Genomic DNA, 55,773 nt, shown 5'->3' with positions numbered 1-55,773 from the left:
GCCCGCGCATGCGCCTGGCGGTCTTGAAAGCTGTTTTGGTCTCCGCCGCGCTGGGCGCGGCGATCGCGCCGGCACGGGCCGAGATTCGAATTCTCGCCAGCCCGGGCGGACAGGTCGGTCCGTTTCTCGACCTGTTCGAACGCGTGCGCGCCACCGGCGAGCGGGTGGTGATCGACGGGCCCTGCCTGTCGGCCTGCACGCTGGTGCTGAGCATGGTTCCCAACGAACGCATCTGCGTGACCCGCCGGGCGGTGCTCGGATTCCACGCCGCCCGCTCGATCGACCGCCGCGGCCGGACCTATGCGGAACCGGAAGCCTCGCAGGCGGTGCTGGAGGCCTATCCGGCGGCGGTGCGCGGCTGGATCAGCAGGCGCGGCGGATTGACGTCGCGGATGCTGATGCTGCGCGGGCGCGAACTCGCCGCGATCTATCCGAGATGCCGGTAGGACAGCTCACATCTCTTCCATCGGGCTATCGACCATCCAGGGAATGCCGAACCTGTCGACGCACATGCCGAACCCGCTGGAGAAGAACGTCTTGCCGAACGGCATCCGCACCGTGCCGCCGTCGGCCAGCGCCTTGAACCGGCGCTCGGCGTCGGCGGGATTCTCGGCCTGCAGCACGACGGCAAAACCCTGCGGCGGATGATAGTCGCCCGGCATGGCGTCGGAGGCCATCAGCACCTCGCCGTCGATCGTCAGGCTTGCATGCGTGAGCTTGCTCTTCCAGTCCGGCGGAACCGGCATGTCGGCGGGTCCGTCGCCGTAAGGCATTTTCGCCTCGATCTTCGCGCCGAGCTCCTGCTGATAGTAGCTCAGAGCTTCCTCGCAATTGCCGTTGTAGAATAGATAGGGATTGACCCGCATCGTCTGCTCCCTGGGTGAGCGTGATTTGAAAGTGATGGCTATTTCTCGGTGATGGTCTTCAGGTTGGCCAGACCGGCTTCGAAATCCCTGCCGATCATGTGATCCAGGTTCATGAACACCTGCATCAGCCGGGACAAGAAGTTGGCGGGACCGTACATCGCCCAGGTGACATGGGTGCCACCGCGCTGCGGCAGCATTGTGAACTCGGCGGTGTTGTGGCCCTCGAACGGCGTGAAGAAATCGAGCTTGATGACGACCTTCGATGGCGCCGTCGTTTCGAGTATCTCCATGCGGCCGGAACCGACATTCCTGTTGCCATCCCAGGCATAGACGGCGCCCTTGCCGCGCTCCGCGCCGCCATAGCTGCGCTTCATCGCGGGGTCCTTGTTCTCGTAGGGCGACCACGTCCTCCATTGGTGAAAGTCTGATATCAGCGGGAATATCTTTTCAGCCGGCGCATCGATGCCGATCGAGCGCGCCACCCGCAGCGTGGCGGGCTTGGTGGCGGCGAGGATGAGCACGACGGCGATGGCAATTGCCAGAATGACGGCGGCGATGGCGATGATTTCAAGCATGTTCGGCTCCGCATCTGGAGAAGGATCACTTCCCCGCCTTCGCGCCGCGCGGCTGGCTGTCGCGCTGCAGGCGGTCGAGGTGCATGCGGATGTGGGCGGCTTCGGCCGACGTGTTGGCCAGCGCGATGGCGCGGTCGAAGGCCGCGCGGGCCTCCTCGTTGCGGCCGAGTTGCATCAAGAAAGCGCCCCGCACGCCAAAGAAATGAAAGTAGTTCGACAGCCGCGGCGCCAGCGGCTCGATCAGGTCGAGGGCGGCCTGCGGCCCGCGCACCTTGGACACCGCGACCGCGCGGTTCAACGTCACCACTGGCGATGGCTGCATGATCTCGAGCCCCCCATAAAGCAGCTCGATCTGGGTCCAGTCGGTCGCTTCGGGGGTTTCGGCGCGGGCATGCAGCGCGGCGATCGCGGCCTGGAGCTGATACGGCCCGCTGCGGCGATGGCGCATCGCCTTGTCGATCAGCGCCAGCCCTTCGGCGATCAGCGACTGGTTCCACCTCGAACGGTCCTGATCGTCGAGCAGGACCACCGCGCCATCGGAATCGAAACGCGCCAGGGCGCGCGCATGCTGCAGCAGCAGCAGCGCGGTCAGCCCCATGATCTCCGGCTCGCTCTGGAACAGCCGCAGCAGCAGCCGCGCCAGGCGGATCGCCTCCTCGCACAGCGGCTGGCGGATTTCGGCGGTATCGCCGCCGGCCGAGTAGCCCTCGTTGAAGATCAGATAGATCATGGCGGCGACGGCGGCGAGCCGTTCGCTGCGCTCGGCCGCCCCGGGCGCCTCGAACGGCACGCTGGCGTCGGCGACCTTTGCCTTGGCCCGGGTGATGCGCTGCTCCATCGCGGCTTCCGAGACCAGGAAGGCGCGCGCGATCTGCTTGACCGTGAGGCCCGAGACGATGCGTAGCGCGAGCGCGATCTGCTGCGTCGCCGGCAGGTCCGGATGGCAGCAGATGAACAACAGCCGCAGAATGTCGTCGCGGTAATGCGAGCCGTCGAGCCGGTCGGCGAGTTGCTCCTCGGCGTCGTCGAGGTCGGAGATCGCGTCTTCCTCGGGCAGCGGCTGCTGCTTCCTGCTCCGCCTGATATCGTCAATCGCGACATTGCGCCCGACCATGATCAGCCACGCCGCGGGATCGCGCGGCGGGCCGTTCTGCGGCCAGCTCTTCAGCGCGCGCAGGCAGGCGTTCTGGAAGGCCTCCTCGGCGGTGTCGAGGTTGCGGAAATAGCGCAGCAACGCGCCGACCGCCTGGGGACGCGCCGAGGTCAGTGCCCCATCGATCCAGGCGGTATCGGTCACGACCGCACGCTGCCCGGCGTGAAGTGGCCGACCGGGCGGATCTCGTAGGCGCCGCCCGGATTAGCCGCGCCGAGGTCGCGCGCGATGTCGAGCGCCTCGTCGAGGTTCTGGCAGTCGACGACATAGAAGCCGAGCAGTTGCTCCTTGGTTTCGGCAAACGGGCCGTCGAGCACCAGCGGCGGGTCGTCCTTGCGCAGCGTGGTCGCGGCCGTCGTCGGCAACAGCCGCGCCACCGGGCCGAGCCGGCCCTGTTTGGCGAGCTTGTCCTGCACGACGGAAAGTTTTGTCATGACCGCGGCGTCCTGTTCCCTGGTCCAGGAACCGACGGTGTCTTCATCGTGATAGCAAAGGATGGCGTACAGCATGGGGCGCAGGCATCTCCGTTGTCTTCAGGACGAACGATTATGCCCGGCGCCGACAGGTAGGTCGAAAGATTCTCAGATGTTCCGGCAGGCAAGCGCCCGCCGGAACATCACCGCCACGACGATGAAACCGTGCATTACCAGGAGACGCCATACTTGGCGGCGATCCGGCGCGCCTTCTGCTCATCGGTCTCGCGGCTTGCCTGGGTCTTCTTCGAACCGGTGGCCTGCTTGTTGGAGGCTTGCTTGTTGGAGGCTTGCGGCATCATGGAGCCGGCCATTGCCGAAGGATCGCCCGGCATGGCGGCGGCGGCCGACATGTCGTTGCCCGCCAGCAGGCTGCCGAAATCATTGGCCTGCGCCGAGACGGAAACGAGGGCGAAAGCGGCGATGAGGATCAATTTGCGCATGTGAGCTCTCCGTTGTTTGATGAAAGCAGGATAGAGAAACCGGGCACGCCCTAATGTGATGCGGGTCACGTGGGCTGCGATGCGAAGGGAATGGTCATGAACAAGGGTGCGCTCGCCTTGCTGGTGCATGGCGGGGCCGAAAACTGGTCGCCGCAGCGCTGGAAGGAGCGGTTCGACGAGGTCTGCGCCGACCGTCGCGTGCTGCTGCTGCCGGGTGCGTCGTTCGATCCGGCCGAGGTGCAATACGCCGCGGTGTGGAAGCCGCATCCGGGCGAGTTGGCCGGCTTTCCGAATCTGCGGGTGATCTTCAACCTCGGCGCCGGCGTCGATGCGCTGATGGTCGATCGTTCACTGCCCGACGTGCCGCTGGTGCGGGTCGCGGTCACCGATCTCACCGCGCGGATGACCGAATATGTCGTGCTGCATGTCCTGATGCACCACCGGCAGGAGCTGTACTTGCGGGAGTGCCAGCGCGCCAAACGCTGGGCGCCGAAATCGCAATGGGCGGCGGGCGCGATCTCGGTCGGCGTGATGGGACTCGGCACGCTCGGCGCCGATGCCGCCGATGCGCTCAAGCGGCTGGGCTTTCGCGTCGCCGGCTGGAGCCGGAGCGAAAAGAACATCGCCGGCGTCGATTGCTTTCACGGCGACGAACAGCTCGACCCGTTCCTGCGGCAGACCGACATCCTGGTCTGCCTGCTGCCGCTGACACAACAGACGCGGCACATCCTCGATCGCGCGCTGTTTGCGAAACTCAACCGCGACAGCCCGCTCGGCGCGCCGGTGCTGATCAACGCCGGCCGCGGCGGCCTGCAGAACGAGGCCGACATCCTACAATGCCTCGACGACGGCACGCTGGGCGGCGCCTCGCTCGACGTCTACGCCACCGAGCCGCTGCCGCCGGAGAGCCGGTTCTGGACCCATCCCAAGGTGGTGCTGACCCCGCACAACGCCGCCGACACTGATCCCGACGAGATCTCGAAATACGTCGCGCGCCAGATCGAGCGGTTCGAGACCGGCGGTGGGTTGGAGAATATCGTGGATCGGGGCCGCGGATATTAGGTCGTGCCGATCCTGCGGTGCGAAAGCAGCAACAGTCCCGCAGCGGCAAACGCCAGCATGCCCGCAAGCTGAAAAGTCTGATGGAAGGCTTCCAGGAAGCTGTGGTTCGATCGGAGGCTATCGAACACCATCAGGACGATCGAGGCCGCGGTCACCGTACCCAGCGTGCGCGTCAGCAGGACGAGACTGCCGGCCACGCCGCGATCCCTCAGCGGCAGCGCTGATGTCACGATATCCGAATAGGCAAGCTGAAACAGGCCGAGGCCGATGCCCTGCACGACGAGCCCGACTACTCGCAGGAATGTCGGGGTCTGTTCCGTCCACGCGCTGAGCAGGAGCAGACCGGCGCCGATCGCGGCAGCACCTGCAATTGCCAGCCGCTCGGCGGAGATGTACCGCCCGACCAGGCGGCCACCGATCGGCGCCGCCAGCGCGGCCCCCGCCGCAGCAGCAGCCAGAATGGCGCCGCTCCCGGTCAGCGTATAGCCGGGTACGCGCGCCAGAAAGTACGGCACCAGCAGCCAGACCGAGAAGGCCGCGAGATTGGCCAGCACGCTGACGAGATTGAGCATCGCAAAGCCCGGGAGCCTGAGAACGTCGATGGCGATGATCGGGCGCGCCGCGCGGGACTCGCGGAGGACGAAGGCCGCGAAGGCAATGGCGGACAGCAAGGCGAACCAGACGGCGGACAACTCGCGCATTCGATTCAGCGCCAACAGCATCGTGACCAGGCCGAGCGTCAGCGCGATGCCGCCCACAATGTCCAGGCGATCGTCTGCCCGGCTCGCAGGCGATCCCGGCTTGGCACGCAGCAGCAGCAGCAGCAGCAGTGCCGCGATGGCGATGGGAATTCGGAACCAGAACACCGCGGGCCAATCAAAGATCGCCGTCAAAGCACCTCCAAGCAGCGGGCCAATCATCAATCCGAACGCCATCATCATGGTGTAAATGCCGAGTGCGCGGCCGCGCCGCTCCTCGCCATAGAGGGACGTTACCAGCGCCGCGCCGCAACTCAGCACCAGTGCGGCGCCAACACCTTGCAGGCAACGGAAAGCCAGCATCGCCCCATAGTTGGGTGAACAACTGACAAGCAGCAGCGCCGCCGCGCTCCAGATCAGGCCGATCCGAAAAACGATCGCGTGACCGACGCTGTCGCCGACGCGCCCGAGCGCCAGCAGCAGGCTAGCGTAGGTCAGGACGTAACAGATCACGACCCACTGGATGTCGGCGATGGTCAGATCGAATCCCCGGGTGATGGCGGGAAACGCAATATTGACCGACGTATCGAGTTGCACGCTGGCGGTGCCCAGCCCGATGATGGCGACCTGCCACCCTTTCGAGTGGAGCAGGCCGGCCGATACTAGGAGCGAATCGGGTCTGGATTTGGAAGGCACGTTGAAACCCGCCGATCTCACACCGGGGCAAAACTGATCGCGCCATCGGCGTTGACCTCGCGCGCCAGCCGCCCGAGCGAGGCCAGCATGTTCAGATGGGCGAGCGCTTCGCCAAGGGCCTGGCGCGGACTGGCATACAGCACCCGCGGAAACACTTCCTGCGCGACCGCAAACGCCGTGGTCCGGCCGGCGATCACGGAAGCGACGTCGTCGAGCCGCGCCAGATGGTGCTCGCGCAATTGGGCGAGCCGGGCATGGAGCCCGCGAAACGGCAGGCCGTGCGACGGCAGCACCAGCGTATCCGCAGGCAGCGCCTCAAGCCGCGTCAGCGAATCCAGATAGTCCTGCATCGGGTTGGCCTGCGGCTGCGCCGGGGGCGCGATCACCGAGGGCGCCATGTGCGACAGCACCTGATCGCCGGAAATCAGGATCCTGTCGCGCTCGCAATAGAACAGGGCGTGTTCGGCCGAATGGCCGCTTGCGGTGATCACCCGCCACTCCCGTTTTCCCATGGCGACCACGTCGCCGTCGCGAAGTCGGATGAATTCGCGCGGCGGCCGCAGGCCGAGGAATTTCGAGCGGCGCTGGGCCTCCATGACTCGGGCGGTATCGTCATCGCTGGCGCCGTTTCGCGTCAGGAAGGCCGCGAAATGCTCGTCCGCCCCCTCTTCCCGCTCATGCCACATCTTCCATCCGCTGAGCCATTCGGCCAGCGGCAGGCGCACCGCGCATTTCATTTCCTTGGCGAAATATCCGGCCAGGCCGAAATGATCGAGATGCGCATGCGTGAAGGCAAGGTTCTGCAGGGGGCGGCTGCGCAACAGCCCGCGCCACAGTTTGTCCCATATCTCGAACGTGTCGTCGGTATTCAAGCCGCAATCGACCAGCGTCCAGCCCGGACCGTTGTCGAGCAGCCAGCAATTGACGTGATTGGGCACCGTCGGCACCGGCAGCCGGACCCAGAATATGTCAGGCAGGACATCGGTCAATTCGCCATAGGCCGGCGGCCGCTGCACCGTGAAGGTCAGATCATCGGGCATTGGTTGTCCCCGGCGGCGGTTGGTCCCGCATGAATTCAAGCCGGCGCCTCGGCTTGACCCGCGCGGTGAACTTACGCGATCTGACCGGCCTATCAACACTCACAGAACAGTCATGCCTCCAGCGCAGGCCAAAGCAGCAGGATTCTTCCCCTGCCGGCTTGAGCGGCCATCCTTTTTGCTAGAGAACGTCAGGCACCGCTTCGCCGCGGCCCGCCGCCGCGCGGCCTCCCGAGATCTGGGCAAAAACAACAATGGATGCGCTGAACCCCCACGCCGGATTAGCGCCGGAAGCCGATCCGGAGCCGGGGCTCGACCGGCGCGCGCACCGCAATTTGCTGCTGCTGGCCTGCTGCCAGGCGATCGGCCAATCCTGCAACACCATGATGTTCGCGGCGACGGGGCTATCCGTCATCACTTTCTATCATCGCCCCGATCTCGCCAATCTGCCAGTCACGATGCAGCATATCGGCGTCATGATCTGGGTGTTTCCGGCGGCGCTGCTGATGCAGCGGATCGGCCGAGGCGTCGGGTTTCGCGTCGGCTCGCTGTTCGGCATGGCGGGTGCCGCCGTGATGTGCGTCGGGTTATACGCCGGCAATTTCCTGATCATGTGCGCCGGCGGCCTGATCCTCGGCTACGCGGTGGCATGCCTGCAGATGTACCGCTTCGCGGCGGCGGAACTGGTGCCGCTGCATTACCGGGCCAAGGCGATTTCGTGGGTGACCGCCGGCGGCGTCGCCGCCGCCGTGATTGGGCCGAGCCTGGTGCGCGCGACGCACGACCTGACGATGCCGCTCTATCTTGCGACCTATGCCGCCATTTTCGCCCTGCATCTGATCGTCTTTACGATCATGGCCTTCATCCGCTTTCCATCGGTCGCGGCGGCTGCGTCGACCGCGAGCCCTACGGAGGCCGTCGCGCCGCCGCGACCGCTGCTGGTGATCGCGAGCCAACCGCGCTTCATCGCGGCGGCAATGGCCGGCATGCTGGCGTTCGGCACCATGTCCTTCATCATGAGCGCCTCGCCGCTGGCCATCGTCGGCTGCGGATTTCCGCATGCGGAAGCCCATTGGGTCATCTTCATGCATGTGCTCGGCATGTTCGTGCCGTCGTTCTTCACCGGCAATTTGATCAACCGGTACGGAGCCACGACTGTCATGGCCTGGGGGGTCGCGCTGATGCTGATCGGCGTCGCGGCGGCGCTGTCAGGCCTCTCCGAATGGAACTTCCGGATCGCGCTCACCGTCAACGGCGTCGGCTGGAACTTGCTGTTCGTCGGCGCCACCACGCTGGTGACGACCTGCTACCGACCGAACGAGCGCGGCAAGACCCAGGCGCTCAACGACCTCCTGGTGTTCAGCACCACCGCCACATCGAGCTTCATGGCGGGCTTTCTGCAGGATCGCTGGGGCTGGCAACCGCTGAACTGGTTCTCGGTGCTGTTCATGCTCGCCGCCGCCGGCGCCGTGCTGTGGCTGCGCTATCAGCGCGCAACGTTGAGTCCCGCCCGCTAGCCTGAAGCCCGATGAGATTGGGATGAATCATCATCGCGCTTTAGCTCTTTGTTTGAGCATGATCTTTTCGGAAAACCGCTGCACACTTTTCCGGATGATGCTCTAGGCGCGGAGCGTCAGTCCGGCGCCGACGCATGCCGAGCGGTACGGAGCGTCTATCCCGGAGGGCCCAATCTCAATCCACGGCCTTCATCAACAGCCGCAGCGATTTCGGGATCGGCTGCGCCCGCCCCTCGCGGATGAAGGCGACGCGGACCTCGGCCCTGACCAGCACCTCCCCGGCCCGTCGCACCTCTTGCGCCAGCGTGATCGAGGCGCCCTTGACCGCGACCGGCCAGGTCACCACGTCGAGCAGATCGTCCATGCGCGCCGACCGCAGGAAGTCGAGCTGCATCGAACGCACCACGAAGGCGAAGCCCGGGGTTTCCTCGTGCGCCTGCTCGAAAAGCGCCTGCTGGCCGGCGCCCATCAGCCTGAGATGGTTGGTGCGGCCGCGCTCCATGAAGCGCAGATAATTGGCGTGATAGACGATGCCGGAAAAATCGGTGTCCTCGTAGTAGACGCGGACCTGCATGTGGTGGCGGCCACAGTGTATCTCGCCGTCGAGATGGGGCGTCATGCTACTTCCAGTTTTCAACGGAGAGCGATTGAGCTCGGGCTACAACGAACAGCCGCTTGTCTCTCGTCCAGATCAACGTCTCCGGTGTCAGCGCCGCGGCAGCCAACAGATGCGCATCGACATAGCCGATGCCCGATCCCGACAATTTGCGATCCCCTATGAATCTCAGTACTTCAGCAGCACTTGCCACGGTGGCTTGCGCAAGCCTGTTGAGGTCGTCGATCATCCCGTCGAGACCCGTGATGTTTCCCAACGCCAGCTCGCCAAGCACGAATGGGTGCATAACGACATCGCCGCGATCAAGGACTTCGACCAGTTGCGAATCGGTACGGCGGAAGTGGTCGATCCAGATTGACGTATCGACCAGCACCATCAGTCGAAACGACGTCGTGGCGGCGCCTTGGCGTCAGGCTGCGTTCCCCCCATCCGCGCAAGTCGGCGCGCAGCCTCGCGCTCGACAAAGGCTTTCAACGCCTCGCGTACTACAGCCGATTTTTCGGTAAGGCCGGCATATTCCTGGGCCTTGGCGAACAACTCGTCGTCAATCGCAATTGTGGTTCTCATCGCACCACCTCCGGCATCAAAGATAGCATCAATTGATGTAGATTTCCATGCCTATCGAGGGCTACGCTACCGCCGGCGCGGCGGAGCCTAGCGTCACCAGCACGATTTCCGGGGGCACGCCGAGGCGGAACGGCATGATGCTGCAGCCGAGGCCACCGGAGACGACGACGTCGCATTTGCCGCGGATGTGGCCGTAGGCCAGTTGCTGACCGGACGGCGAGATCGGCGACCAGCCCAGCATGCGCACCTGGCCGCCATGGGTATGCCCGGAAAGCTGAAGTGCGACCCGCGAGGTCACGCGCGAGGCGATGTCGGGCTCGTGCGCCATCAAAATCACCGGCGCGTCGTCGCTGACCTTGGCCAGCGTCGCCCCGAGATCGTCGACGCCGATGCGCTTGAGCGGGCGGAACCGGCGCGCCGGCATGTAGGCAAGTTGATCGCCGAGCCCGGCCAGCCAGAACCGGTGACCGTTCTTGCTCAGGCGCGCGACGTCGTTTTCATAGACCGGGATGCCGGCGGCTTCGAGCGCGCGGCGCGCGACCGTCGGCCCCTGCCCCTCGCGCTGCACGGTCTTGTCGTCCCACCAGTCATGGTTGCCGAGGACGGCATGCACGCCGAGCGGCGCCTTCAATCCGGCCAATACACCCGCCCATTCTTCGGCGGGAATGAAGCGGGTGACGTGGCGATGCCCGGCGACGTAGTCGCCGAGCAGGACGATGACGTCGGGCGTCAGCGCGTTGGTGCGTTCGACGATGGCGGCGATGCGATCGAGCGACATCCAGGGATCGCAGGCGTGAAGGTCGGCGATGGCGGCGATCCGCAGCGGCAGGCCCGCCGGCCATTTCGGCGGCGAGATATGATAGCGCGCGACGCGCAGCCGCACCACCGGCGCGCTGAACCCGTAAGCGGTGGTGGAGACGCCGAGCGCGCCCAGCCCACCCATGAACTTCAGAAAATGACGGCGAGATACCATGTGATCTTTCAGTCGTGATGCGCGGCCAGGGTGGGGCTGGATTGAGCCCGAATTCGGGTGCTTTCGTGCAGTTCGTCAGCAGGGCTTCGGCAGCTTCTCACCAGCGGTCGTCTCCAATCAGCGCGTCGAGGCGGGCCTTAAGTTCATCGGAAGGCAGCACGCCAAGCACTGCGCGAGTGCTTTAACGTTAGTGCGCTGTTGCCGCGACCCGGTTCGACGCGGTCAATCGTCGCTGTCGCCGCCGCCGAACAGCCCGAACTGCGCGGGATCGCGTGCGGGTTCGGCGAGGCCGAGATGGCGGAAGGCGTGCGCGGTCAGGAGCCGGCCGCGCGGGGTGCGCTGCAAATAGCCGCACTGGATCAGGAACGGCTCGATGATGTCCTCGATGGCGTCGCGCGGCTCCGACAGCGCCGCCGCCATGGTCTCGACGCCGACCGGCCCGCCGCCATAGTTCATCGCAATCGTCGTGAGGTAGCGCCGGTCCATGGCGTCGAGGCCGGCGGCGTCGACCTCCAGCGCGCTCAGCGCGTGGTCGGCGATGGCCCGATCAATCGAGCTGGCGTCCGCCGCCGAAGCGAAATCCCGCACCCGCCGCAGCAGCCGGCCGGCGATCCGCGGCGTGCCGCGGGCGCGGCGCGCGATCTCGTTGGCGCCGTCAGGCGTGATGCCAATGCCGAGCACGCGGGCACCGCGGGTGACGATCCTCTCCAGCTCCTCCTCGGTGTAAAAATTCAGGCGAACCGGAATGCCGAAGCGGTCGCGCAAGGGATTGGTCAACAGGCCCGCGCGCGTGGTGGCACCGACGAGAGTGAATTTCGCCAGCTCGATCTTGACCGAGCGCGCCGCCGGCCCCTCGCCGATGATGAGGTCGAGCTGAAAATCCTCCATCGCCGGATACAGCACTTCCTCGACCGCCGGGCTCAAGCGGTGGATCTCGTCGATGAACAATACGTCGCGCTCCTCGAGATTGGTCAACAGCGCGGCGAGGTCGCCGGCTTTGGCAATCACCGGGCCCGAGGTGGCGCGAAAGCCGACGCCGAGTTCGCGCGCGACGATCTGCGCCAGCGTGGTCTTGCCGAGGCCCGGGGGGCCTACGAACAGGACATGGTCCAGCGCCTCGCTGCGCTTGCGCGCGGCCTCGATGAAGATCGAGAGGTTGGCGCGGGCCTGCGCCTGGCCGACGAACTCGGACAGCAATTGCGGACGCAGCGCGGTGTCGCCGACATCGTCGGAGCGGCGCTCGGGGGTGACAATGCGGGGGGGCGGGTTCACTTCGCCAGTTCCTTCAATCCCAGCTTGATCAGCTGCGCGGTCTGCGCTCCCTCGCCGGCGCTGCGCGAGGCCGCGGCAATGGCGGCCGCCGCCTGCGGCGGGCCGTAGCCGAGATTGACCAGCGCCGAAATGGCGTCGGTGACCGGACGCGGCGCGCGGTCATGGTCGATGGCGCCGGACAGATGCACCAGCGCCGGATCGACCGTGGCGAAGGCGGGGGCCTTGTCCTTCAATTCGGTGACGATGCGCTCGGCGACTTTCGGGCCCACGCCGGGGGTGCGCGTCACCGCGGCCTTGTCGCGCAGCGCGATCGCGTTCGCCAGCTCGGCCGGCGTCAAGGTCGAGAGCACGGCGAGCGCGACCTTGGCGCCGACGCCCTGCACGGTCTGCAGCAGGCGAAACCATTCGCGCTCGACGTCGCTGCGAAAGCCGAACAGCTTGATCTGGTCCTCGCGGACATAGGTCTCGATCGAGAGCACCGCGGCCTCGCCCGGCGACGGCAGCGCCTGCAGCGTGCGCGCGGAGCAATGCACCTGATAGCCGACGCCGCCGACATCGAGGATCACATAGTCCTCGCCGTAGGAGTCGATCAGGCCTTTGAGTTTACCGATCATCGGCTGGCCACCTTCAGCCGCAGCGCCGCGCCGCCGCGGTGATGCGCGTGGGTGATCGCGATCGCCAGCGCGTCGGCGGCATCGGCCGATTTCGGCTCCGCCTTTGGCAGCAGGATTTTCAGCATGACCGCGATCTGGTTCTTGTCGGCGTGGCCGGCGCCGACCACGGTTTTCTTGACCTGGTTGGGGGCATATTCCGCCACCGATATGCCGAACATCGCCGGCGCCAGCATGGCGACGCCGCGGGCCTGGCCGAGTTTTAGCGTCGCGCCGCCGTCCTTGTTGACGAAGGTCTGCTCCACCGCGGCCTCCGCCGGCCTGAATTCGCCGAGCACGGCGGCCAGCGCTTCATGGATCGCCAACAGGCGGCTCGCCAGCGGCAGGTCGTCCGGCGGTTCGACCGAGCCGCAGCCGATGAAGACCAGCCGGTTGCCCTCGGTCTCGATCACGCCCCAGCCTGTGCGGCGCAGGCCGGGGTCGATGCCGATGATCCGGACGGGATGGCGAATCGGTGGGGGTGTCATGGCTTAGTGATAACGCCAGAGCATCGTGAACGAAACATAAAGAGAACGGTGATCCCCGCCAAACCGTCGGGCTCAGCCCGTTCCGTACGTCATCCCCGCGAAAGCGGGGATCCAGTACGCCGAGGCCTCTCGGCTTGGTCGCCACGGCCTTTGGAATACTGGATCGCGCGATCCCGGCTACGCCAAGGCTTCGCCGAGGCTTTGCCGTGCTGGCACGCCGGAGCTTTAGCGAAGGCGGCAAGTCGGGCGACGACAGCCGCGTGTGAAGCGACGCCGGAGACCAGCTACCCGCCCATCTTCGCCATCAGCGCGTCGGAAATCTCGAAATTGGCGTACACGTTCTGGACGTCGTCGTGCTCGTTCAACAGGTCCATCAGCTTCAACAGCCTCTCGCCGGTCTCGTCGTCGACCGCGACCGTGTTCTGCGGCTTCCAGGTTAATGCCGCCTTGCGGGCTTCGCCGAACTTCGCCTCCAGCGCCTTGGCGACCTCGCGGAAGGTTTCCTGCGAGGCGTAGATCTCGTGGCCGCCGTCGCCCGACGCCACGTCGTCGGCGCCGGCCTCGATCGCCGCTTCCAGCATCGCGTCGTCGGAGGCGGCGCTTGCGTCATATTCGATGATGCCGGTGCGGTCGAACAGGAAGGCGACCGAGCCGGTTTCGCCGAGATTGCCGCCGGACTTGGCAAAGAAGGAACGGATGTCTGAGGCGGCGCGGTTACGGTTGTCGGTCAGCGCCTCGACGATCACGGCGACGCCGCCGGGGCCATAGCCCTCGTAGCGGATTTCGTCATAGCTCTCGCTGTCACCGCCGGTCGCCTTCTTGATGGCGCGCTCGATATTGTCCTTCGGCATGTTTTCCTGACGCGCCGCGATCACGGCCGCGCGCAGCCGCGGATTCATCGCGGGGTCCGGGGTTCCGAGCTTGGCCGCCACGGTGATTTCCCGCGCCAGCTTGCCGAACAGCTTCGACCTCTGGGCATCCTGCTTGCCCTTGCGATGCATGATGTTCTTGAACTGGGAATGGCCGGCCATGCAGGGTCTCTTGGATTGGTGCGGGGAGATATTGTCGGGTCAAGGCGCGGCCTTATAGGCCCGCGGCCGGCCGAAATCAAAGATTTGCGACCGAGTAGGCCAATGGCCCAGCTTGCGGGCCAGATCAGCCAGCGGCCTGCCCGGCCCAAAATCCCGGCAGCGCCGGCTCCAGCCTGCCGCCGACCCGCACCGGCGCGATGCGACGGGCAAGCCCGGTGGCATCGTCGGTCTCGACCGCCACGCCGGACAGCGTCGCAGCCCCCGCCGCCGGCTCAAACCGGCCGGAGGGAATGCCCAGCGTGAAACGCCGCATCGGCTCGTCCTTCTGCATGCCGATGATCGAATCATAATCGCCGGTCATGCCGGCGTCGGTCATGTAGGCGGTGCCGCCGGCAAGGATCTGGTGATCGGCGGTCGGGACATGGGTGTGGGTGCCGACGACGAGGCTGGCGCGGCCGTCGCAGAAGAAACCGATGCCCTGCTTTTCGCTCGACGCCTCGCCGTGAAAATCCACCACGATCGCGTCCGCCGCCTCGCGCAGCGGGCAGGCCTCGAGTTCGCGGTTCAGGGTGGCGAACGGGTCGTCGAACGGCGTCATGAAGACGCGGCCGATGGCGTTGACGACCAGCGCGCGCTTGCCGTTTCGGGTTTCGACCAGCGCCGCCCCGCGGCCCGGCGTGCCCTTCGGGAAATTGGCAGGGCGGACCAGCCGCGGCGCGCGCTCGATGAACACCAGCGCCTCGCGCTGATCCCAGGCGTGATTGCCGAGCGTCACGGCGTCCGCGCCGGCGTCGAGCAATTCCTGGTAGATCGCCTCGGTGATGCCGAAACCGCCGGCGGAATTCTCGCCATTGACGACGACGAGGTCGAGCGCCCAGTCCCTGATCATGCCGGGCAGATGATCCGCGATCGCGGTGCGGCCTGCCCGGCCGACCACGTCACCGACGAAAAGAATGCGCAAAGTTCAGCTCCGGAAGTCAAACGCGTTTTTTTCGGTTAGCACATAATCCAGCGCCACGTCGTGCGGCAGCGCCGGAACCGACTTTATTTCCTGCAGCGCAAAGGCGGCGCCGACCGCAATGACGGCCTTCGCCTTGCGCAGATGGGCGAGCGTGAAATCGTAATGTCCGGCGCCATAGCCGATGCGATGGCCTTCGCAGTCGAACGCCGCCAGCGGCACCAGCATAACGTCGGGAACGAGTTCGGCGGCGGCCGGCGACGGTTCGAGGATGCCAAGCGGCCCCAGCATCAGCCGGGCGCCCGGCGCCCATGCGCGAAAGGCCAGCGACTTGCCGCGCGACAGCACCGCCGGCAGCGCCAGCCTTGCGCCCTGTTCGGCGAGCTTTCGCATCAATGGCACCGGATCGATCTCGCTGCGGATCGGCGAATAGCCCGAGACCACCATTCCCGGCGCAATCGCGAACGGCAGGCCGCGTTTGGCGACCGCCTGCGCGGCGCTGGCGCGCTGCTCGTCGCTCAGCGCGTCGCGCCTGGCCAGCGCGGCGGTGCGAAGGTCGGCTTTGGAGGGATTTGCGGACATGCAATGTGTCGTTCGGCAGGGAATAGAAATCGCGCGACCCGTGGCGGACACAATCGTAGCCGGCACGCAGGCAGCAACAGGCCTTGGAACAACCAGAAAAGTGCGAGGCCGCGACGCCGTTGAAGCACTCGATCCCGGAGTTCCCTACGAAAGTAGGTGGGCACCATATGACCGGGTCCACGGACCCGGCCAGGGACAGTTCCCTAAAGGATCGATAAGGCCCCGGGGATATATGGCTCCTGACGCGCGACGCAGCTTCGCACGCCCAATGTAAGCGTTACCGACCCGGTCCGCCAGCGTTAACGCGGCGATTCAGCCGATGGCGACGCCGCCGCCGATGGTGCGGTTCAGCATCTGCGTGGTCTTCTCGATGCGCTCGGCGGCAGAATGGAGCGCGTTGGCAACCGCGGCCTGGGTAGCCTTGGCGCGATCGGCCGCCGCGACCCGAACATTGCGCAAGGTCTCAAGTTCATCCTCCAGAGCCCGGATGCGCTGGCTGGAATCGAGCAGTTCATCGCACACGGTCAGCGCCGCCATTACCGTCAGGCGTGCGTCGCCGATTTCGCCGAACTTGCCGCGCAACTCGCCAACGCGGCTTTCCAGGTCTTCGGCGAGCTTCAGCAGCCGCCCCTGCTGCCCTTCCTCGCAGGCCATCCGGTATTGCCGGCCGTTGATGGTGACGTTGATGTGGCTCATTCGCTGTCTCCGGCATCGAGCACGGCGCGGATGGTGACGATCGCGACATCCAGTTTCTCGGCGATCTCGCGGTTGGTGCGCTCCAGCCGCCGCGTCTTCACCAGCGAGCCGTCGAGTTCGTCGGCCAGCCGCGACCGATCGGCGCCAAGCGCCTGGATCCGGCTCGCCAGTTCGTTCTCGTCACGGTCGGCGTCGCGCCGCCGTTCGGCAGCGGCCTCGAGGGAGTCGAGCGCCGCCATCAAGCGCCGCGTCGCGGCGTCGATTTCAGCATGGACCGGCTCGGCGTTACCGGACCCGTTGGCGTGACGATCGCTCATGAGAGACAGCGCGCACCTTCGCGTAAGCCAGCCACACAGCAAAATCGGCGGTTCGGCAAGCGGTTAGATGACCAAATTTACGTGGCAAGCGAGACCAGCGCAACGGCGACGCAAAGCTATGCACCGCTAGATCACAATCGCGCGACATCGTCCCGGCACGCTCTCCAGCCGGGCCTTGCTCGTGCCGGAGCACAGCCGGCAGCCCCGCTTCCGGGTCACGCCATGGGCGATTTTTCGCGCCGGAAGCAGGTTCGCTCGCCTTGGACTCGCGGGATTGAGGTGCTATCCAGCCCGGGCTTCCCCTCCAGCAACACCCGTATTGCGGTCATTCGCCCGATACGGACCCGCAACCAAGCTCCTCATTTCAGGCGGATTTCCATCATGACGCAGGTCGATCATTCCGGTATGGCCAACGCGATTCGCGGGCTTGCGATGGATGCCGTTGAAAAGGCGAAATCCGGCCATCCCGGCCTGCCGATGGGCGCCGCCGACATCGCGACCGTGCTGTTCACGCAGTTTCTCAAGTTCGACGCCGCCGCGCCGGCCTGGCCGGACCGCGACCGCTTCGTGCTGTCGGCCGGACACGGCTCGATGCTGCTCTATGCGCTGCTCTATTTGACCGGCAACAAGGACATGTCGCTCGACCAGATCAGGAATTTCCGCCAGCTCGGCGCCAAGACGCCGGGACATCCGGAGAACTTCCATACCACGGGCGTCGAGACCACCACCGGCCCGCTCGGCCAGGGTATCGCCACCGCGGTCGGCATGGCGCTCGCGGAAAAGATGCTCGCCGCCGAATTCGGCAAGAAGCTGGTCGCCCACCACACCTACGTGCTCGCTTCCGACGGCGACCTGATGGAAGGCGTATCGCAGGAAGCGATCGCGATGGCCGGCCACTGGAAGCTCAGCAAGCTGATCGTGCTGTTCGACGACAATGGCATCTCGATCGACGGCCCGACCTCGCTCGCCGATTCGGTCGACCAGGCGAAGCGGTTCAAGTCTGCAGGCTGGGCGGTGGAATCAATCGACGGCCATGATCCCGGGGCGATCGCCGCGGCGCTCGCCCGCGCGCAAAAGTCCGGCAAGCCGTCGCTGATCGCCTGCAAGACCACGATCGGCTATGGCGCGCCGACCCGGGCCGGCACCGCGAAGGCTCATGGCGAGGCGCTCGGCGCCGACGAACTGAAGGGCGCCAAGGCAAAGCTCGGCATCTCGCAGGATGCTTTCTCGGTGCCCGACGAGGTGCTGAAGGCATGGCGCGCGGCGGGCCAGCGCGGCGCCGCGGAGCGCCAGGAATGGGAGGGCCGCTTTGCCGAACTCGGCAGCCGCAAGCGCGCCGAATTCGAGCGGCGGATGCGGCACGAGCGACCAGCCTCGCTGGCCAAGGCGCTAAGGGCCCACAAGAAGGCGCTGCTCGAGGCGCCGCAGAATGTCGCCACAAGGAAATCGTCCGAAGCCGCCATCGAGGCCATCGCGGCGGCGATGCCGATGGAATTTGTGGCCGGCTCCGCCGATCTCACCGGTTCCAACAACAACAAGGCGAAATCCGCGGTGGCGTTTTCGGCCAAGACGCCGAAAGGCCGCTTCATCCATTACGGCATCCGCGAGCACGGCATGGCCGCGGCCATGAACGGCATCTTCCTGCATGGCGGCTTCGCGCCTAACGGTGCGACCTTCCTGGTGTTCACCGACTACGCCCGTCCGGCGATGCGGCTGGCCGCGCTGATGGGCGCCGGCGTCGTGTATGTCATGACCCATGACTCGATCGGCCTCGGCGAAGACGGACCAACGCACCAGCCGGTCGAGCATCTTGCCGCGCTGCGCGCGATGCCCAACATGCGCGTGTTCCGGCCCTGCGACGCGATCGAGGTGGCGGAATGCTGGGAACTGGCGCTCAACCGTATCGATGGTCCGACGGTGCTGGCGCTGACCCGCCAGAACCTGCCGCAATTGCGCACGCAGGCGCCCAGCGACAACCCCTGCGCCTTCGGCGCCTATGAACTGGTCCCCGCGCAGGGCGAGGCGAAGGTTTCGCTGTTTGCCTCGGGTTCCGAAGTCGAGATCGCGGTGGCCGCCCGCAAGCAACTGGCCGAGCGCGGCATCGCGTCGCGGGTGGTCTCGGTTCCCTCGCTCGAATTGCTGCTGGCGCAGCCGGCGGACCGGCGCAAAGCCATCATCGGCAACGCGCCGGTCAAGATCGCCATCGAGGCTGCGGTGCGCTGGGGCTGGGACGCCGTGATCGGCGCCGATGGTGAATTCGTGGGGATGCACGGCTTTGGCGCCAGCGCCCCTGCCAAGGAGCTTTTCCTGCACTTCGGGATTACCGCCGAAGCCGTGGTTAAGGCTACCCTAAAGCGCCTGGGGTGACGGTTGAGATTAGCCCGGAAAAGGACTAGGTAACCGCTATCTTGTCCGTTCTCGCCCGGCCGAACCGGGCGATCCGCCGTAAGCACCCCCGAGGAACGTCTCCGCGGGGATGGCGCCAGCTATCAGAGGAGAAACGCGCATGGCTATCCGGGTCGCAATTAACGGGTTTGGCCGTATCGGCCGCAACGTCCTGCGCGCCATCGCCGAATCCGGCCGCACCGATATCGAGGTGGTCGGGATCAACGATCTCGGCCCGGTCGAAACCAACGCCCATCTGTTGCGCTTCGATTCCGTTCATGGCCGCTTCCCAGGCACGGTCACCGTCGACGGCGACTCGATCAGCGTCGGCAACGGCAAGATCAAGGTTTCGGCCGAGCGCGATCCTTCCAAACTGCCGTGGAAAGCGCTCGGCGTCGACATCGCGCTGGAATGCACCGGCATCTTCACGGCCAAGGCCAAGGCATCGGCGCATCTGACCGCCGGCGCCCGGCGCGTGCTGGTATCCGCCCCCTCCGACGGCGCCGACGCGACCATCGTCTACGGCGTCAACCACGACAAGCTGACCAGGGATCATCTGGTCGTGTCCAACGGCTCCTGCACCACCAACTGCCTGGCGCCGGTCGCCAAGGTGCTGAACGACACCGTCGGCATCGAGACCGGCTTCATGACCACGATCCACGCCTATACCGGCGACCAGCCGACGCTCGACACGCTGCACAGCGATCTCTACCGCGGCCGCGCGGCGGCGATGTCGATGATCCCGACTTCGACCGGCGCCGCCAAGGCGATCGGGCTGGTGCTGCCCGAATTGCAGGGCAAGCTCGACGGCGTCGCGATCCGGGTGCCGACGCCTAACGTCTCCGTGATCGACCTGAAGATCGTGGCGCAGCGCAAGACCGACGTGAAGGAAATCAACGAGGCGATGAAGCGCGCTTCCGAGCAGGAACTCAAGGGCATCCTCGGCTACACCTCGGCGCCCAACGTCTCGATCGACTTCAACCATGATCCGCACTCGTCCACGTTCCACATGGACCAGACCAAGGTGCAAAACGGCACCCTGGTGAGGGTGATGTCCTGGTACGACAATGAATGGGGCTTCTCCAACCGGATGGCCGACACCGCCGTGGCGATGGGCAAGCTGGGATAGGCTATTCTTGATGCCCGCGTTGGGCCGAGCATTCTTTTGAACCGTCATTCCGGGGCGCGAAGCGAACCCGGAATCTCGAGATTCCGGGTTCGATGCTTCGCATCGCCCCGGAATGACCGCTGAGAGTTCTAGGCCATGTCAAAAAACTTCCGCACCCTCGATGACGTCGACGTAAAGGGCAAGCGCGTATTGCTGCGGGTCGATCTCAACGTTCCCATGGAGAACGGCCGCGTCACCGACGCGACGCGGCTGGAGCGTGTCGCGCCAACCATCGCCGAGATTTCCGGCAAGGGCGGCAAGGTCATCCTGCTCGCCCATTTCGGCCGGCCCAAGGGACGCGACGCCAAGGATTCGCTCAAGCCGGTGGCAACAGCGCTCGGGCATGTCGTCAAGAAGCCGGTTGCCTTTGCCGCCGATTGCATCGGCGCGACCGCCGCCAACGCCGTCGCCGCGATGAAGGATGGCGACATCCTCTGCCTGGAGAACACCCGCTTCCACAAGGAAGAGGAGAAGAACGATCCGGCCTTCGTGTCCGAACTGGCCAAGCTCGGCGACATCTGGGTCAACGACGCGTTCTCGGCCGCGCACCGCGCGCACGCTTCCACCGAAGGCCTCGGCCACAAGCTTCCCGCCTATGCCGGCCGCACCATGCAGGCCGAACTCGACGCGCTTGCCAAGGCGCTGGAAGCGCCGGCCAAGCCGGTGATCGCGATCATCGGCGGCGCCAAGGTCTCGACCAAGATCGACCTCCTGGAAAACCTGGTCCGCAAGGTCGATGCGCTGGTGATCGGCGGCGGCATGGCCAACACGTTCCTGCACGCGCAGGGCATCGGCGTCGGCAAGTCGCTGGCGGAGAAGGACCTTGCCGCGACCGCGCTACGCATCATCGAGAAGGCCAAGGCCGCCAACTGCGCCATCATCCTGCCCGTCGATGCCGTGGTCGCCTATCATTTCCAGGCCAACGCGCCCTCGCACGCCTACGGGATCGACGCCATCCCCGCCGACGGCATGATCCTCGATGTCGGCCCGCAATCGATCGCGCGGATTCATTCGGCGATCGACGACGCCGCGACGCTGGTCTGGAACGGCCCGCTCGGGGCATTCGAAATGGCGCCGTTCGACCGCGGCACGATGGTGTCGGCCCGACATGCGGCGGCGCGGACCAAGGCGAAGAAGTTGATTTCGGTCGCCGGCGGCGGCGACACGGTCGCGGCGCTGAACCAGGCCGGCGTCGCCGACGATTTTTCCTATGTTTCGACCGCGGGCGGGGCGTTTCTCGAGTGGATGGAAGGGAAACCGTTGCCCGGCGTGGAAGTTCTGAAACAGCGCTAATCGAAATCCATTGAAGCGCCCGCGGCGCTGCATGTACAGGAGAAATGAATGCCTCGCATTACGTTGCGTCAACTGCTCGATCACGCGGCGGAGCACGATTACGGGGTGCCGGCGTTCAACATCAATAACATGGAGCAGGCGCTTGCGATCATGGATGCGGCGTCTTCTCTCGACGCTCCCGTCATCATCCAGGCCTCGCGCGGCGCGCGCTCCTACGCCAACGACGTCATGCTCCGGCACATGATGGACGCCGTCACCGAAATCCACCCACAGATCCCGGTCTGCGTGCATCTCGACCACGGCAACGAGCCGGCGACCTGCATGACCGCGATCCAGGCCGGCTTCACCTCGGTCATGATGGACGGTTCGCTGAAAGCCGACGGCAAGACGCCCGGTGACTGGGACTACAATGTCGGCGTCACCAAGACCGTCACCGACATGGCGCATCTCGGCGGCATTTCGGTGGAAGGCGAACTCGGCGTGCTAGGCTCGCTCGAGACCGGCATGGGCGACAAGGAAGACGGCCATGGCGCCGAGGGCAAGCTGTCGCATGACCAGTTGCTGACCAATCCCGACGAGGCCGTGAAGTTCGTCAAGGAAACCAGGGTTGACGCGCTGGCGATCGCGATGGGCACCTCGCACGGCGCCTACAAGTTCACCCGCAAACCGGACGGCGACATTCTCGCCATGAAGGTGATCGAGGAAATCCATCGCAAGCTGCCGAACACGCATCTGGTGATGCACGGCTCTTCCTCGGTGCCGCAGGAATTGCAGGAGATCATCAACGCCAACGGCGGCAAGATGAAGCCGACCTGGGGCGTGCCGGTTTCCGAGATTCAACGCGGCATCAAGAACGGTGTGCGCAAGATCAACATCGACACCGACAACCGCATGGCGATGACCGGACAAATCCGGAAAGTGCTGAAGGAAAATCCGGAAGAGTTCGACCCGCGCAAATATCTCAAGCCGGCGATGGAAGCCATGACCAGGCTGTGCAAGCAGCGCCTGCAGGAATTCAACACCGCGGGCCAGGCGAGCAGGATCAAGAAGGTGCTGACCACGGCCGAGATGGCCAGACGCTACGCCAAGGGTGAACTCGATCCGAGGGTCGCCTGAAAGCCGCCGGCAAAGCTCCCGGTGCGACGAACGTTTTCTAGGCAATTGCCCGATAACCGCCTATTTTGGTGCGCAAGGGCATGATGTGTTCCGGAGAACGTCCCCATGAATCTCGCTGACCTCAACAAGGTAGCCCGCGCCATGGTCGCCCCAGGCAAGGGCATTCTCGCCGCCGACGAATCCTCAGGCACGATCAAGAAGCGTTTTGACGCCATCCAGGTCGAATCGACCGAGGAGACCCGCCGCGACTATCGCGAAATGCTGTTCCGCTCCACCGAGGCGATGAGCAAGCATGTCTCGGGCGTGATCCTCTACGACGAGACCATCTGGCAAAACGCCAAGGACGGCACGCCGCTGGTCAAGCTGATCGAGCAATCAGGCGCGATCCCCGGCATCAAGGTCGATGAGGGAACCCAAGCCTTGCCGCAATGCCCTGGCGAACTGGTCACGGTCGGCCTCGACAGGCTCGCCGAGCGCCTGAAGAAGTATTACGAGCGCGGCGCGCGCTTCGCCAAATGGCGGGCGGTGATCGACATCGGCGCCGGCACCGACGGCCGGGGCATTCCGAGCATGACCGCGATCAGCGTCAACGCGCATGCGCTGGCGCGCTACGCGGCGCTGTGCCAGGCGGCGCAGATCGTGCCGATCGTGGAGCCGGAAGTGCTGATGGACGGCGATCACGACATCGATCGCTGCTATGACGTCACCCAGCGCGTGCTGAACAAGACGTTCCAGGAATTGCGGGTTCAGCGCGTCGAGCTTGAGGGAATGGTGCTGAAGCCCAACATGGCGATCTCGGGCAAGAAGTGCCCGAAGCAGGCTTCCGTCGATGAAGTCGCCGAGAAAACCGTGCGCATGCTGAAGGCGTGCGTACCCGCGGCTGTTCCCGGCATCGCCTTCCTCTCCGGCGGACAGTCCGACGAGGACGCCACCGCCCATCTGAACGCGATGAACCGGATCGGCAACCTGCCCTGGCGGCTGACATTCTCCTATGGCCGCGCGCTGCAGGCGGCGCCGCTGAAGGCCTGGTCCGGTCGACCCGAGAACATCGCTGCCGGCCAGCGCGCCTTCACGCACCGTGCGCGGATGAATGCGCTGGCGACCAAGGGTGAGTGGGAAGCCGGCCTGGAAAAGAAGGTCGCTTGAATTTGGCCGCCAAATCTGTACCGCCGCGCCCGGCGCCGCGGCTTTATCTTGCGACGCCCGAGGTCGATGAACCCTCGCAGCTCGCGGCATCCCTTGCGGAATTGCTGGCGGCGGCCGACGTCGCCGCGGTGCTGCTGCGGCTGAAGCCGACCGACCAGCGCACCATGATCTCGCGCGTCAAAGCGCTGGCGCCGTTGGTGCAGGAGGCGGGAGCGGCGCTGCTGCTCGACGGCCATGTCGAACTGGTGGCGCGGGGCGGCGCCGATGGCGCGCATCTGACCGGTCTGGCTGCGATGGAAGAGGCCTTGCCGTCGCTGAAGCCGGATCGCATCGCCGGCGTCGGCGGCCTCGCCACGCGGCACGATTCCATGGCCGCCGGCGAGCACGGCGCCGACTACGTGCTGTTCGGCGAGCCCGACGCCAACGGACAGCGGCCTTCGGCCGAGGCGATCGCCGAGCGGCTGCAATGGTGGGATGAACTGTTCGAGCCGCCTTGCGTCGGCTTTGCGGTCTCGCGCGAGGAAGCGGCCGAATTCGCGGCGGCCGGCGCGGATTTCGTCCTGGTCGGAGATTTCATCTGGGCCGACCCGCGCGGCGCCAAGGCGGCGCTGGTCGATGCCGCAGCGGCGATCCGGCAGGCGCATGCGGCGACGTTCGGAAAAGCCAGGGCCGGACAGGGATAACGCCGGACATGCCGCTGCTGCGCGCCATATCGATCGTCGCGGGCTTGCTGGTGGCGGTGGCCCACGCGGCCGCGCAGATCTCGCTGACGCCGCCGGCCGAGCAGCCGCCCGAGACCCGGCCGGCAGCAAAACAGACGCCCAGGGAATCGCCCAAGGAACGTGCCAAGGAGCCTGCCAAGGCGGCATCGCCAAAGGCGCCGGCTGCGGCAAGCAAACCTGCCGCGGCACCGAAGCCGGCAGCGCCGACGACCAAGCCTGCGGCAACGCCCGCCCCCTTCCCCGCGCCCCCGGCCACTTTCGATGATCCGAATGTCGACCTGGTCTATGGCGCCTATCAACGCGGCCTTTACAAGACGGCGTTCGATCTAGCGAGCACGCGCGCGCAATTTACCGGCGACCCGAAGGCGATGACGATGCTGGGCGAACTCTACGCCAACGCGCTCGGCATCAAGCGCGACTACGTCAAGGCGGCCGAATGGTACCAGCGCGCCGCCGATGCCGGCGACCGCGAGGGCATGTTCGCGCTGGCCATGATGCGGCTCTCCGGCCGCGGCGGCCCGACCAATCGCGAGCAGGCCGTCAAGCTGCTCGCCTCCGCGGCCAAGCTCGGCAACCCCAAGGCGGCCTACAATCTGGCGCTGCTCTATCTCGACGGCCAGACGCTGCCACAGGACGTCAAGCGCGCCGCCGAACTGCTGCGCGTCGCAGCGGATGCCGGCAATCCGGAAGCGCAATATGCGTTGGCAACCTTCTACAAGGAGGGGACCGGCGTGCCGAAGGATCTCGACAAGGCGGTCCGCCTCCTGCAGGCGGCTTCGCTCGCCGACAATGTCGATGCCGCGGTCGAATACGCCATCGCGCTCTATAACGGCACCGGCACGCCGAAGAACCAGGCGGCGGCGGTGGCGCTGTTGCGCAAGGCGGCGCGACGGAACAGCGCGATCGCCCAGAACCGGCTCGCCCGCGTGCTGGTGAGCGGACAGGGCGTGCCGCTCGACAGGATCGAAGGTCTGAAATGGCACCTTGTCGCCAAGACCGCCGGCAAGGGCGATCCCGAACTCGACGAAATGCTGGCAACCCTCAGCCCGGATGATCGCGCCAGGGCCGAGGGCGCCGCACGCCGATGGGTCGGCAGCGCCAGTCCGGCCGGTAAATGACGCCTTGACGGCGGCGGACCGGCAGGGCACCCAGTCCCTGACCGCATTGGGCGGCTTTCCTCCTGCGCCACAAGCTTTTGCATCATGCTGTATTCGGCCGTTATCAACGTCATGGTGAAAGCCGCGCGCCGCGCCGGCCGCAGCCTCAAGCGCGACCTTGGCGAAATCGAGCATCTGCAGGTGTCGATGAAGGGGCCGGCGAATTTCGTTTCGCTGGCCGACAAGCGCGCCGAGGAAATGCTGTACCAGGATCTCGCCAAGGCGCGGCCGGGCTACGGCTTTATCGGCGAGGAAGGCGGAAATCGCGAGGGCGCCGACAAGAGCCACACCTGGATCGTCGATCCGCTCGACGGCACCACCAACTTCCTGCACGGCATCCCGCAATTCGCGATCTCGATCGGGCTGCAGCGCGAGGGCACCATCATCGCCGGCGTGATCTACAATCCCGCCAATGACGATCTCTACATCGCCGAGCGCGGCAAGGGCGCGTTCCTCAACGACCAGCGGCTGCGCGTCGCCGGCCGCCGCAAGCTCGAAGAATGCGTGGTCGCCTGCGGCCTGCCGCATATCGGCCGCGGCGACCATGAATTGTCCGGCCGCGAGATGGCCGCGATCCAGAACAAGGTCGCGGGCCTGCGCCGGTTCGGCGCCGCCTCGCTCGACCTTGCCTTTGTCGCCGCCGGCCGCCTCGACGGCTATTGGGAGCGCAACCTGCAGCCCTGGGACATCGCCGCCGGACAGGTCCTGGTGCGCGAGGCCGGCGGCATCATCTCGGGCATCGAGGGCAGCGACGATCCGCTGACGACCGGGCATGTGATCTGCGGCAACGAGTTCGTCCACGCCGAACTGGTGAAGATCTTGAAGCCGCTGGGGAAGTAGGGCGCCGGTTCCAGCCCTTACGGCGTCGTCATCATCCGCGATCGGGTGACGCAGCCTTAGGCGAGACACGAAGGCGCTGCGACGCTTCCGGCCAAAATATTGAAAACAACCCCATGCAAGGTAGCCGGCACCCGCCGCGTGCCGAAGCAGGCATTTGACTCGTCGGGCAAATCAGCGAGATAATGTCATCATCCAGCGAACGAAGCGATTGTAACAAGGCATGCGGGGACCATAGGTCGCCGGCAGGTCGCGCCATGGCGCACCTGACGCAGAACCCAAACGATAGCATCGAGCACGCGGCGGTGATCTACGCACCGAACGCCGCGCAGCTTGTTCGGCAACATCGCTTAACGGAGGTCCATTCATGTTCGCTGAATTCGCAGCGCATGATTCGAGACTCCGGCTTCACCAATCCGCACCGGCCTCCAGCGAAACCGCAAATGCTCTGAATTCCGCTTTCGGAGGCATCGCCGACCTGGCCGGACTTGCCGCTGGGTCGCCCGTGTAGCGACCGACCCCAAGCGGACATCGCGCTGCTTTAATCTAGTTGCGGAAATCAAAAGTTTCGGACCAGTTACCCGACGTGCTTGTGCCCATGCCGGTGATGAAGATCGGGATAGTGCGGATGCCGATGCATAATCGGCACATGCCTATGCCAATGAGTGTGAGGCTCGCCCAACGCGGCCTCCGGCCCATGCGTGTGCTGATGGTGCTCGTCATGTAGATGACGGTGCTCGTGTTCGGTCGCCTCGTGAGTGTGTTCGTGTTCATGACGTTCAGTAAAGTGCAGCCATAGGCCTAGCGCCATCAGGCCGCCTGCAACGCCTAGTCGGATTGTTAGGGGCTCGTCGAGCAACACGAGCGAAAGCACAGCGCCGATGAAGGGGGCCAGCGAGAAATATGCCCCCGTCCGCGCCGTTCCCAGATAGCGCAAGCCCAACACAAACAGAGCAAGGCTCACGCCGTAGCCGAGAAAGCCCACCACGCCCGCCATAAGCACCGTGCCGACACCCGGGAGCGCCGCCCCTCGTGCCAGGGCTAGCGCCAGGTTGACGGTCCCGGCCACCAATCCCTTGAGCATGGCAATCTGCACCGGATCGGCGGAAGAAAGCTTGCGCGTCAGATTGTTGTCGATGCCCCACGACAGGCAGGCAGCGGCGATCAAAATCGTACCCCAATCGAGTGAAGCCCCGCCCTGCCATGACAGAGCGCCGCTCCGGCCAGAATGGCGAATGCACCGAGTAGCAGCCGCCGGTCCACGTTTTCGCGAAAGAACAGCCACGCAATGCCCATCGTGGCGAGCCCTTCCAGATTGAGCAGCAGCGATGCTCCGGCGGCATCGGTGCGGGCCAGCCCGAACATCAGAAAGAGTGGCCCGAGAACTCCCCCTGCAATAGTGATGGTCGCTAGCCAAGGAAGGTCGGAACGTCGAAGCGGAGCCTCTGCATCCGCAATAAGCAGAGCGCGGCGCGATAGGTGGAAAACCGCAAGGCCAACGCCTGCGCCGAGGTAAAGCAGACCGGCCATCATCCACGGATCGACGTTCCCTAGCAACATTTTGGCCAAGGGGGTGCTTGCGCCAAACAATGCGGCAGACAGCAGAGCGAGCAAAATACCGGTTTGCATCTCGGCACCTTATGCGGCAGCGCCACTTAATGCAAAATCACAAATTCCAGAACTTCGGGCCATCCCGCACAGCAGTGCAATCGCCCTCGTGATGTCGCTTCAAGACCCTTGGCCGACATAAGCGGACAGCCAGATCCAGCGGTAGAGCGCCCCCCTGCGTCGGGCGCGAATGCATATCGCAACCAGCGAACCAGCTAGAAGGGCGGCTCCCCTGAAATGTGCGTAATAAATTGATCTCGCTCAAAGTGCTGCGTTCGTTTCCGCGGGAGACTTTTATAGAGGCGAAGAAGGAGAACGGACATGACCAAGCTCCCCTATCTTCGGACCATGTTCGCCACCTGCATGTTGTTCCAGACAATCTACGTTCTGTGCGTAGTCCTTTGGCTGGCCTTCCCGGACCTCAAGGGCCACGCACTTCTGTCGGCGGTCTTCCCCTATTTCACTCTGCTGAGCGTCGGCAGTTTTATCTACGGCCTTGTCGCGAGCATGATCTACGGCTGGATCGTTGCAATCATCTTTGTGTTCTTCTTCAATCTGTGGCCGCAACTGATCGCAGCCGTTCCGGGGCAGAGAGCTATCCGAACCTAGCTAGGCCACGATGCATCGAACAACGCCAATCTGGCTCTCTGTACATCATGCCCGGTTGTGCGAATTGGAGGTACAGATGATGCGCATCCTCAAGCTGTTGACCATGGCGAGCGTCTTGTCTTGCTTCGCGCTTCCCGCGATGGCTCAGGCCGACAAAGGGGGCAGTTATCACTACTCCGGCGGGCCCAAGTCCGAAGTTCCCTATCACCCCGGCAAGAAAGAAATCGCCGCGCCAAAGAAATCCAGCTCCGGCGGCAGCCACCATTATTATGGCGGGCCCAAATCCGAAGTGCCCCATCACATCGGGCCCAAGAAGGATTGATTGGAAAGCTCCGCCGCCGCGCGACCGCTTTCCCAAGTGGTTGAGGCCAAAGGTCGGCAACAGTCGATAGCGGCGGTTGTGGATGACAGGGACGTAGCTCGAAGACCGGTATTCAGCCGAAGCAACCCGCTTTGGACCAACCGAGGAAACTCCCATGAAGAAAGCTGTTCGCGTCTTGGGAATTACGATATCCGCGCTCACGCTGGCATATGGCGCTGTCGATGCAATGGCACAGCCCCGGCCGGACCAGCATGCTCCATCCCATAGCATGGATCAGGGAGGCGGCGATACGACGAGGCAAGGGGATACGATGTGCGGAGGTATGATGGGGCGCGGCATGATGGGCCGCGGGATGATGGATGGCAGGATGACGGGAGGGACGATGGGCCCTCCGATGATGTTCCGCATGATTTTCGCTCTGATGGACGACGGCGACGGCCAAATCTCATTGCAGGAATTTCAGGCGGCGCATGAGCGGATTTTCAAAGCGATGGACAGCAACAAGGATGGCCAGGTGACGCAGGAGGAGATGCAAGCCTTTATGCACGGGCGGCCCGGGAGGCCGGCCTCGCCGCAGTAGCATGATCTTTCCCGTCAGCGAATGACGCCCGTTCGGTTCGGGTGAAAAGAGGTGGGGCCACATTGCGAGGGACAAGCGGACCTCCGTGCATGTCCGTAGTCGGCGCAAAGCGGACGTACGTTCAAAAGGCGAGGTTGGTCGCTATTTTGGACGCGCGCGCAGCAAGTGGCCATAGTTCGACATATTTGCTGACCATCCCGCCAGCCTGAATTGCAGGCTGATCATGCTTTTTTTTACGACTTCAATGACGCTCCGTGCTGGTGCTGATGACGGGTTGCGGGGTGCCGTCGCGATCCCGGCTATCGGCTACCTCGTCGCATGAGGCAGCCAAAGAGCGATCTGCGGGTACAGCAGCAGGAGGGCTAACACGATCACCTGGATGACCATGTAGTCGGCCATGCCCTTGTAGATCGTCGACAGCCTCCATTGCGGCACGACGTTGCGCAAATAGTAGGCCGACATTGCAACCGGCGGAGTGAGGTAGGACGTCTGCATGTTGACGGCCGTGAGTGCGCCGAACCAGATCAGCAAATCCAGCTTGCCGAGGCCGAGCTGCAGCTTCTCGACAACCGGCAAAACGATCGGCAGGAACACCAGGATGATCACCGGCCATTCGAACGGCCATCCCAGAATGAAGAAGATGGCCATGATGAGCGCCAGCTTCCACCAATCGCCCACCGGAACGGCGAGCAGGTAGCTCGTAATCAGGTTTGCCGAGCCGAGCTTGGTGAAGATGGCGCCGAACACGGTCGAGGCAACGGCCAGGAACAGCACCATGGCCGAGGTCACCATGGTGCCGGTGGCCGCGTTGATCGCCGCTTTCAGATTGAGTCGGCCGTAGACGAGCGCGAGCAGCGTCGCACCGAAAGCCCCGCACGAGGCCGCTTCGGTCGGTGTCGCGAGGCCCCCGACGATCGTCCCGAGCGTAAAGCCGATCAACGCGCTGAGCGGCGCTATGCCCAGCACCACGGCGCGAAAATAGGCGTTCTGGAAATAGGGGAATATCACGAGCAGCGCCGGCACCGCGGCAATTCCCGAGATATCGATCGAGCCGGCGCCAATGGCCATGCGCGGCGCGCCCGCCTGGCTCAACAGCAGTTCTGCAAGCAGATAGGTCATGACAATGAGACACAGAAGTCCCAGGGCGACCACGGCGACGCCCACCTTCTCCGTCGTCATCGCATCGTAGGCTTCCTTTCGCTCATCCATCGTCATGGGGGGGCCGAGCGTGGGATTCATGAAGCTGCGGATCAGCGTGTAGGCGATGTAACTGCCCGCGAGCAGGAAGCCGGGGCCGAACGCTGCCGAATAGAGCAGGTTGACGGGTATCCCCATGGTCGGGCCCATCACCACCAGCATCACGCTGGGTGGAATCAGGATGCCGAGCGTACCGCCGGCGGCGATGGCGCCAGCCGACAGCCGCGCATCGTAGCCCGTCCTGATCATCATCGGCGCGGCCATGATGCCGAGCACGGTGACGGCGGCGCCGACGATGCCGGTTGCCATCGCAAAGATCGTCGCGGTGAGGATGACCGCCAAATAGAGCGAACCGCGCACCGGCGCCAGCAGGCTGCGGAGCGCCCCGAACAACCGCTCCATGAGTCCCGACTGCTCGGTCATGTAGCCCATGAAGATGAAGAGCGGCACAGCCGGGAAGATCTCATCCTTCATCGTTCCCCAGATCTGCAGGTAGGCAAGATTGAAGGTCTGCTCCCAGCCGAGTCCCAGCCCGCCGAAGATGATGGCGAGAAACAACAGCGTGAAGGAGATCGGGAAACCGATGAAGATGACCGCGACCATGCCGATCAGCATGATCAGTCCGAGGCTCTCGGTATAGCTCATGGCCCTTAGACCTCGATTTTCTCGTGCCTGGTCAGGAATGCCCCGGTCCGCCAGGCCCAGATACTCTTCATGAGTTCGGAGATGCCCTGCACAAACAGCATGAAGGCGCTAAGGGGAATGACACCGCGCAGCGGCCACAGGATCGGCGCCCATGCTCCGGAAGCCGAGCGCTCGTTGATCGATACCGCGTAAATGAAGTCGTCGATCGAGATGAAGAACAGCACCGCCATGGTCGGCAGGAAGAACAGGATGAAGGCAATGCTGTCGATCATGCCCTTGGTTCGATCCGAGAATGCTTCCCACAGCATGTCGGTGCGCACGTGGGCGCCCTTGAGCAATGCCAGGGCGGCCCCCAGCATGAACAGCGCCGCGTACGACATCGTCGTCACATCGAGAGCCCAGATCGTCGGGTCCTTGAAGACGTAGCGGGCGACGACCTCGATCACATTGGCCGAGATCAGCGGAATGATGAGCAGTATGAAGAGGCGGCCTGTCCACTCCGTGAACTTGTCGATGGTGCGGATGACAGCCAGATAGCTTCTTGGAGGCATCAGCGTTGGTGGAAGGGAGATGTTGCTCATGCGAAACGGATCCCGAGTAGTCTGCGAGAGTTGCGTGTCACGGCCGAGGGCGCAAGTTCGATCGTGTCGCCAAACAAGAAGGGCGGCTCAGGCCGCCCTTCCGTCCATGCTAGTGTCCCGAAACGTCGCTCAACGCGATCTTATTGCGTTTTCGCGGGCCAATAGTGGTCGGCCTGCAAATTGTAGGGCGGGAACATGAAGCGCTTGGCCGGCACCACTTTCGAGGCATAGGCCCGCTGGGAGTCGTAGACCTTCTTGAAGAACGGGTTCTTCGCGGCTTCCGCCGCCGCGAACTCGTCCCAGGTTTTCAGGAACGCTGTGTTGATCTCCGGCGGCGTCGTCATGAGCTTCACGCCGTGCTTGGTCGTGAACTCCTCGATGGCGTCCGCGTTCAACCTCTGGAACGTCGCCCACCAGCGCAGGAAAGTCTCCGTTGAAGCCGACTTGATAGCTTCCTTGTTCTGTTCCGGCAGGCTGTCCCAGACGTCCTTGTTGATCGCGAGTTCGGCGACCGAGGAGCTCTCGTGCATGCCAGGCGTGTAATGATATTTCCAGACCGTGTGCAGGCCGAGGCGCAGGTCCTCGACGCCACCAACCCACTCCGCGCAGTCGATCGTGCCACGCTCGGCGGCGGGCAGAATCTCGCCCCCCGGCATATTGACGACGGCCATGCCCATCTTGGCATAGAGCTGGGAGACAATGCCGGTCTGGCGGCACTTCATACCCTTGAAGTCGGCGAGGTCCTTGATCGGCCGCTTGAACCAGCCGAGCGCCTGCGGGCTGGGCGGGATGCTCGGCATGGCGACCAGATTGAGCTTCAGCTCCTTCTGATAGAACTCGTTCCACAGCTCGAGGCCGCCGCCGTCGTAGACCCAGCCGATGAAGTCGACCGCGTCCATGCCGGCAATGCCGGCCGGGGTGTTTGCGAACAGCGTTGCGGTGACGCTCTTGCCGACCCACCAGTAGGAGATGCCATAGGCACCGTCGATCACCTTCTTGTGCGCTGCATCCAGAATCTCGAACGGCGGCACAACCGCGCCGCCCGGCAGCGCCTCGATCTTGAGATTGCCGCCGGTCAACTTGTCGACCCGATCGGCGAAGAACCTGAGCGCGTCCTGCGTGGTGCTCGACGGGGGCACCGCCGATTGTATCTTGAGCGTCCTTGGCTGCTGGGCGAGCGCCGTGCCGGCGAAAGCCAGCGAGACGGAGACTGCAACGGCCAGAGCCGCATTGCTGGGCGAGATGATCTTCATTGTACGACAATCCTTCTTCGAGCTTGTGTTGAGCCAGCAGGGTCTCGCCCGATTGGAACAGGGTTCCCGCGGGCAGGACTCGAGAAGATGCGAAACAGTGAAATAATATTGTCCGGCCTGGAGCCGGTTTGGCTTCCTCCCCTGTGATCTGTAATCACATCCCCGTACGTTTTCCCCCGTACGTTCCAAACATACTCCCCCTGCGCAGCTTGCGCCGCAAGCGAAAAAAGGTCCTCATCTTCGCCGGATCACGGTCGAAACGCAGGGTGGCGGGTATCTTACTCGGCGCTGGCGCCGACCTTCGCCGGTTCTCCGAGGACTTATGCAGCCGTCTCCGATGAGAGCGTGAGCGCCGGCCAAATTGCGATCCAGCGCCAGCGCTCGCTCGCATTGAGCGATGCCTTGAGCCACGCGTTTCGTGAATATTTGCACGAGGCCCAGATACACGTGTGCCAAAGCGTGGTTCGGCGCGAGCGATAGCGCTTTGGTTAAAGTCGCCTCGGCCGAGGTGAACCGTGCTGGGCGTCGCGGGGTCGCGGAGCAGGAGAACGTCTATCGCTTCACCGGCGCCGGCGGGCCGGCCACCTCGGCTCCCGCCGCCTCCTCCACCGGCTCCCGGTCTCCCGCCAGCACGCGCTGTACGGAGACAAAGAACACCGGAACCATCAGCAGCGCCAGGATCACCACCGCGATCATGCCGCCCATGACGCTGGTGCCGAGCGCCTGCTGGCTGGCGCCGCCGGCGCCGGTCGCGATCGCCATCGGCAAGACGCCGCAGACGAAGGCGAGGCCCGTCATCAGGATCGGGCGAAAGCGCAGCGAGCAGGCCTCCACCGTCGCCTCGACCAGCGGCCTGCCCTGGGCGCGCAGGTCCCTCGCAAACTCGATGATCAGGATGGCGTCCTTGGCCGCGAGGCCGATGATGGTGATCAGGCCGACGGTGAAATAGACGTCGTTGGGCAGGCCGCGCAGCATCGCGGCAATCACCGCGCCGAGAATGCCGAGCGGCACGGTCAGCAGCACCGCCAGCGGAATGGTCCAGCTTTCGTAGAGGGCGGCGAGCAGCAGGAACACCACCAGCACCGAGAGGCCGAGAAGGAACGGCGCCTGCGAGCCCGACAGCTTTTCCTGCAGCGACTGCCCGGTCCATTCGAACCCGAAGCCGCGCGGCAATTTGTTGGCGAGCCGTTCCATCTCGGCGATGGCGTCGCCGGAGGTGAAGCCCCTCTTCGCCTCGCCGCTGATGCGCACGGCGGGATAATAGTTGAAGCCGGCGATCTGGGTCGGGCCCTTCAACCATTCGACGGTGGCAAAGGCGGAGAACGGCACCAACTGGCCGCGGCTGTTCCTGACGTTGTAGTTGAGGATGTCGTCGGCGTTCATCCGGCTGGCGCGGTCGGCCTGCACGATCACGCGCTGCATCCGGCCGCGGTTCGGGAAATCGTTGACGTAGTTGGAGCCGAGATTGGTCGAGATGGTCTGGTTGATGTCCTCGAAGGTGACGCCGAAGGCGCCGGCCTTCTCGCGGTCGATCATCAGATTGACCTGCGGCGCCGCCGGCAGGCCTTCGACATAGACTTTCTGCAGCACCGGACTGGCGTTGGCCTCGGCGATCAGCCGGTCGGCGGCGGCGACCAGCGCCGGATAGCCTTTCTGTCCGCGATCCTGCAGGCGGAACGAAAAGCCGGAGGAGTTGCCGAGATTGTCGATCGGCGGCGGCTGCAGCGCCGAGATCCTGGCGTCGCGGATCAACGCGAGGTCGCGGTTGATGTCGGCGACGATCGCCGCAGCGGAATCCTTCGGTCCCCGCTCCGACCAGTCCTTCAGCGAAATGAAGGCCTGCGCGGTATTCACGCCCTGGCCAAGGAAGCTGAAGCCGGTCAGGAAGGTGACGTCCTCGACGCCGGCGCGCTCGCTGAGATATTTTTCCACCTTCTCGACCGCAGCCTCGGTGCGGGCGTAGGAGGAGTCGGACGGGGTCTGCACGTCGGTGGTGATGAAGCCTTGGTCGTCCACCGGCAGGAAGCCGCCGGGCAGTCGAATGAAGGCCCAGCCCAGCCCGATCAACAGCGCCGCGTAGATCAGCATCAGCCGCCCGGTGCGCTTGAGCGATCCCTTTACGGTACGCGTGTAGCCGCGGCGGCTGGAGTCGAGCAGGCGGTTGAACCAGCCGAACACGCCCTTGCGGGCATGGCCATGGCCGGCTTCGACGGGCTTCAACAGCGTGGCGCACAGCGCCGGCGTCAGCGACAGCGCCAGCAGCGCGGAGAACGCGATCGCCGACACCATGGTAACCGAGAACTGGCGGTAGATGATGCCGACCGACCCGGGGAAGAACGCCATCGGCACGAACACCGCGATCAGCACCAGCGTGATGCCGATGATGGCGCCTGTGATCTGCGACATCGCCTTGCGGGTGGCTTCCTTCGGCGACAGCCCCTCTTCCGCCATGATGCGCTCGACGTTCTCGACCACGACGATGGCGTCGTCGACGAGGATGCCGACCGCCAGCACCATGCCGAACATGGTCAGCATGTTGATCGAATAGCCGGCCAGCAGCAGGGTTGCGCAGGTGCCCAGTAGCGCCACCGGAACCACGATGGTCGGGATGATGGTGTAACGGATGTTCTGCAGGAACAGGAACATGACGACGAAGACCAGCACCACGGCTTCGACCAGCGTCATCAGCACCTTGTTGATCGAAGCCTTGACCACGGGCGTGATGTTGTAGGGGATTTCGTAGCCGATGTTGGTCGGGAAGAAGCGCGACAACTCCTTCATCTTGGCCTCGACCGCGCTCGCGGTCGCGAGCGCGTTTCCGGTCGGCGACAGCAGCACCGAAAGGCCCGCCGTCGGTTTGCCGTTAAGCCGCGTGTTGAACTGGTAGCTCAGGCCGCCGATCTCGATGCGGGCGACGTCGCGCAGCCGCACCGTCGATCCATCGGCATTGGCGCGCAGGGTGATGGCGCCGAATTCATCGGGCGAAGAGAGCTGGCCCTTGACCAGCACCAGCGCCGAAATCTTCTGTTCCGGCGTGCTCGGCTCCGCGCCGACGCTGCCGGAGGCGACCTGCGCGTTCTGGGCCGTTATCGCCTTGTTGACGTCGTCGGCGGTAAGGCGATAGCCGACGAGCTTTGCGGGATCGACCCAGATCCGCAGCGAGCGCTCGGTCGAATAGAGCGTGGCGCGGCCGACGCCGGGAATGCGCCGGATTTCGCCGAGCACGTTGCGGATCATGAAGTCGCCGAGGCCGATTTCGTCGAGGCTGCCGTCGGTCGAGTTCAACGTGATGATCTGCAGCACGGCGCTGGAGGCTTCTTCGACCAATATGCCCTGCTGGATGACGGCGCGTGGCAGCCGGGCCTCGACGCGCTTGAGGCGGTTCTGCACTTCCACCGAGGCCGCGCCGGTCTCGGTGCCCGGCACGAAGTTGGCGATGATTTCGACCTGCCCGAGCGAGTCGCTGGTGGATTCGAAATTGAGGATGCCGGAGGCGCCGTTGAGTTCCTCCTCGATCAGCCGCGTGACGCTGTTGTAGAGGTTCTCGGGCGACGCGCCGGGATAGCTGGTCGAAATCGAGATCGAGGGCGGCGCGATGATCGGATATTGCGCGACCGCCAGCAGCGGAATCGAGATCGCGCCGATCAGGCAGATGAAAAGCGCGACGACCCAGGCGAAGATCGGCCTGTCAATGAAGAAGCTCGGCATATCCTGGCCTCAGCGCGAGGCAGGAACAGCCTGGGCCGCCGGCTGTGCGCCAGCCGATGCGTCCGCATCGGCCCACGACTTCGGCCGGACCTTGTCGCCGGGCACGAACTTCTGGAATCCGTCGATGATGACGCGGTCGCCCTCCTTCAAGCCTTCGCTGATCAGCCACAGGCCGTCCTGAATCGCGCCGGTGCGAACCGGCTGCGCCGCGACGCGACCGTCGTCCTTGACGACATAGACTTCGCTTCCGCCGCCGGCATCGCGCTGGATCGCCTGCTGCGGCACGGCGATGGCGTCGGAGTCGATGCCCTGCTCGATCAGGACGCGAACATACATGCCCGGGAGCAGTTCGCGCTTCGGGTTGGCGAACTGCCCACGCAGCGTCACCTGGCCGGTAAAGGCGTCCACCTTCGCCTCGGAAAACAACAGCCTGCCCGAGATCGGGTAGACCGTTCCGTCGTCAAGCACGAGGCGGACCTTGGCCGCATCGGGCGAAATCCGGTCCAGATCGCCATTGTCGAACTTGCGGCGCAGCTTGTTCATCTCTGCGACCGATTGGGTGAAGTCGGCGTAGATCGGATCGAGCTGCTGGATGGTGGCAAGACTGGTGGTGTCATTCTCCACCACCAACGCACCCTCGCTCACCAGCGCCGCGCCGACCACGCCGCTGATCGGCGCCCGGATCGTCGCGTAGTCGAGATTGAGCCTGGCGCGCGCGACGTCGGCCTTGCGGCTACCGACTTCGGCCTCCGCCTGGCGCTGCGCCCCGACCGCCTTCTCGTTCTCCGCCTCGGGGGCGGCGCGCTGGCTTGTCAGCATCGCGATCCGGCGGGCGTGCTGCGTGGCCAGATCGAGCGCGGCCACCGCCTTGCCCAGCGCCGCCTCGCTCGCCTGCAACTCGACCTCGAACGGCTTGGGATCAATCCGGTAGAGCGGATCGCCGGCCTTCACCTCAGTGCCCTGTTGAAACAAGCGCTCGACAATGATCCCGGAGACGCGCGCACGAACTTCCGAGACGCGGGTCGGCGCGATCCGGCCGGGCAATTCGCGGATCAGGGCGCGCGCCTGCGGCCGCACCGTCAGGGTACCCACCTCAGGTTCGGCCGGCGCTGCCGCACCAGCGGCTATCGGTTCACTGCAGCCAGCCAGCAGCGGCGCCATCGCAGCCAGGATAAGGACGAGGCATGCCGATCGAGTACGAATTACTGACATTGGAAGTCTGACCCCAGATGAGTTGAAGCGCGAATTGAGCATTCGCGACGAAACGAGAATTCGCGACAAACGTCTGGCTGTTCTGTCTTGGTTGTTCGAATCCCGAATATGAACAAAGGATAAAGGGATCTTGTTGCGACGCAATATCGGGCGGCGGCGGCTCAATGTCACACGGCTTTATCGTTTTGATATTCATCATCTTTTGATGACTCACTCGATTGTGAGGGTGCGCCTTGCAAATGACGTAGCGCTTGATCCCGGCCAGCGGCAATCCAACCGAACAAGAAGGCGGCAAGCTGCAAAAAAGTAAGGCAGCGATGCGATGCGCTAACCCGCCGCCTTCAGCCGGTAATGGCTGACGCCCCATTCGCCGCCATCGGCATAGCCGAACATGACGGCGGTGGCGAGGAAGAACCAGCGCCAGCGTCGCATCCACAAGGCGGTCTCGCCGCCATAGACGCCGCGCAGCACGCGCTCGATCTCGTCGCGGTGGCTGTCGAAATTGTCCAGCCAGTCCTGCGCCGTGCGCTGGTAATGCGCGCCGCTCCAGCGCCATTCCTTTTCGACCGCAAACAAATCGGCGTATTGCCGGATCAGATGGTGGCTCGGCATCACGCCGCCGGTGAAGAAATGCCGCGCGATCCAGTCTTCGTCATCGGCGCGATCGAACAGATAGGTGCCGGCATGATGGGTGAAGACGTGCAGGAACAAGCGGCCATCCGGCTCGAGCCATGAGCGCGCCCGCGTCATCAGTTCGCGCCAGTTCATCATGTGCTCGAACATCTCGACGGAAACGATGCGGTCGAACCGGGCGGTGGGTGCGAACACGTTCATATCCGAGGTAACGACCCGCAGGTTGGTCAGGCCGCGCGTTGCCGCTTCGCCCTCAATATAGGCGCGCTGCGAATGCGAGTTGGAAACCGCCGTGACCGACGCATGCGGGAACTGCCGCGCCATCCAGAGCGACAGCGACCCCCAGCCGCAGCCGAGTTCGAGGATGGATTTTCCGTCGCCGAGGTCGGCATGGGCGACGGTCTGGCGCAGCGCCTCCTCCTCGGCCTCCTGCAAGGTCGAGTCCGGCTCGCGGTAGAAGCAGGACGAATATTTTCGGTGAGGTCCCAGCACGAGGGCGAAGAACGCCGCCGGCAGCTCGTAGTGCTGGGCGTTGGCCACGTCGGCATGTTCGGCAATGGCGCGCACCGCCATCAGGTCAGCGAACCGGGCATCGCTTTCCGCCGTCGCCGCGGCGAGCCTGGTGGCGGTGCGCGAACAAAGCCGACGGATCGCGGCGCGAATCAGAAGATCGGGCAGCGGCACGCGTTCGGCCGTGCCGACGATGGTGGACAGAAAGCTCACATGGCCTCGCCCTTTTCTTGAGCATGATCCTTTACTTGGCGCTCACGCGGCCCTCCGGGTCGGCCCGCGGCGGCAGTGGAAAGAACGGGCTGGTGCGCGACTGGTAGTCACGATAGCGATCGCCGCGCGAGCGCAGCATCTGCTCCTCCAGCGGCGGGATGCCGGTGACGTACACCAGGATCCAGTACATGAAGGCCGGCGCCAGCAGCGCGGCCCAGCCCCAGGGATAGGCGACGGCGTCGCCGATCGAGAGTGCGATCACCGGATAGGCCAGCCACCCGAACCATTCGAAGAAGTAATTCGGATGCCGCGACCAGCGCCACAGCCCGACATCGCAAACCCGGCCCTTGTTGGCTGGATTGGTTCTGAACGCCTTGAGCTGCGCGTCGGCTATCGCCTCTCCCGCAATGCCCACCAGCAGGATCATCGCGCCGAGAACATCCGCCAGCCGCAGCCCATCGCCGGGAAAGCGCGCCGCCACAAAGATCGCGAACACCAGCGGGATCGATCCCAGCGCCTGATTCTGCAGGAAGATGAACATCCTTCGCGGGGCGTCGGCGCCCCATTCCCTGGCATAGGCGGCATAACGCGGGTCGTCGGTGATCGCGGCGCTGCGGATCGCGATATGGACCCCGAGCCGCAGCGACCATATCGCAACCAGCGCCGCTACCAGCCATTGCCGGGCGCTGGGCTCCGCGCCTCCGACCGGCCACAATGCGCTGGCGACGCCGACCAGTCCCAGCGAAAAGGTCCAGATGGTATCGACCCAACCTGAATTGCCGGTTCGTTGCTGCATCACCCAGGCGCCCGCCATCAGGACGGCGAGCGAGATCGCGATGGCGGCCAGCGCTTGCAGATAAAGAACGGTCATGGAAATTCCCGGTTGGACATCGAACCGATACAAAATACGCTGATATCGAGGCCCGGTTTCATCAACAGGTTCCAGCCGGGTTGGCCCGAAACGGAGCTTCCTGCTTTTATCTCCGCCCGCTGTGCCATATTGTTTGTCAGCGCGGCTTTTCGCAACGGATGACACCCGCTTATGCCCTCAGGCCCCTCCTCCCGCTCGGAAATTGAAATCGAACTGAGCAAATTGTCCTCGCCCCGGATTTTCCTGGTGCGGATGCTGGTGTTCCTGGTGCTGTGCGCGTTGGTCATGGTCGTGCTCTACAAGCCGATCATCACCGCGTTCTTCGCCAATCCCGGCCTCAACGCGCTGATCGGCGCCGTGCTCCTGATCGGCATCATCCTGTCGTTCCGGCAGGTGGTCCGGCTCTATCCCGAAGTCGCCTGGGTCAACAATTTCCGCATCGCCGATCCCGGTCTGGCGATCGCGCGACGTCCGACGCTATTGGCGCCGATGGCGGCGATCCTCGGCGGCGAGCGCTCGGGACGAATGGCTATTTCCCAGCAAACCATGCGGCATTTGCTGGATTCGATCGCGACCCGGCTGGATGAAGCGCGCGACATTTCCCGCTACATGACCGGCCTGCTGGTGTTTCTCGGGCTGCTCGGCACGTTCTGGGGCCTGATTGAAACCGTCAGCTCGGTCGGCAAGGTGATCGACGGATTGAAGGTCGGCGGCGACGCCGGCTCCCTGTTCGACACCCTGAAAGAGGGGCTGGCAGCGCCGCTCAGCGGCATGGGAATTTCGTTCTCGTCGTCGCTGTTCGGCCTTGCCGGCTCGCTGATCCTGGGCTTCCTCGACCTGCAGTCGAGCCAGGCGCAGAACCGCTTCTATACCGACCTCGAAGACTGGCTCGCCTCCACGGTGCGCGAATATGCCGGCGACGGCGGACCCGGCCTTGGCGGAGAATTCCAGCAGGCAATGGACCGGCTTCGCGCCGTGGTCGAGGAGAGCGGCGGCAGCCGCAACACTTCCGCGGCGATGGCCAATCTCGCCGAGGCGATCCAGGGCCTGGTGGCGCATATGCGCACCGAGCAGCAGATGATCCGCGAATGGGCCGATGGCCAGGGCGAGCAGAGCCGCGAGATCAAGAAGCTGTTGGAGCAGATCGCCCGCCAGCCGGAAAAAGAGCTCACCAAGTCACTCGGAGACACAGATGGCCCTCGCCCGCGCAAGACGAAGTGAATCCGGCCTCAACTACTGGCCGGGGTTCGTCGACGCGCTCTCGACGCTGGTGCTGTCGATCGTGTTCCTGCTGTCGGTGTTCCTCGTCGTGCAGTTCTTTCTGTCGCAGGAGGTCACCGGCAAGGACAAGGCGCTGGAACAGCTCAACGCCAGGATCGCGCAGCTGAACGATCTGTTGTCGCTGGAAAAGCTCGGCAGGCTCTCGCTGGACGACCAGATCTCGCAACTGCGCGCCGGCCTCGCCTCCGCCGAGGGCGAGCGCGACCGCATCAAGGGGCTGTATGACGGCCTTGCCGGCGCCGGCAGCGACGCCCAGGGCCGCGCCAACGAACTGAACAAGGCGCTCGAATCCGAAAAGGGCGTCACCGCGCGCGCGCTCGCCCAGATCGAGGTGCTGAACCAGCAGATCAGCGCGCTGCGCCGCCAGCTCGCGGCGCTTGAGGAGGCGCTCGAGACCTCCGAGAAGCGCGACAGGGAATCGCAGGGACGCATCGCCGATCTCGGCCAGCGTCTCAACGTCGCGCTGGCGCAGCGGGTGCAGGAATTGTCGCGCTACCGCTCGGAATTCTTCGGCCGCCTTCGCGCCATCCTCGGCAACCGGCCGGACATCCGGATCGTCGGCGACCGCTTCGTGTTTCAGTCGGAAGTGTTCTTTGATACCGGCCAGGCGCTGCTGCTGCCCGAAGGCCGCGCCGAACTCGACAAGCTTGCTACCGCGCTGATCGATCTGGACAAGCAGATCCCCGGCGAGATCGCCTGGGTGCTGCGGGTGGACGGCCACACCGACATGCGGCCGATCAATTCGCCGCTGTTCAAGTCCAACTGGGAATTGTCGTCGGCCCGCGCCATTTCGGTGGTGCAGTACCTGGTTTCGCTCGGGGTGCCAGCGCAACGGCTGGTCGCCGCAGGCTTCGCCGAGTTCCAGCCGCTCGACGTCGCCCCGACCGACGAGGCCTACCGGCGCAACCGCCGGATCGAGCTGAAGCTGACGGAACGCTAAAGCGCGACGAGGATGAATCACCATCGCACTTCAGCTCTTTGTTTGAGCACGATCTTTTCGGAAAACCGCTTCACATCTTTCCGGACCGTGCTCTAGTGGCCGCGGATTTCACGCTCCGTTCCTATCGCGCCGACGACGAAGACGCGTCCATCGAGCTGTGGCGGCAAACCTGGCAGCGGACCTATCCCTCAATCGATTTCACCGCGCGCTTGGCGTGGTGGCGCGAGCGCTGGCGCAACGAGCTGGTGCCCAACGCCGCGATCATCGTCGCCGAACAGGCGGGAGCGCTGCTCGGCTTCGTGACCATTGACGGATCCGGCTATCTCGACCAGCTCGTGGTTCGCCCCGACCGCTGGGGCTCGAGCCTCGCCGGCGCCCTGGTGGATGAGGCCAAGCGCAGGTCTCCCGGCGGCATCACGCTGCACGTCAACAAGGACAATGCGCGCGCCATCCGCTTCTATCGGCGCAACAGCTTCATGGATGACGGCGAGGACGTGAACCCGACCTCGGGACGGCCGGTGTTGCGAATGACATGGCGGGCGTGACCTTGGTCACAGGCATGATCTGTTCGCCGCTCTACTGGTAGAGCGCGGGCCCGCGCCCCGGGCTCATGGCTACCAGCGGAGACGATCGATGACGCGATCCGGTTTGGCCCAGCGCACGGCGACGTTTGTGGTGATGATCGTCGCAGGATACTTCTTGGGGACCTATCTGGATCAACGCTACGCCGCACGCGACATCGAACAAGCCGTCGTAACGCACGATAGCTCGCAAATGGATCGTCCGGCGTGCGGCAGCCGACCCGCCGAGCCCGCCCGCAAACGGGCGTTGAACAAGGGATCGCCCGCCCTCCCCAACGACGACGGCTGAAGATTCAGATCCCTTCGAATTGCAGCCTCGCCAGCCTTGCGTACAGCCCGTTGGCGGCGACCAGCTCGGCATGGGTGCCCTGTTCGACGATGCGGCCCTGATCCATCACAAGGATGCGGTCGCAGGACAGCACGGTTGCGAGGCGATGGGCGATCACGAGCGTGGTGCGGTGGCGCATCAGCTGTTCCAGCGCGGTTTGCACCAGCGTCTCGCTCTCCGCATCCAGCGAAGACGTGGCCTCGTCGAGCAGCAACAATGGCGCGTCGCGAAGCACCGCGCGGGCGATCGCGATACGCTGGCGCTGGCCGCCGGACAGCGTGACGCCGCGCTCGCCGAGCGGCGCCTCGAAACCGCCCGGCAGGCGGCGCAGGAATTCGGTGGCGTGGGCGAGATCGGCGGCCCGCTCGACCTCGGCGTCGCTGGCGCCGGGCCGGCCGAAGCGAATGTTTTCGCGCGCGCTGGCCGCGAACACCACCGAGTCCTGCGGCACCAGCGCGATGCGCGAACGCACCTCGACCGGATCGGCCGACCTGATCGGCACGCCATCGAGCGCGATGGTGCCGCGGGCGGGATCGTAGAACCGCAGCAGCAGATGAAACAGCGTGCTTTTGCCGGCACCCGAGGGGCCGACGATCGCAACCTTTTCACCGGCCTTGACCGTCAGCGAAACATTGTCGATCGCGAGCGTGTCCGGCCGCGTCGGATAGGAAAAGCTGACCCCGTCAAAGCCGACGTCGCCGCGCGCCGGCCGCGGCAGCGCGACCGGCCGCGCCGGCGCGACAATCTGCGACTTCACGCGCAGGATCTCGAACAGCCGTTCGGCCGCGCCTGAGGCGGCCGAGACTTCGCCCCAGACCTCGCTGAGCTGGCCGAGCGCGGTCGCGGCGAACGCCGCATACAGCACGAACTGGCCGAGCCGGCCCGGCGTGATCGCGCCGGTCAGCACGTCGTGCGAGCCGACCCACAGGATCGCCACCACGCTGGAGAACACGATGAAGATGATGATCAGGGTCAGCACCGCGCGCGCCTGCGTCGAGCTGCGCGCCGCCTCATAGGCCGCCTCGACCTCGCCGCCGAAGCGGTCGGTGGCCAGCCGCTCGCTGGTATTGGCCTGCACGGTCCGGATCGCGCCGACCAGTTCGGAAGCATAGGCGCTGGCCTCCGCCAGCGTGTCCTGGGCGTTACGCGACAGCCGCCGCACCCAGCGCCCGAACGCCACCAGCGGCAGCACGATCAGCGGGATCGCCAGCAGCACGAAGCCGGAAAGCTTGGGGCTGGTGATCACCATCATGGCGCTGGCGCCGATGAACAGCATCATATTGCGCAGCGCGATCGACACCGAGGCGCCCACGGCGGACTTGATCTGGGTGGTGTCGGCCGTAAGCCGCGACACCAGTTCGCCCGAGCGCGCCGAATCGAAGAACGCGGGCGACAGCGACGTCAGGTGCGCGAACACGTCGCGCCTGAGATCGGCGACGATGCGCTCGCCGATCGTCATCACGAGGTAGTAGCGGGACGCGCTCGCCGCGGCCAGCACCGCGACCACCGCGATCATGACGCTGAAATAGCTGTTGATGAGGGCGATGCCCTCCGGGCTGAAGCCGAAATCGATCAGGCGCCTGACCGCGATCGGCACGATCAGCGTGGTGATCGCGGCGATCGTCAGCGCGATGAAGGCAAGCATCGCCCGGCCGCGATAGCGCGCGACATAGGGCGCCAGCGCCAGCAGCGGGCGGAGCCTGGCGCCGGTCCGGGCCGGCGACTGCGTCAGCTGGGCCTCGATCAGGGCCGCTTCCTCGAGCAGGGCATCGCGCCGCGGCGGCGTACCGCCGACCTCTTCAACCCGTTCCGCTGCGCTCATGAAATCCCGACCCGTTCTGCCGCTCCCAGATAGGCCCAGCGGCCCGGCCTGGCAAATCGGTGAGATTGGCGATCGCCGCGACACGTCGCTTGTTTTGGCGGTCCGCTTGCGCTATAGACCCGCCCAAATCCCGTACCCCCTGATATTTCGACGGGCGCAGGCGCGCCGAAGGATATGCCATGAAAGCCGAAATTCACCCGAACTATCATATGATTACGGTCGTAATGACCGACGGGACCGAGTACCAGACCCGCTCCACCTGGGGCAAGGAAGGCGACAAGTTGAATCTCGATATCGACTCCAAGTCGCATCCGGCCTGGACCGGCGGCTCGCAGCAGCTGCTCGACCGCGGCGGCCGCGTATCGCGCTTCCAGAAGAAATTCTCGGGCTTTCTCAAGAAGGACTGAGGGGCTTCGACGCTCTTTCACCTGCCCAAAAATACAAAACGCCCCGGTTTTGCCGGGGCGTTTTTTGGTGTCGTCATTCCGGTTTTTCACTATCGTCATTCCGGGGCGATGCAAAGCATCGAACCCGGAATGACGGATGCAACTACTGCTCGAACGCCGCCTTCAGACGGTTCATCTGCGGCACCAGCGGATTGCCGATCGGCGCACGTTCCGCCGGCGACGCATGGATCGTGGTGTCGAGCCGGCGCACCCGCGACTGCAGGCTCATCGAGCGCGCGATCAGATCCTGCAATGGCTGCGGCAGTTTGGCGATCATGTCCTCAGGTCCGGGTTCAGCGGCGGAGAGCTTGACCTTGGTCTTTTCGCGGTTGGCCTGGGTCAGCGTCATCTCGCCTTCCTTGACCGCGCGGTGCAGCAATAGCCAGGAGGCAAGCTGCATCAGGCGGGTGGTCAGCCGCATGCTTTCGGTTGCGTAAGTGATACTGACCGAGCGCTCGAGCGCCTTGGCGTCGGCGCGGCCGTCACCGTCGAGATAGGCGGCGGTCTCCTCGACCAGGTCCATGCCTTCCCGAAACAGGGTTTGGAAAGCTGCGGAATTTGTCAGTCGCTCGCTGAACAACACGAGCGCGGATTCGCTATGCGAACGGTCCGCCATGATTAACGCCCCTCACGCCACTGGATACTGACCGGCTTTGGACCCCGGTTTATGATGAACAAATCATTGCGCGGGTGCGGGCGAGAGTCCAGCAGCAACCGGATTTATGGTTTCCAGCCGTGGCGGGAAAAAAAGAGCCGCCGTTTCCGGCGGCTTTGAAGTTGATAACAGGGAGGCGTCAAACAGAGTGGACAGGAGCCACTCGGTGTCCAAACGAGGACAAAGAGAGTCATAAACGAGAAAGCTTAATTGATCGTAAACAACGGATTTTCTTCAGGCCTCGGCGACCATCGGCCAATGGCCGAATTTTGTCTCCCACAACGCTACGGCTTGAAAAAGCTGTTCGCGGCGTCCTTTGAGGCGCGCTTCTTCGTCATGGCGGCGTCGAGCCGCACGATCTCCTGCTTCAGCAGCGCGATGCGCTCGGCCAGTTCCTCGACCGACAGCAGCGACAGATCCTGGCCGATGTCGTGGGTGATCTTCTTCCGCGGCTTGTCGTCATCCTCGATCGCCATGCGCTTCCCTCCTCCCGGCGGCTCCGAAAGACCCCGGCGATCCCCTGCAAGCGGTTGCCAGCCGGAGCCGGGCTGGCTAATCAGGGGCGCATTCAAATTCCCGCATTTCGCTAGGACAAATCATGGAAAAGCTGCCCGCGCAAATGACCGTCATCGGTATCAGCAAGCCCGGCGGCCCCGAAGTGCTGTTGCCGGAAACCCGCGCCGTGCCCGTTCCCGGTCCGGGGGAAATCCTGGTCAAGGTGATGGCCGCGGGCGTCAACCGTCCCGACATTGCGCAGCGCTCCGGCGCCTACCCGCCGCCGCCCGGCGCCAGCGACCTGCCCGGCCTTGAGATCGCGGGCGAAGTGGTCGCGCTCGGCGCGGGCGCAAGCAGGCATAAACTCGGCGACAAGGTGATGTCGCTGGTCGCGGGCGGCGGCTACGCCCAGTACTGCATCGCGCAGGACGCCCAGGCGATGGCGGTGCCGCCGTCGCTGTCGATCCAGCAAGCCGGCGCGATTCCGGAAACGCTGATGACGGTGTGGCACAACGTGTTCGAGCGCGGCGGGCTGAAGCCCGGCGAAACACTGCTGATCCATGGCGGCTCATCCGGTATCGGCACCATGGCGATCCAGCTCGCCAAGGCGTTCGGCGCCAAGGTGATCGTCACCGTCGGATCGCAGGCCAAGATCGACGCCTGCCTCAAGCTCGGCGCCGACCGCGCGATCAACTATAAGACGGAGGACTTCGTCGCCGTCGTCAAGGCGGAAACCAAGGATGCGGGCGCCGACCTGATCCTCGACATGGTTGCCGGCGACTATGTCGATCGCAACTACGACGCTGCGGCGATCAACGGCCGTATTGTGCAGATTGCGACGCTGAACGGACCGAAGGTCACGGTCAACATCGCCAAGGTCATGGTGAAGCGGTTGACTCACACCGGCTCCACGCTGCGCCCGCGTAGTAACGCCGACAAGGCGGCGATGGTCGCGGCGATCGAGGCGAAAGTGATGCCGCTGTTGCGCGATGGGCGGGTCAAACCGCTGATGGACAGCAGCTTCCCGCTGGAAAAAGCCGCGGATGCGCACCGGCGCATGGAGACCAGCGAACATATTGGCAAAATTGTGTTGGCGGTCTAACGGTCGCGCGCGAAGCAAGGCGGAAAGCCTTTGATTCGCTTCGCTTTCATGTCATTTATCGCGCGTCGTCGGACCCGCGCCGGGACCGGGCGTATCGTCGATTGCGGAGTAGGATATTGCGAGTGATCAGGTGTCTTGCGCCGCTCGCGCTCGGCCTCATGGTTATTGCGACCGCGCCGGCGGCGCAGGCCATCGACGCCGTCAGCGTCCGCAGCGACGCGCCCGCGATCGACCTGACCGCGGTACTCGATCACCAGCGCAGCGAAACGGACCGCATCCAGGTTTCCACCGCGCCGGGGACCGACGGCATCGTTCGCCGCATCGAGGTTCGCGCCCGCGAGGGCGGACTGAACTGGGTGGTGTTTGCGCTCGCCAACAACACCGACGACCAACTCGACCGCCTGATCGTCGCGCCGCATTACCGGATCGTGTCCTCGGGGCTGCTGTGGCCCGATCTCGGCCTGTCGCGCATCGCAACCATCACGCCCTCCACCGGCGATCGCCCCGAGCGGCAGGACAGCGCCACCGCGGATATCTTCCGCATCACGCTCGATCCCGGCTCCGTCGTCACCTTCGTGGCCGAACTGCGGACCGATAAACTGCCGCAGCTCTATCTGTGGGAGCCGGACGCCTACAAGGACAAGGTCAACTCGTTCACCCTCTACCAGGGCATCGTCATCGGCATTTCAGGCCTGCTGGCGCTCGTGCTCACCATTCTGTTCGTGGTCAAGGGCAGCATCATGTTTCCGGCCGCGGCCGCGCTGGCCTGGGCGGTGCTGGTCTATATCGGCATCGATTTCGGCTTCTGGGGCAAGGTGCTCGACATGTCCAACAACGCCGAGCGCGTGTGGCGCGCGGCCGGCGAAGCGATCCTGGCGGCGACGCTGCTGGTGTTCCTGTTCGCCTATCTCAACCTGAGCCGATGGCATGTACGATATTCCCACATCACCCTCGGCTGGCTGACCTTCCTGGGCTCGCTGGTGGCGCTGGCGCTGTACGATCCGGCGGCCGCCTCGGGCATTGCGCGCATGTCGCTGGTGTTGATCGCGTTCGCGGGCTTCGCGCTCATCGTCTATCTGTCGACCCACGGCTTCGATCGCGCCGTGCTGCTGATCCCGACCTGGTTCCTGCTGGTGGTCTGGGTGATCGCCGCCGGCATGGCCGTCGGCGGCAGCGTCACCAACGACATTGTCGGCCCGGCGCTGCTCGGCGGCCTCGTGCTGATCGTGATGCTGATCGGGTTCACCGTCATGCAGCACGCCTTTGCCGGCGGCGGCGCGACCACGGGCATCGTCTCCGACATCGAGCGCCGGGCGCTGGCGCTGACCGGCTCCGGCGACCTGATCTGGGACTGGGACGTCTCCGCCGACAAGGTGTTCACCAGCCCGGAAACCGAGAGCCTGCTCGGCCTCAAGCGCGGCACGCTGGAAGGCCCGGCGGCGAAATGGCTCGAAGTGCTGCACCCGCTCGACCAGGACCGCTTCCGCGCCGCGCTCGACAGCGTGCTTGACCAGCGCCGCGGCCGGCTGGTGCAGGATTTCCGCCTGCGCACGCCCGACGGCCACTTCATGTGGTTCGCGCTCAAGGCGCGGCCCGTGGTCGGCTCCGACGGCGAGGTTTCGCGCGTGGTCGGCACGCTGACCGACGTCACCGAAATCAAGAACGCCGAAGAGCGCATGCTGCACGATTCCGTGCATGACAACCTCACCGGCCTGCCGAACCGCAAATTGTTCATCGACCGGCTCGGCGCGGTGGCGAATTTCGCCAAGACCATGCCGAACCTGCGGCCGACGCTGATGATGATCGACCTCGATCGCTTCAAGCAGGTCAACGATTCCGTCGGCATCGCCGTCGGCGATTCGATCCTGCTGACGCTGGCGCGGCGGCTGACGCGGATTCTGAAACCCCAGGACACGCTGGCGCGGCTTGCCGGCGACCAGTTCGGCCTGCTGCTGATGTCGGAGCAGGACCCGGCGCGCATCACCGCGTTCGCCGAAACCATCCGCAAGACCATCCGCGCGCCGATCGCCTTCAACGACCGCGAGATCTTCCTGACCGCCTCGATCGGGCTGGCGCTGTCGGACCCGCAGACGCCATTGTCCGACGAGATCATCAAGGACGCCGAGCTTGCGATGTATCACTCCAAGCGCATCGGCGGCGACCGCATCGACGTCTACAAGCCCGCGATGCGCGCCCGCAAGACCGACCGCCTGACGCTGGAGAGCGAACTGCGCCGCGCCATCGAGCGGCAGGAAATCACCATTCTCTACCAGCCGATCGTGCGGCTGGAAGATCGCTCGATCGCCGGCTTCGAGGCGCTGGCGCGCTGGGATCATCCCAAGCTCGGCCGGATGTCGCCCTCCGAATTCATCGGCATCGCCGAGGAAATCGGCCTGATCGTCGATCTCGGCCTGTTCGTGATGGACCAGACCGCGCGGCAACTGGCGATCTGGCAGCGCGCGATGCGATCGCGCGAGCCGATCTTTGCCTCGGTCAACGTCTCCTCGCGGCAGTTGCTGCGGCACGATCTGATCCACGACATCCGCACCGTGCTGTCGCGCTCCTCGGTGGCGCGCGGCACGCTGAAGCTGGAACTGACGGAATCGCTGGTGATGGAGAATCCGGAGCACGCCGCGCAGATGCTGACGCGAATCCGCGAACTCGGCACCGGACTGTCGCTGGACGATTTCGGCACCGGCCATTCCTCGCTGTCCTATCTGCAGCGGTTCCCCTTCGACACCATCAAGATCGACCAGTCCTTTGTGCGCACCACCAGCCGCGGCACCCGGCCGGTGATCCTCAAATCGATCATCGCGATGGCCCATGACCTCGGCATGGACGTGGTCGCCGAGGGCGCGGAGACGGACTCGGACGCGGTCGAGCTCTATCAGCTCGGCTGCGAATACGCGCAAGGCTTCGCCTTCGGCGAGCCGATGGACGCCGACGCCGCGATGCGGCTGTTGACCGAGGAGCGGCTGGAGTCGGCGGGTTAGCCGCGTTTGGGTATCCGCTTGAACTTGACGCTGACGCCGTCGGCCTGCCGGGTCGCGATGTAGCCGGCGGCAAGGCAGGCCTCGCGCTGCGGCATCTTCTCCTGCGGACTGCGCTCGGTTTCCCACCATGACGCCCGCTGGGCGGCGCGCGGCAGCGCGGCGTCGATGATCGCCTCGATCTGTTCGAAGCTCAGCACGAATTCAGGAAGCTTCTGTTTTCTGAGATAGTCCCGCAGCAGGTCGTAATCGTTCACCCGTATCCCCAATCGGCGATTTGCCAAAGACCGAAGCGCCCTTGCGATGGTCGCTCGAGATTCCGGGTCCGCGCTATGCGCGCCCCGGAATGACGAAAGCAGCGCGTCGCGCTGCTCCCGTCACTTCTCCAGATATTTGTTCATCTCGCTGCGCAAACCCTCGCGCAACTCGGGGCGGGCCATGCCATAGGCGATGTTGGCGCGCAGGAAGCCGGGCTTCGAGCCGCAATCGTGCCGCTCGCCCGCGAATTCGACGCCATAAAAGCGCTGCGTACCGGCGAGCACCCTCATCGCGTCGGTGAGCTGGATCTCGCCGCCGGCGCCACGCTCCTGGGTTTCGAGAATCCTGAAGATTTCCGGCTGCAGGATGTAGCGTCCGGTGATCGAGAGGTTGGAAGGCGCGGTGCCTTTCGGCGGCTTCTCCACCATGCCGTCAACCTCGAACATGTTGCCGGCCAGACGCTTGCCGACACCGCAGATGCCGTATTGATGGGTGAGATCGTCAGGCACCGCCTCCACCGCGAGCAAATTTGATTTCTCGCCGAGCCTGGCCGCCGCCTCGATCATCTGCTTCAGGCAACCCGGGCTGTTGAGCACCAGTTCGTCCGGCAGCAGCACGGCGAACGGCTCGTCGCCGACGATATCGCGCGCGCACCAGACCGCATGGCCGAGACCAAGCGGCGCCTGCTGGCGGGTGAAGCTCATGGCGCCGGCCTCGGGCTGGTCGCGCGCCAGTATCTCCTGCTCGGCCTTCTTGCCGCGCGCGGCCAGCGTGGCGTCGAGTTCGAACATGCGGTCGAAATGATCCTCGATCACGCCCTTGTTGCGCCCGGTGACAAAGACGAAATGCTCGATGCCGGCTTCCCTGGCTTCGTCGACCACATACTGGATCAGCGGCCTGTCGACGATGGTCAGCATCTCCTTGGGCATCGCCTTGGTGGCGGGCAGGACGCGGGTGCCGAGACCGGCGACCGGAAAGACGGCTTTGCGGATTTTCATGGCGATGTCGGGAGCCCTTGGAAGATGAAGAGTTGCGGAACACGAAAAGTCTTGATCGCACGTTGGTAACCGGTTTGCATCCGGGAACAAAGGCGGATGTATGGTCACCATTGTTTCGCCTACCCCCTGGCGGAAGAGGGGCGCGACAACAAAATACCGGCTCTGTTAAGCCGATGGCAATCGTGGCAAGGCGTTCTCGAAGGGCGAACCACGGGACGGATGGACAGGACATGGGTGCGAAGGAACCGGCGATAACTAGACCGGCCTGCGCGGCGATCGTCGCGGTCGCGCTGCTATGTCTCAGCCGGCTTGTCTCTGTCGAGCCGGCCCAGGCCCAATCCGCCGGCAGCGACGGCATTTCGAACTTCCTCGGCAACATCTTTTCGGGCCAGAAATCCGCTCCCGCGCCGCAGGCCGCGCAAGGCACGGAGGGCGGACCGCCCGCGCCGCCGCCCTGGAGCGGCGAGGATGGCGCCTCCGGCCATCCGCTGATGACCGCAAGCGCGATCCGGCAGGCGGCGGCGAACTTTCCCAACTGCGTCGCCGCGATGTGGCCTGACGCCGCGCGCCGCAACGTCACGCAGCAGAACTTCGAGCGCTTCACCGCGGGGCTCACCCCCGATCTGCGGATCATGGACCTGATGGATTCGCAGCCTGAATTCACCAAGGCGATCTGGGACTATCTCGACATCCTCGTGAACGAGAACCGCCTCGCCAAGGGCCGCGAGATTCTCGCCCGCTACAAGCCGCAGTTCGACGCGATGGAGAAAGCGTATGGTGTCGACCGCCATGCCATCGCCTCGATCTGGGGAATCGAATCCAACTACTCCACGCAAATGGGCGACCGCAGCGTGCTGAACTCCACCGCGACCCTCGCCTGCGTCGGCCGCCGCCAGGCCTACTTCAAGGATGAGTTCCTCACCGCGCTCGAGATCCTCAACCGCGGCGATCTGCGGCCCGAGCAAATGCGCGGCTCCTGGGCCGGGGCGTTCGGGCCGACGCAGTTCATGCCCACTTCGTTCAAACGCTATGCCGTGGACGCCGACGGCGACGGCCGCCGCGACGTCGTCGACAACGTCGCCGACCTGATTGCCTCGACCGCCAACAACCTGCGGAAGGACGGCTGGCAAAGCGGACAGAGCTGGGGTTACGAGGTGATGCTGCCGCAGGGCTTCAACTTCATGCTGGCGGACAAGGCAAAGGCGATGACGATCGCGCAATGGCAGGGCCAGGGCCTGACGCGCGCCGATGGCAGGCCGTTCCCGAACCCGGCCGAAAAGGCCTACCTGCTGGCGCCGGCGGGGGCCAGGGGCCCGGGTTTCCTGATGCTGCAGAACTTTCGCGTCATCATGAAATACAACCCGGCGGAGGCCTATGCGCTGGCGATCGGCCACTTCGCCGACCGCCTGCGCGGCGACCCGCCCTTGGTGCAACCATGGCCGCGTCAGGAACGGGTGCTGTCGCGGGCCGAGCGGCTGGAACTGCAGCAATTGCTGGCCCAGCGCGGCCTCTACAAGGCCGCGCCGGACGGCCAGTTTGGCGGGCAGACCCGGGAGGCGCTGCGCGGCTTCCAGGCTTCCATCGGGGTGCCGGCGGACGGCTTTGCCTCCTACGAGGTCCTGGAGCGGCTCCGGGGGCGGTAAAACTCGTCTTTCAGGCGTGAAAGTCACCCCGAAACGCCCGATTCAGGATAAGATTTGACAAGACCTTGCAGCCCCGGTTCATGGCACCGAAATTCGCCCGCTTGCAGCCTGATTCCGCTATTATAATTGCTAACCCCAGAGCCATTGCGACCGAGCCGGATGCGAAAGCCAACTTCCTTTCTGAGCGTGTTCACCGAGCCGGGCCCACTGGTGGCGCTGGTGGTCGCGATCGCGCTCCTGGTCGGGATCGTCGGCCCCGCTTCGGCGCAATTCTTCAATTTCGGTTTCGGCGGTCCGCCGCAGCGGCAAGCGCCACAGCGCGGCGGCGGCTGGTTTGGCGGCGATTTCTTCACCCCGTTCCAGCAACCCCCGCCGCAGGCGCCGCGCCAGGATTTCTCCCGCGCGCCTGCCCCCGCCAAGCGTGACACGGTGCCGGAACGGAACGTGCTGGTGCTGGGTGACGCCATGGCCGACTGGCTCGCCTACGGCCTCGAAGATACCTACCTCGACCAGCCCGACATGGGCGTGATCCGCAAGCACAAGACCGTATCCGGCCTGATCAAATATCAGCCGCGCGGCGAGCCGGCTGACTGGATTGCCGCCGCCCGCGGCATTCTCGCCAATGAGAAGCCGGATGCCATCGTCGTCATGCTCGGCCTCAACGACCGCCAGGCGATCCGCGAGCCGGTCCCCGAGAAGAAGAGCGACAAGAAGGACGAGAAGAAGGACGCGCGCAGCAAGCCGGGCGATGCCAAACCAGGCGACACCAAGCCGAGTGAAGCCAAGCCAAAGCCGGAGGCTTCGGCCGACGCGGCTAAGGCCGATGATGCGGAGGACGATGCGGCCGACAACGACACGCCGCAGAGCGCGCCGGACAAGACCGCGCGCGCGCCGGGCGGCGGCCTCAACGAGTTTCGCGACGAGCGCTGGGTCGAACTCTACAGCAAGAAGATCGAGGAAATGATCGTCGTGCTGAAGAGCAAGGGCGTGCCGGTGCTGTGGGTCGGCCTGCCCGCGATACGCGGCCAGAAGGGGACGGCAGACATGCTGTACCTCAACGCGCTGTATCGTGACGCGGCCGGCAAGGCCGGCATCACCTATGTCGATGTCTGGGACGGCTTTGTCGATGAATCCGGCCGCTTCCTGCAGAAGGGTCCCGATTTCGAAGGCCAGAACCGCCAACTCCGCACCGCCGACGGCGTCTTCTTCACCAAGCCCGGCGCGCGCAAGCTGGCGCACTATGTCGAGCGCGAGGTGACGCGCCTGCTCGCCTCCCGCTCCGGCGTCATCGCGGTGCCGATCGAACCGACGACGCCCGATGCCAGTGCCGTTCCCGGACAGCCCGCGCCGCGGCCATTGGCTGGACCGATCCTGCCGCTGGTGGCCTCCTCGGTCGGCACCGATCAATTGCTCGGCGGTCCGGGTTCACGCCCGGCCGCGGTCGATGCGCTTGCCGCGCGGACGCTGGTGAAGGGTGAACCGCTGGCGCCCCCGGCCGGCCGCGCCGATGATTTCATCTGGCCGCGCCGCGAAATCGGCCGCGAGCCGGCCAGGGGCGACACGCCGGTCGCCGCTTCGTCGCCGGGCGGAACGACGGCGGTGGCGCCCGGAACGCAGAAGCAATTGTTGCTTCCGGCGCCGCAACCGCTGCAACAGCAGCAGCGGAGGCCGCAGCCGTTGCAGCCGCAGATTCAAGTCCGCCCTGCCCAGACCGGGCCGCCGACGCTGCGCGAGTTCTTCGGTTTCGGCGCCGCGCCGCGGCCGCCGGCGCCGGCCCCATCCGCCGCGCCGCCGCGCG

At 65.0% G+C, this 55,773-nt stretch carries 55 protein-coding genes, 1 other RNA gene and 2 pseudogenes; 23 read left to right on the top strand and 35 right to left on the bottom strand.

Annotated features, from left to right (window positions below):
* Window positions 1-8: 8 nt before the first annotated feature.
* Complete coding sequence (locus Q0D31_RS19165) at window positions 9-446, top strand: hypothetical protein (RefSeq protein ID WP_291854478.1); 438 nt, start codon at window positions 9-11, stop codon at window positions 444-446.
* 6 nt (window positions 447-452) lie between these two features.
* Here the strand turns inward: Q0D31_RS19165 and Q0D31_RS19160 are convergent, their stop codons facing one another.
* From Q0D31_RS19160 to Q0D31_RS19140, 5 genes are all read right to left on the bottom strand, one after another.
* Entirely contained in the window at window positions 453-866 is a 414-nt protein-coding gene (locus Q0D31_RS19160) for a VOC family protein (protein WP_291854475.1), read from the bottom strand.
* Between the two features lie 38 nt (window positions 867-904).
* Window positions 905-1,441, bottom strand: a complete 537-nt coding sequence (locus tag Q0D31_RS19155) for an SRPBCC family protein (protein WP_291854473.1) — start codon at window positions 1,439-1,441, stop codon at window positions 905-907.
* 25 nt (window positions 1,442-1,466) lie between these two features.
* Window positions 1,467-2,738, bottom strand: a complete 1,272-nt coding sequence (locus Q0D31_RS19150; protein ID WP_291854470.1) for an RNA polymerase sigma factor — start codon at window positions 2,736-2,738, stop codon at window positions 1,467-1,469.
* Complete coding sequence (locus tag Q0D31_RS19145; protein ID WP_291854468.1) at window positions 2,735-3,103, bottom strand: YciI family protein; 369 nt, start codon at window positions 3,101-3,103, stop codon at window positions 2,735-2,737. The genes Q0D31_RS19150 and Q0D31_RS19145 overlap by 4 nt, the downstream gene beginning before the upstream one ends.
* Window positions 3,104-3,237: 134 nt before the next feature.
* Window positions 3,238-3,510 carry a hypothetical protein gene (locus Q0D31_RS19140; RefSeq protein ID WP_291854466.1) on the bottom strand — a complete coding sequence of 91 codons (273 nt, stop codon included), beginning with the start codon at window positions 3,508-3,510 and terminating at the stop codon, window positions 3,238-3,240.
* 96 nt (window positions 3,511-3,606) lie between these two features.
* On the opposite strand from Q0D31_RS19140, the gene Q0D31_RS19135 reads away from it, so the two are divergent.
* On the top strand, window positions 3,607-4,572 hold the full coding sequence (locus tag Q0D31_RS19135; RefSeq protein WP_291854465.1) for a glyoxylate/hydroxypyruvate reductase A: 966 nt from the start codon (window positions 3,607-3,609) through the stop codon (window positions 4,570-4,572).
* Here the strand turns inward: Q0D31_RS19135 and Q0D31_RS19130 are convergent.
* Window positions 4,569-5,966: an MFS transporter gene (locus tag Q0D31_RS19130; protein WP_291854463.1), complete on the bottom strand. Its 1,398-nt coding sequence runs from the start codon at window positions 5,964-5,966 to the stop codon at window positions 4,569-4,571. The two genes, Q0D31_RS19135 and Q0D31_RS19130, sit on opposite strands and share 4 nt — an antisense overlap.
* Before the next feature lie 17 nt (window positions 5,967-5,983).
* On the bottom strand, window positions 5,984-7,006 hold the full coding sequence (locus Q0D31_RS19125; protein ID WP_291854461.1) for an MBL fold metallo-hydrolase: 1,023 nt from the start codon (window positions 7,004-7,006) through the stop codon (window positions 5,984-5,986).
* A 251-nt stretch (window positions 7,007-7,257) separates the two neighbouring features.
* On the opposite strand from Q0D31_RS19125, the gene Q0D31_RS19120 reads away from it, so the two are divergent.
* Entirely contained in the window at window positions 7,258-8,520 is a 1,263-nt protein-coding gene (locus tag Q0D31_RS19120; RefSeq protein ID WP_291854459.1) for an MFS transporter, read from the top strand.
* Between the two features lie 175 nt (window positions 8,521-8,695).
* Here the strand turns inward: Q0D31_RS19120 and ybgC are convergent, their stop codons facing one another.
* The 13 genes from ybgC to Q0D31_RS19055 all read right to left on the bottom strand — a co-directional run bounded on the left by ybgC (window position 8,696) and on the right by Q0D31_RS19055 (window position 16,670).
* The gene (gene ybgC, locus Q0D31_RS19115) at window positions 8,696-9,139 is read right to left on the bottom strand and encodes a tol-pal system-associated acyl-CoA thioesterase (RefSeq protein ID WP_291854457.1); all 444 of its coding nucleotides are present in this window, start codon (window positions 9,137-9,139) and stop codon (window positions 8,696-8,698) included.
* A gap of 1 nt (window position 9,140) precedes the next feature.
* The gene (locus Q0D31_RS19110; RefSeq protein ID WP_291854455.1) at window positions 9,141-9,512 is read right to left on the bottom strand and encodes a PIN domain-containing protein; all 372 of its coding nucleotides are present in this window, start codon (window positions 9,510-9,512) and stop codon (window positions 9,141-9,143) included.
* Window positions 9,512-9,703, bottom strand: coding sequence for a type II toxin-antitoxin system VapB family antitoxin (locus tag Q0D31_RS19105; RefSeq protein WP_291854453.1), 192 nt, complete (start codon window positions 9,701-9,703; stop codon window positions 9,512-9,514). The genes Q0D31_RS19110 and Q0D31_RS19105 overlap by 1 nt, the downstream gene beginning before the upstream one ends.
* Window positions 9,704-9,764: 61 nt before the next feature.
* Window positions 9,765-10,676 (bottom strand): metallophosphoesterase, encoded by a 912-nt coding sequence (locus Q0D31_RS19100; RefSeq protein WP_291854451.1) that lies wholly within the window; start codon window positions 10,674-10,676, stop codon window positions 9,765-9,767.
* 222 nt (window positions 10,677-10,898) lie between these two features.
* On the bottom strand, window positions 10,899-11,948 hold the full coding sequence (ruvB, locus tag Q0D31_RS19095) for a Holliday junction branch migration DNA helicase RuvB (RefSeq protein WP_291854449.1): 1,050 nt from the start codon (window positions 11,946-11,948) through the stop codon (window positions 10,899-10,901).
* Complete coding sequence (gene ruvA, locus Q0D31_RS19090; RefSeq protein WP_291854447.1) at window positions 11,945-12,562, bottom strand: Holliday junction branch migration protein RuvA; 618 nt, start codon at window positions 12,560-12,562, stop codon at window positions 11,945-11,947. The genes ruvB and ruvA overlap by 4 nt, the downstream gene beginning before the upstream one ends.
* Window positions 12,559-13,086 carry a crossover junction endodeoxyribonuclease RuvC gene (ruvC, locus tag Q0D31_RS19085; protein WP_291854445.1) on the bottom strand — a complete coding sequence of 176 codons (528 nt, stop codon included), beginning with the start codon at window positions 13,084-13,086 and terminating at the stop codon, window positions 12,559-12,561. The genes ruvA and ruvC overlap by 4 nt, the downstream gene beginning before the upstream one ends.
* Window positions 13,087-13,370: 284 nt before the next feature.
* Window positions 13,371-14,117, bottom strand: a complete 747-nt coding sequence (locus tag Q0D31_RS19080) for a YebC/PmpR family DNA-binding transcriptional regulator (RefSeq protein ID WP_291854443.1) — start codon at window positions 14,115-14,117, stop codon at window positions 13,371-13,373.
* A 124-nt stretch (window positions 14,118-14,241) separates the two neighbouring features.
* On the bottom strand, window positions 14,242-15,078 hold the full coding sequence (locus Q0D31_RS19075; protein WP_291854441.1) for a TIGR00282 family metallophosphoesterase: 837 nt from the start codon (window positions 15,076-15,078) through the stop codon (window positions 14,242-14,244).
* A 3-nt stretch (window positions 15,079-15,081) separates the two neighbouring features.
* Window positions 15,082-15,657 (bottom strand): 5-formyltetrahydrofolate cyclo-ligase, encoded by a 576-nt coding sequence (locus tag Q0D31_RS19070; RefSeq protein ID WP_291854438.1) that lies wholly within the window; start codon window positions 15,655-15,657, stop codon window positions 15,082-15,084.
* Window positions 15,658-15,758: 101 nt separating this feature from the next.
* A non-coding RNA gene (gene ssrS, locus Q0D31_RS19065) (6S RNA) lies at window positions 15,759-15,918 on the bottom strand.
* A gap of 51 nt (window positions 15,919-15,969) precedes the next feature.
* Window positions 15,970-16,353 (bottom strand): cell division protein ZapA, encoded by a 384-nt coding sequence (locus Q0D31_RS19060; RefSeq protein ID WP_291854436.1) that lies wholly within the window; start codon window positions 16,351-16,353, stop codon window positions 15,970-15,972.
* On the bottom strand, window positions 16,350-16,670 hold the full coding sequence (locus tag Q0D31_RS19055; RefSeq protein ID WP_291854434.1) for a DUF4164 domain-containing protein: 321 nt from the start codon (window positions 16,668-16,670) through the stop codon (window positions 16,350-16,352). The genes Q0D31_RS19060 and Q0D31_RS19055 overlap by 4 nt, the downstream gene beginning before the upstream one ends.
* 381 nt (window positions 16,671-17,051) lie before the next feature.
* Between Q0D31_RS19055 and tkt the strand changes: the two genes are divergently transcribed.
* From tkt to Q0D31_RS19015, 8 genes are all read left to right on the top strand, one after another.
* On the top strand, window positions 17,052-19,037 hold the full coding sequence (gene tkt / locus Q0D31_RS19050) for a transketolase (RefSeq protein WP_291854432.1): 1,986 nt from the start codon (window positions 17,052-17,054) through the stop codon (window positions 19,035-19,037).
* A 139-nt stretch (window positions 19,038-19,176) separates the two neighbouring features.
* A complete protein-coding gene (gene gap / locus Q0D31_RS19045; RefSeq protein ID WP_291854430.1) occupies window positions 19,177-20,184 on the top strand; it encodes a type I glyceraldehyde-3-phosphate dehydrogenase in 1,008 nt (335 codons plus the stop codon).
* Between the two features lie 135 nt (window positions 20,185-20,319).
* Window positions 20,320-21,516, top strand: a complete 1,197-nt coding sequence (locus Q0D31_RS19040) for a phosphoglycerate kinase (protein WP_291854428.1) — start codon at window positions 20,320-20,322, stop codon at window positions 21,514-21,516.
* A gap of 48 nt (window positions 21,517-21,564) precedes the next feature.
* Entirely contained in the window at window positions 21,565-22,632 is a 1,068-nt protein-coding gene (gene fba, locus Q0D31_RS19035; protein ID WP_291854426.1) for a class II fructose-bisphosphate aldolase, read from the top strand.
* A gap of 105 nt (window positions 22,633-22,737) precedes the next feature.
* Entirely contained in the window at window positions 22,738-23,778 is a 1,041-nt protein-coding gene (locus Q0D31_RS19030) for a class I fructose-bisphosphate aldolase (protein ID WP_291854424.1), read from the top strand.
* Between the two features lie 2 nt (window positions 23,779-23,780).
* Window positions 23,781-24,461, top strand: coding sequence for a thiamine phosphate synthase (locus Q0D31_RS19025; protein WP_291854422.1), 681 nt, complete (start codon window positions 23,781-23,783; stop codon window positions 24,459-24,461).
* An 8-nt stretch (window positions 24,462-24,469) separates the two neighbouring features.
* Complete coding sequence (locus Q0D31_RS19020; protein WP_291854421.1) at window positions 24,470-25,618, top strand: tetratricopeptide repeat protein; 1,149 nt, start codon at window positions 24,470-24,472, stop codon at window positions 25,616-25,618.
* Window positions 25,619-25,702: 84 nt separating this feature from the next.
* On the top strand, window positions 25,703-26,497 hold the full coding sequence (locus Q0D31_RS19015) for an inositol monophosphatase family protein (RefSeq protein ID WP_291854419.1): 795 nt from the start codon (window positions 25,703-25,705) through the stop codon (window positions 26,495-26,497).
* Between the two features lie 192 nt (window positions 26,498-26,689).
* Here Q0D31_RS19015 and Q0D31_RS19010 read toward each other — a convergent pair.
* Together Q0D31_RS19010 and Q0D31_RS19005 are read right to left on the bottom strand one after the other, a co-directional pair.
* Window positions 26,690-26,888 (bottom strand): annotated as a pseudogene (locus Q0D31_RS19010) (transposase); the annotation flags it as partial.
* A gap of 183 nt (window positions 26,889-27,071) precedes the next feature.
* Window positions 27,072-28,123, bottom strand: a pseudogene (locus Q0D31_RS19005) (DMT family transporter).
* A 300-nt stretch (window positions 28,124-28,423) separates the two neighbouring features.
* Between Q0D31_RS19005 and Q0D31_RS19000 the strand changes: the two are divergent.
* The 3 genes from Q0D31_RS19000 to Q0D31_RS18990 all read left to right on the top strand — a co-directional run bounded on the left by Q0D31_RS19000 (window position 28,424) and on the right by Q0D31_RS18990 (window position 29,613).
* Entirely contained in the window at window positions 28,424-28,711 is a 288-nt protein-coding gene (locus Q0D31_RS19000; protein ID WP_291854417.1) for a hypothetical protein, read from the top strand.
* 76 nt (window positions 28,712-28,787) lie between these two features.
* The gene (locus Q0D31_RS18995; RefSeq protein WP_366518532.1) at window positions 28,788-29,033 is read left to right on the top strand and encodes a hypothetical protein; all 246 of its coding nucleotides are present in this window, start codon (window positions 28,788-28,790) and stop codon (window positions 29,031-29,033) included.
* 154 nt (window positions 29,034-29,187) lie between these two features.
* Complete coding sequence (locus Q0D31_RS18990) at window positions 29,188-29,613, top strand: EF-hand domain-containing protein (protein ID WP_291854415.1); 426 nt, start codon at window positions 29,188-29,190, stop codon at window positions 29,611-29,613.
* 306 nt (window positions 29,614-29,919) lie between these two features.
* On the opposite strand, the gene Q0D31_RS18985 is transcribed toward Q0D31_RS18990, so the two are convergent.
* From Q0D31_RS18985 to Q0D31_RS18945, 8 genes are all read right to left on the bottom strand, one after another.
* The gene (locus Q0D31_RS18985; protein WP_291854413.1) at window positions 29,920-31,455 is read right to left on the bottom strand and encodes a TRAP transporter large permease subunit; all 1,536 of its coding nucleotides are present in this window, start codon (window positions 31,453-31,455) and stop codon (window positions 29,920-29,922) included.
* Window positions 31,456-31,460: 5 nt separating this feature from the next.
* On the bottom strand, window positions 31,461-32,036 hold the full coding sequence (locus Q0D31_RS18980) for a TRAP transporter small permease subunit (protein WP_291854411.1): 576 nt from the start codon (window positions 32,034-32,036) through the stop codon (window positions 31,461-31,463).
* Window positions 32,037-32,176: 140 nt separating this feature from the next.
* Window positions 32,177-33,289, bottom strand: a complete 1,113-nt coding sequence (locus tag Q0D31_RS18975; protein ID WP_291854409.1) for a TRAP transporter substrate-binding protein — start codon at window positions 33,287-33,289, stop codon at window positions 32,177-32,179.
* Between the two features lie 552 nt (window positions 33,290-33,841).
* The gene (locus Q0D31_RS18965) at window positions 33,842-36,997 is read right to left on the bottom strand and encodes a multidrug efflux RND transporter permease subunit (RefSeq protein WP_291854408.1); all 3,156 of its coding nucleotides are present in this window, start codon (window positions 36,995-36,997) and stop codon (window positions 33,842-33,844) included.
* A gap of 9 nt (window positions 36,998-37,006) precedes the next feature.
* Window positions 37,007-38,209 (bottom strand): efflux RND transporter periplasmic adaptor subunit, encoded by a 1,203-nt coding sequence (locus Q0D31_RS18960; protein WP_291854406.1) that lies wholly within the window; start codon window positions 38,207-38,209, stop codon window positions 37,007-37,009.
* Complete coding sequence (locus Q0D31_RS18955; protein WP_291854602.1) at window positions 38,130-38,576, bottom strand: hypothetical protein; 447 nt, start codon at window positions 38,574-38,576, stop codon at window positions 38,130-38,132. The genes Q0D31_RS18960 and Q0D31_RS18955 overlap by 80 nt, the downstream gene beginning before the upstream one ends.
* Window positions 38,537-39,565 carry a cyclopropane-fatty-acyl-phospholipid synthase family protein gene (locus Q0D31_RS18950; protein ID WP_291854404.1) on the bottom strand — a complete coding sequence of 343 codons (1,029 nt, stop codon included), beginning with the start codon at window positions 39,563-39,565 and terminating at the stop codon, window positions 38,537-38,539. The genes Q0D31_RS18955 and Q0D31_RS18950 overlap by 40 nt, the downstream gene beginning before the upstream one ends.
* 31 nt (window positions 39,566-39,596) lie before the next feature.
* Window positions 39,597-40,436, bottom strand: coding sequence for a DUF1295 domain-containing protein (locus tag Q0D31_RS18945; protein WP_291854402.1), 840 nt, complete (start codon window positions 40,434-40,436; stop codon window positions 39,597-39,599).
* Window positions 40,437-40,607: 171 nt separating this feature from the next.
* Between Q0D31_RS18945 and Q0D31_RS18940 the strand changes: the two genes are divergently transcribed.
* From Q0D31_RS18940 to Q0D31_RS18925, 4 genes are all read left to right on the top strand, one after another.
* Window positions 40,608-41,657: a flagellar motor protein MotA gene (locus Q0D31_RS18940; protein WP_291854400.1), complete on the top strand. Its 1,050-nt coding sequence runs from the start codon at window positions 40,608-40,610 to the stop codon at window positions 41,655-41,657.
* Window positions 41,629-42,657, top strand: a complete 1,029-nt coding sequence (locus Q0D31_RS18935; RefSeq protein WP_291854398.1) for a peptidoglycan -binding protein — start codon at window positions 41,629-41,631, stop codon at window positions 42,655-42,657. The genes Q0D31_RS18940 and Q0D31_RS18935 overlap by 29 nt, the downstream gene beginning before the upstream one ends.
* Window positions 42,658-42,752: 95 nt before the next feature.
* The gene (locus Q0D31_RS18930) at window positions 42,753-43,202 is read left to right on the top strand and encodes a GNAT family N-acetyltransferase (protein ID WP_291854396.1); all 450 of its coding nucleotides are present in this window, start codon (window positions 42,753-42,755) and stop codon (window positions 43,200-43,202) included.
* Between the two features lie 88 nt (window positions 43,203-43,290).
* Entirely contained in the window at window positions 43,291-43,527 is a 237-nt protein-coding gene (locus Q0D31_RS18925; RefSeq protein ID WP_291854393.1) for a hypothetical protein, read from the top strand.
* A gap of 4 nt (window positions 43,528-43,531) precedes the next feature.
* Here Q0D31_RS18925 and Q0D31_RS18920 read toward each other — a convergent pair whose 3' ends face one another.
* Window positions 43,532-45,388, bottom strand: coding sequence for an ABC transporter transmembrane domain-containing protein (locus tag Q0D31_RS18920; protein WP_291854391.1), 1,857 nt, complete (start codon window positions 45,386-45,388; stop codon window positions 43,532-43,534).
* Between the two features lie 179 nt (window positions 45,389-45,567).
* Between Q0D31_RS18920 and rpmE the strand changes: the two genes are divergently transcribed.
* Window positions 45,568-45,795 carry a 50S ribosomal protein L31 gene (gene rpmE / locus Q0D31_RS18915; RefSeq protein ID WP_291854389.1) on the top strand — a complete coding sequence of 76 codons (228 nt, stop codon included), beginning with the start codon at window positions 45,568-45,570 and terminating at the stop codon, window positions 45,793-45,795.
* 142 nt (window positions 45,796-45,937) lie between these two features.
* On the opposite strand, the gene Q0D31_RS18910 is transcribed toward rpmE, so the two are convergent.
* Window positions 45,938-46,450 carry a DUF1465 family protein gene (locus tag Q0D31_RS18910; RefSeq protein ID WP_291854387.1) on the bottom strand — a complete coding sequence of 171 codons (513 nt, stop codon included), beginning with the start codon at window positions 46,448-46,450 and terminating at the stop codon, window positions 45,938-45,940.
* A gap of 323 nt (window positions 46,451-46,773) precedes the next feature.
* The gene (locus tag Q0D31_RS18905) at window positions 46,774-46,965 is read right to left on the bottom strand and encodes a DUF1192 domain-containing protein (protein WP_291854385.1); all 192 of its coding nucleotides are present in this window, start codon (window positions 46,963-46,965) and stop codon (window positions 46,774-46,776) included.
* A 122-nt stretch (window positions 46,966-47,087) separates the two neighbouring features.
* Here Q0D31_RS18905 and Q0D31_RS18900 point away from each other — a divergent pair, with 122 nt between their 5' ends.
* Both Q0D31_RS18900 and Q0D31_RS18895 read left to right on the top strand, forming a co-directional pair.
* Window positions 47,088-48,086, top strand: a complete 999-nt coding sequence (locus Q0D31_RS18900) for an NAD(P)H-quinone oxidoreductase (RefSeq protein ID WP_291854383.1) — start codon at window positions 47,088-47,090, stop codon at window positions 48,084-48,086.
* 116 nt (window positions 48,087-48,202) lie between these two features.
* Window positions 48,203-51,079: an EAL domain-containing protein gene (locus Q0D31_RS18895; protein ID WP_291854381.1), complete on the top strand. Its 2,877-nt coding sequence runs from the start codon at window positions 48,203-48,205 to the stop codon at window positions 51,077-51,079.
* Here Q0D31_RS18895 and Q0D31_RS18890 read toward each other — a convergent pair.
* Window positions 51,076-51,333 (bottom strand): hypothetical protein, encoded by a 258-nt coding sequence (locus Q0D31_RS18890; protein WP_291854379.1) that lies wholly within the window; start codon window positions 51,331-51,333, stop codon window positions 51,076-51,078. The genes Q0D31_RS18895 and Q0D31_RS18890 overlap by 4 nt on opposite strands.
* Before the next feature lie 120 nt (window positions 51,334-51,453).
* The gene (locus tag Q0D31_RS18885; protein WP_291854377.1) at window positions 51,454-52,332 is read right to left on the bottom strand and encodes a UTP--glucose-1-phosphate uridylyltransferase; all 879 of its coding nucleotides are present in this window, start codon (window positions 52,330-52,332) and stop codon (window positions 51,454-51,456) included.
* A gap of 230 nt (window positions 52,333-52,562) precedes the next feature.
* Here Q0D31_RS18885 and Q0D31_RS18880 point away from each other — a divergent pair, with 230 nt between their 5' ends.
* Both Q0D31_RS18880 and Q0D31_RS18875 read left to right on the top strand, forming a co-directional pair.
* Window positions 52,563-53,975, top strand: a complete 1,413-nt coding sequence (locus tag Q0D31_RS18880; protein WP_291854375.1) for a lytic murein transglycosylase — start codon at window positions 52,563-52,565, stop codon at window positions 53,973-53,975.
* Window positions 53,976-54,134: 159 nt separating this feature from the next.
* Window positions 54,135-55,773, top strand: a 1,639-nt coding sequence (locus Q0D31_RS18875) for an SGNH family hydrolase (RefSeq protein WP_291854373.1), incomplete at its 3' end; no start/stop codon positions are given.

The sequence above is a fragment of the Bradyrhizobium sp. genome (assembly GCF_022844465.1).
In the GTDB taxonomy this organism is placed as follows: Bacteria; Pseudomonadota; Alphaproteobacteria; order Rhizobiales; family Xanthobacteraceae; genus Bradyrhizobium.
This window is presented reverse-complemented; position numbering and strand designations above follow the sequence as displayed.

Bases quoted from the DNA above. Each gene is read 5' to 3' on its own strand.
- Q0D31_RS19105 (WP_291854453.1), bottom strand. From the start codon at position 9,703: ATGAGAACCACAATTGCGATTGACGACGAGTTGTTCGCCAAGGCCCAG.
- Q0D31_RS18975 (WP_291854409.1), bottom strand. From the start codon at position 33,289: ATGAAGATCATCTCGCCCAGCAATGCGGCTCTGGCCGTTGCAGTCTCC.
- Q0D31_RS18905 (WP_291854385.1), bottom strand. From the start codon at position 46,965: ATGGCGATCGAGGATGACGACAAGCCGCGGAAGAAGATCACCCACGAC.
- Q0D31_RS18925 (WP_291854393.1), top strand. From the start codon at position 43,291: ATGACGCGATCCGGTTTGGCCCAGCGCACGGCGACGTTTGTGGTGATG.
- Q0D31_RS19020 (WP_291854421.1), top strand. From the start codon at position 24,470: ATGCCGCTGCTGCGCGCCATATCGATCGTCGCGGGCTTGCTGGTGGCG.
- Q0D31_RS19015 (WP_291854419.1), top strand. From the start codon at position 25,703: ATGCTGTATTCGGCCGTTATCAACGTCATGGTGAAAGCCGCGCGCCGC.
- Q0D31_RS19055 (WP_291854434.1), bottom strand. From the start codon at position 16,670: ATGAGCGATCGTCACGCCAACGGGTCCGGTAACGCCGAGCCGGTCCAT.
- gap (WP_291854430.1), top strand. From the start codon at position 19,177: ATGGCTATCCGGGTCGCAATTAACGGGTTTGGCCGTATCGGCCGCAAC.
- Q0D31_RS18995 (WP_366518532.1), top strand. From the start codon at position 28,788: ATGATGCGCATCCTCAAGCTGTTGACCATGGCGAGCGTCTTGTCTTGC.
- Q0D31_RS19125 (WP_291854461.1), bottom strand. From the start codon at position 7,006: ATGCCCGATGATCTGACCTTCACGGTGCAGCGGCCGCCGGCCTATGGC.
- Q0D31_RS18910 (WP_291854387.1), bottom strand. From the start codon at position 46,450: ATGGCGGACCGTTCGCATAGCGAATCCGCGCTCGTGTTGTTCAGCGAG.
- Q0D31_RS19165 (WP_291854478.1), top strand. From the start codon at position 9: ATGCGCCTGGCGGTCTTGAAAGCTGTTTTGGTCTCCGCCGCGCTGGGC.
- tkt (WP_291854432.1), top strand. From the start codon at position 17,052: ATGACGCAGGTCGATCATTCCGGTATGGCCAACGCGATTCGCGGGCTT.
- ruvC (WP_291854445.1), bottom strand. From the start codon at position 13,086: ATGACACCCCCACCGATTCGCCATCCCGTCCGGATCATCGGCATCGAC.
- Q0D31_RS19000 (WP_291854417.1), top strand. From the start codon at position 28,424: ATGACCAAGCTCCCCTATCTTCGGACCATGTTCGCCACCTGCATGTTG.
- Q0D31_RS19080 (WP_291854443.1), bottom strand. From the start codon at position 14,117: ATGGCCGGCCATTCCCAGTTCAAGAACATCATGCATCGCAAGGGCAAG.
- Q0D31_RS18965 (WP_291854408.1), bottom strand. From the start codon at position 36,997: ATGCCGAGCTTCTTCATTGACAGGCCGATCTTCGCCTGGGTCGTCGCG.
- Q0D31_RS19135 (WP_291854465.1), top strand. From the start codon at position 3,607: ATGAACAAGGGTGCGCTCGCCTTGCTGGTGCATGGCGGGGCCGAAAAC.
- rpmE (WP_291854389.1), top strand. From the start codon at position 45,568: ATGAAAGCCGAAATTCACCCGAACTATCATATGATTACGGTCGTAATG.
- fba (WP_291854426.1), top strand. From the start codon at position 21,565: ATGCCTCGCATTACGTTGCGTCAACTGCTCGATCACGCGGCGGAGCAC.
- Q0D31_RS19040 (WP_291854428.1), top strand. From the start codon at position 20,320: ATGTCAAAAAACTTCCGCACCCTCGATGACGTCGACGTAAAGGGCAAG.
- Q0D31_RS18960 (WP_291854406.1), bottom strand. From the start codon at position 38,209: ATGTCAGTAATTCGTACTCGATCGGCATGCCTCGTCCTTATCCTGGCT.
- Q0D31_RS18885 (WP_291854377.1), bottom strand. From the start codon at position 52,332: ATGAAAATCCGCAAAGCCGTCTTTCCGGTCGCCGGTCTCGGCACCCGC.
- Q0D31_RS18985 (WP_291854413.1), bottom strand. From the start codon at position 31,455: ATGAGCTATACCGAGAGCCTCGGACTGATCATGCTGATCGGCATGGTC.
- Q0D31_RS19070 (WP_291854438.1), bottom strand. From the start codon at position 15,657: ATGTCCGCAAATCCCTCCAAAGCCGACCTTCGCACCGCCGCGCTGGCC.
- Q0D31_RS18920 (WP_291854391.1), bottom strand. From the start codon at position 45,388: ATGAGCGCAGCGGAACGGGTTGAAGAGGTCGGCGGTACGCCGCCGCGG.
- Q0D31_RS18980 (WP_291854411.1), bottom strand. From the start codon at position 32,036: ATGAGCAACATCTCCCTTCCACCAACGCTGATGCCTCCAAGAAGCTAT.
- Q0D31_RS19060 (WP_291854436.1), bottom strand. From the start codon at position 16,353: ATGAGCCACATCAACGTCACCATCAACGGCCGGCAATACCGGATGGCC.
- Q0D31_RS18900 (WP_291854383.1), top strand. From the start codon at position 47,088: ATGGAAAAGCTGCCCGCGCAAATGACCGTCATCGGTATCAGCAAGCCC.
- Q0D31_RS19120 (WP_291854459.1), top strand. From the start codon at position 7,258: ATGGATGCGCTGAACCCCCACGCCGGATTAGCGCCGGAAGCCGATCCG.
- Q0D31_RS19160 (WP_291854475.1), bottom strand. From the start codon at position 866: ATGCGGGTCAATCCCTATCTATTCTACAACGGCAATTGCGAGGAAGCT.
- Q0D31_RS18990 (WP_291854415.1), top strand. From the start codon at position 29,188: ATGAAGAAAGCTGTTCGCGTCTTGGGAATTACGATATCCGCGCTCACG.
- Q0D31_RS18945 (WP_291854402.1), bottom strand. From the start codon at position 40,436: ATGACCGTTCTTTATCTGCAAGCGCTGGCCGCCATCGCGATCTCGCTC.
- Q0D31_RS18955 (WP_291854602.1), bottom strand. From the start codon at position 38,576: ATGGGGCGTCAGCCATTACCGGCTGAAGGCGGCGGGTTAGCGCATCGC.
- ruvA (WP_291854447.1), bottom strand. From the start codon at position 12,562: ATGATCGGTAAACTCAAAGGCCTGATCGACTCCTACGGCGAGGACTAT.
- Q0D31_RS19100 (WP_291854451.1), bottom strand. From the start codon at position 10,676: ATGGTATCTCGCCGTCATTTTCTGAAGTTCATGGGTGGGCTGGGCGCG.
- ybgC (WP_291854457.1), bottom strand. From the start codon at position 9,139: ATGACGCCCCATCTCGACGGCGAGATACACTGTGGCCGCCACCACATG.
- Q0D31_RS19140 (WP_291854466.1), bottom strand. From the start codon at position 3,510: ATGCGCAAATTGATCCTCATCGCCGCTTTCGCCCTCGTTTCCGTCTCG.
- Q0D31_RS19155 (WP_291854473.1), bottom strand. From the start codon at position 1,441: ATGCTTGAAATCATCGCCATCGCCGCCGTCATTCTGGCAATTGCCATC.
- Q0D31_RS18880 (WP_291854375.1), top strand. From the start codon at position 52,563: ATGGGTGCGAAGGAACCGGCGATAACTAGACCGGCCTGCGCGGCGATC.
- Q0D31_RS18940 (WP_291854400.1), top strand. From the start codon at position 40,608: ATGCCCTCAGGCCCCTCCTCCCGCTCGGAAATTGAAATCGAACTGAGC.
- Q0D31_RS19145 (WP_291854468.1), bottom strand. From the start codon at position 3,103: ATGCTGTACGCCATCCTTTGCTATCACGATGAAGACACCGTCGGTTCC.
- Q0D31_RS18935 (WP_291854398.1), top strand. From the start codon at position 41,629: ATGGCCCTCGCCCGCGCAAGACGAAGTGAATCCGGCCTCAACTACTGG.
- Q0D31_RS19110 (WP_291854455.1), bottom strand. From the start codon at position 9,512: ATGGTGCTGGTCGATACGTCAATCTGGATCGACCACTTCCGCCGTACC.
- Q0D31_RS19030 (WP_291854424.1), top strand. From the start codon at position 22,738: ATGAATCTCGCTGACCTCAACAAGGTAGCCCGCGCCATGGTCGCCCCA.